At 43.9% G+C, this 57671-nt stretch carries 54 protein-coding genes and 1 other RNA gene (1 of these 55 running past the window's edge); 23 read left to right on the top strand and 32 right to left on the bottom strand.

Going from position 1 to position 57671, the window contains the following annotated elements; all coding sequences use genetic code 11:
* Together tnpA and BMZ28_RS00010 are read right to left on the bottom strand one after the other, a co-directional pair.
* Positions 1-203, bottom strand: a 203-nt coding sequence (gene tnpA / locus BMZ28_RS00005) for an IS200/IS605 family transposase (protein WP_139211618.1), incomplete at its 3' end; no start/stop codon positions are given.
* Between the two features lie 366 nt (positions 204-569).
* The gene (locus tag BMZ28_RS00010) at positions 570-1814 is read right to left on the bottom strand and encodes a pyridoxal-phosphate-dependent aminotransferase family protein (protein ID WP_047780337.1); all 1245 of its coding nucleotides are present in this window, start codon (positions 1812-1814) and stop codon (positions 570-572) included.
* A 454-nt stretch (positions 1815-2268) separates the two neighbouring features.
* Here BMZ28_RS00010 and queD point away from each other — a divergent pair, with 454 nt between their 5' ends.
* Positions 2269-2631: a 6-carboxytetrahydropterin synthase QueD gene (queD, locus tag BMZ28_RS00015; protein WP_047780336.1), complete on the top strand. Its 363-nt coding sequence runs from the start codon at positions 2269-2271 to the stop codon at positions 2629-2631.
* Between the two features lie 115 nt (positions 2632-2746).
* Here queD and queE read toward each other — a convergent pair whose 3' ends face one another.
* From queE to rlmD, 6 genes are all read right to left on the bottom strand, one after another.
* A complete protein-coding gene (gene queE, locus BMZ28_RS00020; RefSeq protein ID WP_074819927.1) occupies positions 2747-3418 on the bottom strand; it encodes a 7-carboxy-7-deazaguanine synthase QueE in 672 nt (223 codons plus the stop codon).
* 90 nt (positions 3419-3508) lie between these two features.
* On the bottom strand, positions 3509-4810 hold the full coding sequence (eno, locus tag BMZ28_RS00025; protein WP_074819930.1) for a phosphopyruvate hydratase: 1302 nt from the start codon (positions 4808-4810) through the stop codon (positions 3509-3511).
* A 179-nt stretch (positions 4811-4989) separates the two neighbouring features.
* Positions 4990-6627 carry a glutamine hydrolyzing CTP synthase gene (gene pyrG / locus BMZ28_RS00030; RefSeq protein ID WP_074819933.1) on the bottom strand — a complete coding sequence of 546 codons (1638 nt, stop codon included), beginning with the start codon at positions 6625-6627 and terminating at the stop codon, positions 4990-4992.
* Between the two features lie 113 nt (positions 6628-6740).
* Positions 6741-7547, bottom strand: a complete 807-nt coding sequence (gene mazG, locus BMZ28_RS00035) for a nucleoside triphosphate pyrophosphohydrolase (protein ID WP_047780332.1) — start codon at positions 7545-7547, stop codon at positions 6741-6743.
* A 112-nt stretch (positions 7548-7659) separates the two neighbouring features.
* Positions 7660-9891, bottom strand: a complete 2232-nt coding sequence (relA, locus tag BMZ28_RS00040) for a GTP diphosphokinase (RefSeq protein ID WP_074819936.1) — start codon at positions 9889-9891, stop codon at positions 7660-7662.
* Positions 9892-9907: 16 nt separating this feature from the next.
* Complete coding sequence (gene rlmD / locus BMZ28_RS00045; RefSeq protein WP_074819941.1) at positions 9908-11239, bottom strand: 23S rRNA (uracil(1939)-C(5))-methyltransferase RlmD; 1332 nt, start codon at positions 11237-11239, stop codon at positions 9908-9910.
* An 82-nt stretch (positions 11240-11321) separates the two neighbouring features.
* Between rlmD and barA the strand changes: the two genes are divergently transcribed.
* Positions 11322-14093: a two-component sensor histidine kinase BarA gene (gene barA / locus BMZ28_RS00050; protein WP_074819944.1), complete on the top strand. Its 2772-nt coding sequence runs from the start codon at positions 11322-11324 to the stop codon at positions 14091-14093.
* A gap of 57 nt (positions 14094-14150) precedes the next feature.
* On the opposite strand, the gene pdxJ is transcribed toward barA, so the two are convergent.
* From pdxJ to lepA, 6 genes are all read right to left on the bottom strand, one after another.
* Positions 14151-14882 (bottom strand): pyridoxine 5'-phosphate synthase, encoded by a 732-nt coding sequence (gene pdxJ, locus BMZ28_RS00055; RefSeq protein WP_047780328.1) that lies wholly within the window; start codon positions 14880-14882, stop codon positions 14151-14153.
* A gap of 211 nt (positions 14883-15093) precedes the next feature.
* Positions 15094-15837 carry a DNA repair protein RecO gene (recO, locus tag BMZ28_RS00060; protein WP_074820573.1) on the bottom strand — a complete coding sequence of 248 codons (744 nt, stop codon included), beginning with the start codon at positions 15835-15837 and terminating at the stop codon, positions 15094-15096.
* A gap of 11 nt (positions 15838-15848) precedes the next feature.
* On the bottom strand, positions 15849-16775 hold the full coding sequence (gene era, locus BMZ28_RS00065) for a GTPase Era (RefSeq protein WP_047780327.1): 927 nt from the start codon (positions 16773-16775) through the stop codon (positions 15849-15851).
* Positions 16772-17452, bottom strand: a complete 681-nt coding sequence (gene rnc, locus BMZ28_RS00070) for a ribonuclease III (RefSeq protein WP_047780326.1) — start codon at positions 17450-17452, stop codon at positions 16772-16774. Before rnc ends, era begins: the two co-directional genes overlap by 4 nt.
* A 164-nt stretch (positions 17453-17616) precedes the next feature.
* Entirely contained in the window at positions 17617-18606 is a 990-nt protein-coding gene (gene lepB / locus BMZ28_RS00075) for a signal peptidase I (RefSeq protein ID WP_047780325.1), read from the bottom strand.
* Positions 18607-18622: 16 nt separating this feature from the next.
* Complete coding sequence (gene lepA / locus BMZ28_RS00080) at positions 18623-20437, bottom strand: translation elongation factor 4 (RefSeq protein WP_047780324.1); 1815 nt, start codon at positions 20435-20437, stop codon at positions 18623-18625.
* A 365-nt stretch (positions 20438-20802) separates the two neighbouring features.
* On the opposite strand from lepA, the gene bhsA reads away from it, so the two are divergent.
* Entirely contained in the window at positions 20803-21063 is a 261-nt protein-coding gene (gene bhsA / locus BMZ28_RS00085) for a multiple stress resistance protein BhsA (protein ID WP_074819946.1), read from the top strand.
* Between the two features lie 98 nt (positions 21064-21161).
* Here the strand turns inward: bhsA and rseC are convergent, their stop codons facing one another.
* The 5 genes from rseC to BMZ28_RS00110 form a co-directional block, all read right to left on the bottom strand.
* Positions 21162-21617, bottom strand: coding sequence for a SoxR-reducing system protein RseC (gene rseC / locus BMZ28_RS00090; RefSeq protein ID WP_047780322.1), 456 nt, complete (start codon positions 21615-21617; stop codon positions 21162-21164).
* Between the two features lie 11 nt (positions 21618-21628).
* Complete coding sequence (rseB, locus tag BMZ28_RS00095; RefSeq protein WP_047780321.1) at positions 21629-22573, bottom strand: sigma-E factor regulatory protein RseB; 945 nt, start codon at positions 22571-22573, stop codon at positions 21629-21631.
* A gap of 3 nt (positions 22574-22576) precedes the next feature.
* Entirely contained in the window at positions 22577-23209 is a 633-nt protein-coding gene (gene rseA / locus BMZ28_RS00100) for an anti-sigma-E factor RseA (RefSeq protein ID WP_047780320.1), read from the bottom strand.
* A 46-nt stretch (positions 23210-23255) separates the two neighbouring features.
* Positions 23256-23831: an RNA polymerase sigma factor RpoE gene (rpoE, locus tag BMZ28_RS00105; protein WP_047780319.1), complete on the bottom strand. Its 576-nt coding sequence runs from the start codon at positions 23829-23831 to the stop codon at positions 23256-23258.
* Between the two features lie 348 nt (positions 23832-24179).
* Positions 24180-24926 carry a tRNA1(Val) (adenine(37)-N6)-methyltransferase gene (locus tag BMZ28_RS00110; protein WP_126467124.1) on the bottom strand — a complete coding sequence of 249 codons (747 nt, stop codon included), beginning with the start codon at positions 24924-24926 and terminating at the stop codon, positions 24180-24182.
* 185 nt (positions 24927-25111) lie between these two features.
* Here BMZ28_RS00110 and srmB point away from each other — a divergent pair, with 185 nt between their 5' ends.
* Complete coding sequence (srmB, locus tag BMZ28_RS00115) at positions 25112-26452, top strand: ATP-dependent RNA helicase SrmB (RefSeq protein WP_047780317.1); 1341 nt, start codon at positions 25112-25114, stop codon at positions 26450-26452.
* Between the two features lie 102 nt (positions 26453-26554).
* On the opposite strand, the gene grcA is transcribed toward srmB, so the two are convergent.
* A complete protein-coding gene (gene grcA / locus BMZ28_RS00120) occupies positions 26555-26938 on the bottom strand; it encodes an autonomous glycyl radical cofactor GrcA (protein WP_047780316.1) in 384 nt (127 codons plus the stop codon).
* A gap of 385 nt (positions 26939-27323) precedes the next feature.
* Here grcA and ung point away from each other — a divergent pair, with 385 nt between their 5' ends.
* Positions 27324-28001, top strand: a complete 678-nt coding sequence (gene ung, locus BMZ28_RS00125) for a uracil-DNA glycosylase (protein ID WP_074819952.1) — start codon at positions 27324-27326, stop codon at positions 27999-28001.
* 88 nt (positions 28002-28089) lie between these two features.
* On the opposite strand, the gene BMZ28_RS00130 is transcribed toward ung, so the two are convergent.
* Both BMZ28_RS00130 and grpE read right to left on the bottom strand, forming a co-directional pair.
* Positions 28090-29487 (bottom strand): cytochrome c peroxidase, encoded by a 1398-nt coding sequence (locus BMZ28_RS00130; RefSeq protein ID WP_074819955.1) that lies wholly within the window; start codon positions 29485-29487, stop codon positions 28090-28092.
* A gap of 340 nt (positions 29488-29827) precedes the next feature.
* On the bottom strand, positions 29828-30409 hold the full coding sequence (gene grpE / locus BMZ28_RS00135; RefSeq protein ID WP_047780313.1) for a nucleotide exchange factor GrpE: 582 nt from the start codon (positions 30407-30409) through the stop codon (positions 29828-29830).
* A 124-nt stretch (positions 30410-30533) separates the two neighbouring features.
* Here grpE and nadK point away from each other — a divergent pair, with 124 nt between their 5' ends.
* The 3 genes from nadK to bamE all read left to right on the top strand — a co-directional run bounded on the left by nadK (position 30534) and on the right by bamE (position 33696).
* Positions 30534-31415, top strand: coding sequence for an NAD(+) kinase (nadK, locus tag BMZ28_RS00140; protein ID WP_047780312.1), 882 nt, complete (start codon positions 30534-30536; stop codon positions 31413-31415).
* A gap of 84 nt (positions 31416-31499) precedes the next feature.
* On the top strand, positions 31500-33161 hold the full coding sequence (gene recN, locus BMZ28_RS00145; RefSeq protein WP_047780311.1) for a DNA repair protein RecN: 1662 nt from the start codon (positions 31500-31502) through the stop codon (positions 33159-33161).
* Between the two features lie 184 nt (positions 33162-33345).
* Positions 33346-33696: an outer membrane protein assembly factor BamE gene (bamE, locus tag BMZ28_RS00150; protein ID WP_047780310.1), complete on the top strand. Its 351-nt coding sequence runs from the start codon at positions 33346-33348 to the stop codon at positions 33694-33696.
* 44 nt (positions 33697-33740) lie between these two features.
* Here bamE and BMZ28_RS00155 read toward each other — a convergent pair whose 3' ends face one another.
* Both BMZ28_RS00155 and BMZ28_RS00160 read right to left on the bottom strand, forming a co-directional pair.
* Positions 33741-34037 (bottom strand): RnfH family protein, encoded by a 297-nt coding sequence (locus BMZ28_RS00155; protein WP_047780309.1) that lies wholly within the window; start codon positions 34035-34037, stop codon positions 33741-33743.
* Positions 34027-34461: an SRPBCC family protein gene (locus tag BMZ28_RS00160; protein WP_047780308.1), complete on the bottom strand. Its 435-nt coding sequence runs from the start codon at positions 34459-34461 to the stop codon at positions 34027-34029. The genes BMZ28_RS00155 and BMZ28_RS00160 overlap by 11 nt, the downstream gene beginning before the upstream one ends.
* A gap of 255 nt (positions 34462-34716) precedes the next feature.
* On the opposite strand from BMZ28_RS00160, the gene smpB reads away from it, so the two are divergent.
* From smpB to ssrA, 3 genes are all read left to right on the top strand, one after another.
* Complete coding sequence (gene smpB, locus BMZ28_RS00165; protein ID WP_074820575.1) at positions 34717-35199, top strand: SsrA-binding protein SmpB; 483 nt, start codon at positions 34717-34719, stop codon at positions 35197-35199.
* Positions 35200-35492: 293 nt separating this feature from the next.
* Complete coding sequence (locus BMZ28_RS00170; protein ID WP_047780307.1) at positions 35493-36002, top strand: DUF2165 family protein; 510 nt, start codon at positions 35493-35495, stop codon at positions 36000-36002.
* 204 nt (positions 36003-36206) lie between these two features.
* Positions 36207-36571, top strand: a transfer-messenger RNA (tmRNA) gene (ssrA, locus tag BMZ28_RS00175).
* 116 nt (positions 36572-36687) lie between these two features.
* On the opposite strand, the gene BMZ28_RS00180 is transcribed toward ssrA, so the two are convergent.
* Both BMZ28_RS00180 and BMZ28_RS00185 read right to left on the bottom strand, forming a co-directional pair.
* Complete coding sequence (locus BMZ28_RS00180) at positions 36688-37515, bottom strand: hypothetical protein (RefSeq protein ID WP_074819957.1); 828 nt, start codon at positions 37513-37515, stop codon at positions 36688-36690.
* 274 nt (positions 37516-37789) lie between these two features.
* Positions 37790-38020 carry a hypothetical protein gene (locus BMZ28_RS00185; RefSeq protein ID WP_235432629.1) on the bottom strand — a complete coding sequence of 77 codons (231 nt, stop codon included), beginning with the start codon at positions 38018-38020 and terminating at the stop codon, positions 37790-37792.
* A gap of 871 nt (positions 38021-38891) precedes the next feature.
* On the opposite strand from BMZ28_RS00185, the gene BMZ28_RS00190 reads away from it, so the two are divergent.
* Together BMZ28_RS00190 and BMZ28_RS00195 are read left to right on the top strand one after the other, a co-directional pair.
* A complete protein-coding gene (locus tag BMZ28_RS00190; RefSeq protein WP_074819959.1) occupies positions 38892-39446 on the top strand; it encodes an HdeD family acid-resistance protein in 555 nt (184 codons plus the stop codon).
* 195 nt (positions 39447-39641) lie between these two features.
* Positions 39642-40568, top strand: a complete 927-nt coding sequence (locus BMZ28_RS00195; protein ID WP_074819963.1) for an HNH endonuclease — start codon at positions 39642-39644, stop codon at positions 40566-40568.
* A gap of 45 nt (positions 40569-40613) precedes the next feature.
* Here BMZ28_RS00195 and BMZ28_RS00200 read toward each other — a convergent pair whose 3' ends face one another.
* A complete protein-coding gene (locus BMZ28_RS00200) occupies positions 40614-41168 on the bottom strand; it encodes a hypothetical protein (protein ID WP_136655862.1) in 555 nt (184 codons plus the stop codon).
* Between the two features lie 139 nt (positions 41169-41307).
* Between BMZ28_RS00200 and BMZ28_RS00205 the strand changes: the two genes are divergently transcribed.
* The gene (locus tag BMZ28_RS00205; protein WP_074819966.1) at positions 41308-41667 is read left to right on the top strand and encodes a DUF4186 domain-containing protein; all 360 of its coding nucleotides are present in this window, start codon (positions 41308-41310) and stop codon (positions 41665-41667) included.
* A gap of 19 nt (positions 41668-41686) precedes the next feature.
* On the opposite strand, the gene BMZ28_RS00210 is transcribed toward BMZ28_RS00205, so the two are convergent.
* A complete protein-coding gene (locus BMZ28_RS00210; RefSeq protein WP_126468237.1) occupies positions 41687-42583 on the bottom strand; it encodes an acetamidase/formamidase family protein in 897 nt (298 codons plus the stop codon).
* A gap of 502 nt (positions 42584-43085) precedes the next feature.
* Between BMZ28_RS00210 and cfa the strand changes: the two genes are divergently transcribed.
* Positions 43086-44237: a cyclopropane fatty acyl phospholipid synthase gene (gene cfa / locus BMZ28_RS00215; protein ID WP_074819972.1), complete on the top strand. Its 1152-nt coding sequence runs from the start codon at positions 43086-43088 to the stop codon at positions 44235-44237.
* 96 nt (positions 44238-44333) lie between these two features.
* On the opposite strand, the gene BMZ28_RS00220 is transcribed toward cfa, so the two are convergent.
* Positions 44334-45233, bottom strand: coding sequence for a diaminopimelate dehydrogenase (locus BMZ28_RS00220; RefSeq protein WP_254772013.1), 900 nt, complete (start codon positions 45231-45233; stop codon positions 44334-44336).
* Between the two features lie 286 nt (positions 45234-45519).
* Here BMZ28_RS00220 and BMZ28_RS00225 point away from each other — a divergent pair, with 286 nt between their 5' ends.
* From BMZ28_RS00225 to BMZ28_RS00260, 8 genes are all read left to right on the top strand, one after another.
* Positions 45520-47610 (top strand): WG repeat-containing protein, encoded by a 2091-nt coding sequence (locus BMZ28_RS00225; RefSeq protein ID WP_074819975.1) that lies wholly within the window; start codon positions 45520-45522, stop codon positions 47608-47610.
* A 198-nt stretch (positions 47611-47808) separates the two neighbouring features.
* Positions 47809-49137: an MATE family efflux transporter gene (locus tag BMZ28_RS00230; protein WP_047780249.1), complete on the top strand. Its 1329-nt coding sequence runs from the start codon at positions 47809-47811 to the stop codon at positions 49135-49137.
* Positions 49138-49387: 250 nt separating this feature from the next.
* Positions 49388-49714, top strand: coding sequence for a hypothetical protein (locus tag BMZ28_RS17410; protein WP_047780248.1), 327 nt, complete (start codon positions 49388-49390; stop codon positions 49712-49714).
* 164 nt (positions 49715-49878) lie between these two features.
* Positions 49879-50271 (top strand): VOC family protein, encoded by a 393-nt coding sequence (locus BMZ28_RS00240; RefSeq protein ID WP_047780247.1) that lies wholly within the window; start codon positions 49879-49881, stop codon positions 50269-50271.
* Positions 50272-50489: 218 nt separating this feature from the next.
* Entirely contained in the window at positions 50490-51137 is a 648-nt protein-coding gene (grxB, locus tag BMZ28_RS00245; protein WP_074819977.1) for a glutaredoxin 2, read from the top strand.
* Positions 51138-51323: 186 nt separating this feature from the next.
* Complete coding sequence (locus BMZ28_RS00250) at positions 51324-52019, top strand: pirin family protein (protein WP_047780245.1); 696 nt, start codon at positions 51324-51326, stop codon at positions 52017-52019.
* 580 nt (positions 52020-52599) lie between these two features.
* Entirely contained in the window at positions 52600-53700 is a 1101-nt protein-coding gene (locus BMZ28_RS00255; RefSeq protein WP_083399600.1) for an HlyD family secretion protein, read from the top strand.
* A complete protein-coding gene (locus tag BMZ28_RS00260) occupies positions 53684-55249 on the top strand; it encodes a DHA2 family efflux MFS transporter permease subunit (RefSeq protein ID WP_074819979.1) in 1566 nt (521 codons plus the stop codon). Before BMZ28_RS00255 ends, BMZ28_RS00260 begins: the two co-directional genes overlap by 17 nt.
* A 248-nt stretch (positions 55250-55497) precedes the next feature.
* On the opposite strand, the gene BMZ28_RS00265 is transcribed toward BMZ28_RS00260, so the two are convergent.
* The 3 genes from BMZ28_RS00265 to BMZ28_RS00275 form a co-directional block, all read right to left on the bottom strand.
* A complete protein-coding gene (locus BMZ28_RS00265) occupies positions 55498-56064 on the bottom strand; it encodes a serine O-acetyltransferase (protein ID WP_248296082.1) in 567 nt (188 codons plus the stop codon).
* Positions 56065-56127: 63 nt separating this feature from the next.
* Positions 56128-57000 carry a phage tail protein gene (locus BMZ28_RS17585; RefSeq protein ID WP_074819982.1) on the bottom strand — a complete coding sequence of 291 codons (873 nt, stop codon included), beginning with the start codon at positions 56998-57000 and terminating at the stop codon, positions 56128-56130.
* 167 nt (positions 57001-57167) lie between these two features.
* Positions 57168-57671, bottom strand: the 3' portion of a protein-coding gene (locus BMZ28_RS00275) for a recombinase family protein (protein WP_047780243.1). It continues 60 nt past the right edge of the window; only the last 504 of its 564 coding nucleotides appear in the window; its start codon lies off the right edge, out of view; its stop codon occupies positions 57168-57170.

Genomic DNA, 57671 nt, shown 5'->3' on the forward strand with positions numbered 1-57671 from the left:
ATCTTGACTAATAAATGAACGTGATCTAATTGAACATTTAATTCCACTATTTCTATATGGAGCTGTTCACTCAAAATTCTTATTTGTCTGTACACCTCTTTCCCTACATTATTTTTCAATATTCGGAATCGGCATTTGGGCGTCCAGACTATATGGTATTGACAATGCCATAGCACATGCGATGCTTTTTCGAATCTACTCATGGTTAAATCCTTATCAGTTATGGGGATAACAGATTCGGATTTTCCCATGAGTAGCCTTACTGGCAGAGCCTAAAGTCGATAACCACGTCCATAGGACGTGGTATTCAGTTAGAAATAAAAAACCGCCTTAACTGGCGGTCTTAGAGCAATAATCAATCAGGAAAATTAACTTTTGTGGATATTCCGGCCTAAAACATACCATCGCAATATCAACATCGTGTTTGGCCGGGATATAAACTATATTAGCTACTGCGAGCAGCGGGCCTAGATTCCCTAGGGGCACTCCGGCGGCTTTCGCCGCTACGACCCCAACGGAAATCTCTCCCGCTGATTAATAGCATAAAAAGCTAATCTCTTTATTCATCATCAAACTTTGGCTTCAGCGTCATAATAATCCCAAGCTGACTGTAGTGCCTGACCCTGAGTTGATTTAAAGCCCAGACGATTTAATACCGCTTCCAGCGCGGCCAGCGTCTGCAATACGCAATCTTTACGCGCATTGTAGCCCATGGTGCCAATACGCCAGATTTTGCCCTGCAATGGACCAAATGAGGTGCCGATTTCAATCGAGAAATCATTTAGCATCATTTCTCGAACCTGCTCACCATGCACGCCCTGTGGTATCACCACGCCCAGTACGTTATTCATCTTATGGTCAAGATCGCCGAATGTTTCCAGCCCCATGCCCTGAATGCCTTTAACCAGCGCATTACCGTGTAACCGATGGCGTTCAATACACTCATCAACACCTTCTTGCAGAATCAGTCGGGCACATTCCCGGGCGGCAAACAGCATACTGGTTGCTTCGGTATGGTGATTCAAGCGTTCCGGTCCCCAATAATCCATAATCATGCCAAGGTCAAAATAGTTGGAATAGATCATTTCATCATCGCCATCAACATGCTCAGCGGTACGAATACCCTCTTCCACACATTTACGACGACGAATGACTTCTTCAAACTGCGGGCTCAGGGTAATCGGTGAACTACCCGACGGTCCGCCAAGACATTTTTGTAACCCAGCAGAAGCCGCATCCAATCCCCAGACATCGGTATCCAGAACGTTACCACCGAATGATGCTGTTGCATCGGTATAGAATAAAACGCCATGGCGACGGCAGATTTCCCCTAACTGTTCCAGCGGTTGTAGCATGGTTGTGGAGGTATCGCCTTGCACCGTTAATAGCATGCGCGGACGCACTTTTTTAATCTCGTCCTCAATGCGATCCGGAGTAAATACTTCACCCCAAGGCACTTCGATGGTGTGCACCTCAGCCCGACAGCGGCGAGCTATCTCGCAGAGCAAGTGGCCAAAACGACCGAATACCGGCACCAATACTTTATCGCCAGGACGAATAGCAGATAAAATAATCGCCTCAATACCTGCACGAGACGTGCCATCAATCAGCATGGTCCAGTTATTTTGAGTACGGAAAAGTCCACGATACAGCTCCATGACTTCATTCATATAACCGGTCATGACGGGATCGTATTGACCGATTAGCTGACTGGACATGGCACGTAATACGCGCGGATCCGCATTAATTGGCCCAGGTCCCATAAGCAAACGATAAGGTGGGTTAATTTGATCAAACTGAGTTACATCCAACATTTTTATTCCCCTGTCTAGTCTATTTATTCTATTTCGGGCAACGAATTTTTTTATCTATAATGATTTGTTTTTTATCTTCATTGCTCGCTAATTAATTTATAAAACATCAAACCATAGATCGTTGCAAAGGCTTTTGCTACAAACCGGGCCACATAAAAATTATTTTTGATAATAACGACATGGTTATATTGATTTTTTTAGCTATTCATTAAATGGATAATAAAAATATAGCGATACAATCAATCCGTTAAACACCAGCGCACGAATATTCGGGGCAATATTTCAGCAATGATTTACCAATATAATAAAATGGAGCGACCCAACGCTTATGTAAAATGACCTCATCAGCGCCTTCCTTAGGGCTTTAACCGGATACCCCATTGATATTCTTATAACGTGGCAACGACGACGACTTTTTAGTACTATGGCCGCGCAATAATTATCAGAGGCCAATATGGTTACCACACTATTTAAAGATTTTACTTTTGAAGCCGCACATCACTTACCTCATGTACCAACAGGGCATAAATGTGGCCGTTTGCATGGGCACTCTTTTATGGTCAGAGTTGAAGTTACCGGCGAAGTGGATCCACATACTGGATGGGTAATAGATTTTTCTGAAATTAAAGCGGCTTTTAAGCCGATTCTCGACCGTTTAGACCACTACTACCTGAATGATATTGCCGGTTTGGAAAACCCTACCAGCGAAGTGCTAGCGCAGTGGATTTGGCAACAGCTAAAACCACAGTTACCGATACTCAGCGCCATTATGGTAAAAGAAACCTGTACCGCAGGCTGTATCTATCGCGGGGAGTAACGTTTTTTCCCATCGCGTATCCGCTGAACAATAAAGTGCCCTATCTACTTCGACCTTCAGGGCACTCAATCCAGTGAATAAACTCTCATACTGGCATCGCTGCGTTGCATCAACCTCACTCAATGCCTAAATACTTATGCGTTTGCATCGATAACCGCCAGTTACGCGCAATACAGGTCTCGATACACAATTCGGTTGCCCGCTTTCCCTGACTTATCGGCTGTAATGCAATAACCCGCTGCTTACTATCATTCAGCATGGTGAGTAATTGATCCAATTCTTCAATATCACGCTCACGCGCGACCGGATGTTTGATCTCATCAGCGCGATGCAATGCCTGTGATATCACCGGTAAGCCACCGCGCATATTTATCTTTGGTGAAACAGTCACCCAAGTATCGTCAGAGCATTTAATCGGCTGGGTACCGCTGGTTTCTATTTGGCAGCTAAAACCGTGTTGCTCTAATAATTCCGTTAAAGGCTTTAGGTCATACAGGCAAGGCTCGCCACCAGTAATCACCACATGGCGGGCGGTATAGTGCGGCTGTTGTAAAATGGCCAATAATTCATGGGCTGAAACCTCGCTCCATTGGTCACTTTCCACAGTTTTTACCAATATCTCTCCTATTGGTCGTTGACGGTCCGCCAGCTTTTCCCAAGTATGTTTAGTATCGCACCAGCTACAACCCACCGGGCAGCTTTGCAAACGGATAAAAATGGCCGGAACGCCAGTAAAGTACCCTTCACCCTGTAAGGTCTGAAATAACTCATTTACCGGATATGACATAGTTTTCTCTGACAAAACAACGAAAAATAAAAATCCCGTATTGATCGTTTACCAATACGGGATTTCGTTAAGCTAAAAGCGGATTAAAAATTAACCCTGACCTTTCACTTCTTTTAAGCCGTTGAACGGAGCACGGTCACCCAGCGCTTCTTCAATACGGATTAATTGGTTGTATTTAGCAACACGGTCAGAACGGCTCATAGAACCAGTTTTGATTTGACCTGCAGCAGTACCAACCGCTAAGTCAGCGATAGTGGCATCTTCAGTTTCACCAGAACGGTGAGAGATAACCGCTGTGTAACCAGCATCTTTAGCCATCTTGATAGCAGCCAGTGTTTCGGTCAGAGAACCGATCTGGTTGAATTTAATCAGGATAGAGTTAGCGATACCTTTTTCGATACCTTCTTTCAGGATCTTGGTGTTAGTTACAAACAGGTCATCACCAACCAACTGAATCTTGTCACCCATCACTTGAGTCTGGTAAGCAAAGCCATCCCAGTCAGATTCGTCCAAACCATCTTCGATAGAAACGATTGGGTATTGTTTGGTCAGTTCTTCCAGGTAGTGAGTAAACTCTTTAGAAGAGAAAGTTTTACCTTCGCCTTTCAGTTCGTAGTTACCGGTTTCTTTGTTATAGAACTCAGAAGCTGCACAGTCCATAGCTAAAGTTACATCTTTACCCAGAACATAGCCCGCTTGCTCTACTGCTTCTTTAATCGCAGCCAGTGCAGCAGCGTTAGACTCCAGGTTAGGCGCATAGCCACCTTCGTCACCAACCGCCGTGCTCATACCTTTCGCTTTCAGAACTTTAGCCAAGGTGTGGAACACTTCAGAACCGATGCGAACCGCTTCTTTCAGAGTTTTAGCGCCGATAGGCTGAATCATAAACTCTTGAATATCAACGTTGTTATCAGCGTGCTCACCACCGTTGATGATGTTCATCATTGGTAATGGCATAGAGAATTTACCCGGAGTGCCGTTCAGTTCAGCAATGTGCTCGAACAAAGGCATACCTTTTGACGCTGCTGCTGCTTTAGCGGCTGCTAAAGAAACCGCCAGAATAGCGTTAGCACCAAAATTAGATTTGTTTTCAGTACCGTCTAAATCGATCATGATTTTATCGATGTTAGCCTGATCTTTCGCGTCTTTACCGATAACGGCTTGCGCAATTGGACCATTAACTGCAGCAACCGCTTTCAATACGCCTTTACCCAAGTAGCGTGCTTTGTCACCATCACGCAGCTCAAGAGCTTCGCGGGAACCGGTAGAAGCACCTGATGGCGCAGCAGCCAGACCAACAAAGCCGCCTTCTAAATGAACTTCAGCTTCAACGGTAGGGTTGCCACGAGAGTCGATAATTTCACGACCGAGCACTTTAACGATTTTGGACATTCGGTTTTCCTCAGTACAAGTTGATTAAACTACAAACTGTAAACTGCGACGGTTTATTCCGTCGTTCACTCTGGCTTAGTCTTGTTGATAAGCGTGGTGTCTGAACACATTCAACGCTTCTCATTTTCGTTAACCTAAGCCAGGTTCACTGAATACTTTTTATTACAGTCGCTAACCGTTTACTCGCCCTGACGCTTCTGGTATTCCCCTGCGGCTTTAACAAAGCCAGCAAACAACGGATGACCATCACGTGGAGTCGAGGTAAATTCTGGATGGAACTGACTGGCCACAAACCACGGATGATCCGGAAGCTCAATAATTTCCACCAATTTATGGTCAGCTGAACGACCCGCTACGCATAAACCCGCCGCTTCAATTTGCGGCAGTAGCATATTATTCACCTCATAACGGTGACGGTGACGTTCTAAAATTGTTGGCGCGTCATACAGTTTACGCACCAGGCTGCCTTCAGTTAAGTGACACAGCTGGCTGCCTAAACGCATGGTTCCGCCCAAATCGCTCTCTTCTGTGCGAACTTCTACGTTCCCTTCCTCATCACGCCATTCAGTAATCAGCGCAATAACCGGGTACTTACAGTCTGGCACAAATTCGGTTGAGTTTGCGTCGGTCATGCCAACAACGTTACGTGCAAATTCCATCATCGCAACCTGCATACCTAAACAAATGCCCAAGTAAGGGATTTTGTTTTCGCGAGCATAGCGAGCAGCGGTGATTTTGCCTTCTACACCACGGTAACCAAAGCCACCGGGAATCAGAATCGCATCAAGACCGGCTAATACTTCTTCACCTCTGGCCTCGACATCCTGCGAATCGATTAGCTTTATATTAACGCTGAATCGATTCTTCAGTCCACCATGCTTTAATGCTTCGATGACAGATTTATACGCATCCGGCAGCTCAACGTACTTGCCGACCATGCCAATAGTGACTTCGCGCGTTGGATTAGATTCTTCATAAATCACCTGCTCCCACTCGGCCAGATTGGCTTCCGGGCAGTTAAGGTGGAATCTTTTACAGATAAACTCATCCAAACCCTGTGATTTTAACAGGCCTGGAATCTTATAAATCGAGTCAACGTCTTTAAGAGAAATAACTGCTTTTTCCGGAACATTACAGAACAGCGCAATTTTCGCTCGCTCATTGGCTGGGACTGCGCGGTCTGAACGACACACCAGAATATCCGGTTGAATGCCAATCGACAGCAATTCTTTAACTGAATGCTGGGTAGGCTTAGTTTTCACTTCACCAGAAGCCGCCATATACGGTACTAAAGTCAGGTGCATAAACAACGTGCGCTCACGACCCACTTCTACCGCTAACTGACGAATAGCTTCCAGGAAAGGCAATGATTCAATATCACCGACCGTGCCACCAATTTCTACCAAAGCTACATCGTGGCCTTCGGCACCAGCGATAACGCGCTCTTTAATGGCATTGGTAATATGCGGGATAACCTGAACCGTTGCGCCAAGATAATCACCACGACGCTCTTTACGTAATACGTCAGAGTAAATGCGACCGGTGGTGAAGTTATTACGGCGAGTCATTTTGGTACGAATAAAACGTTCGTAATGACCTAAATCCAGATCGGTTTCGGCACCGTCTTCGGTGACGAACACTTCACCGTGTTGAATTGGGCTCATGGTACCTGGATCGAGGTTAATATACGGATCCAGCTTCATCATAGTGACGTTTAAGCCACGAGCTTCAAGAATAGCGGCTAAAGAGGCAGCTGCAATGCCTTTACCCAGTGAGGATACAACCCCGCCTGTCACAAATATATAATTAGTTGTCATGCTGAACCTGAAGGTTAGGTTTAAAGACGAAAATGGAGGTACTAGGACGGGACAGTAGTATACCAGACCCTTTCCTCCACAACAAACACTGAAAGCAGATCTTAAAAGTTAATCTATTTTTCTGTCTGATTCTCTTCGAGTTTTACCTGATGCCAAACCATGTCCATTTCCTGTAATGACGCCTGCTCCAGCGTTTTCCCTGAGGCTAAAACAATCTCTTCCACTCGACGGAATCGCCGTTCAAATTTACGATTAGCCACCTGCAAGGCACTTTCTGCTTTATGCCCCAAATGACGGGTCAGATTGACGGTAGCAAACAGCAAATCACCCAGTTCTTCTTCCAGTTTAGACTGGTCAATCACCACTTGCTTGGCTTCATGCATCACCTCATCAATCTCTTCATGCACTTTGTCCAGCACCGGGCCTAACGTAGTCCAGTCAAAACCAACCGAAGAGCAGCGCTTTTGAATTTTGTAGGCGCGCATCAGAGCCGGTAGCACTTCTGGAATATCATCCAGTACGGAAAACTGTTCTTTTTGCGCCCGCTCTTTAACCTTACGTTTTTCCCAATTAGCCAGCGCTTCCTGACTATCGTTTACCGCCTGAGTATCAAAAACGTGAGGATGGCGTCGTTCCAGTTTGTCGCTAATTGCATGACACACATCATCAAAGTTAAACAGCTTTTGCTCTTCAGCCATACGCGCGTAGAACACCACTTGATAGAGCAAATCTCCCAGTTCATCGCGTAAATCACCAAAATCATTTCGGCGAATCGCATCCAGAACCTCGTAAGTTTCTTCCAGCGTATAGGGGGCAATAGACGCAAAAGTTTGTTCTTTATCCCATGGACAACCACTTTCCGGGTCGCGTAATGCATTCATAATATCCAGCAAACGCTGAACGGCAGTTATTTGATTCATGATTTATCTTCTGATTAACATTCCATCGCAGCCGCGCTAAGCCAGACCCGGGCGATATAACAAAATTTCCGCCGCGCGCCTGCGACGGAAAGGTAACAGATAGAAGCGGGTATTACTTAGCGCCCGAGCGTTTGGCCTCAATAATATCCGGCAACTGATTAATTCTCGACAACACCCGATCCAGAACCTGAAGGTTATACAGTTCAATCTCCATATCGATGGTCGCTAATTGTTTTTTCACATCACTGCGGCTGGCGACGCTCAATACGTTCACTTTCTCATTGGCTAAAATTGTGGTGATATCGCGTAATAATCCACTACGATCGTTGGCAATCACTCGTACCACCAATGAATAACCGCTGGAATAACAGTTTCCCCAAACCGCCTCAACTAACCGTTCAGGGGCGTGTGATTTGAGTTCATGTAACTGATCGCAGTCTGCCCGGTGAATAGAAATGCCCCGGCCTTGAGTGATAAAACCGATAATCTCATCACCAGGAATCGGCTGGCAGCAGCGAGCAATGTGGTGCAGCAGATTGCCAACCCCTTCAACCACCACCTGACTATTATTTTTAGTACTGCGCTGTTGGGCATTCGCCGTCTTCTGATTAAGCTGACGCAGCGCTTCCCGATCGGCCTCTTCTGCCGTTGGCTGGTTAAACTTATTTTGCAGGAAGTTAATCAACTGGTTAAGACGAATATCACCGCCGCCGATACCCGCCAGCACTTCATCCAGCGAATGCACGTTATAGCGCGGCACTAGCAGTTTTTCAGCCTCTTTAAAGCTGATATTCAACCGCTCCAGTTCATCATCCAGAATCTGGCGACCGGCTAAAATATTCTTATCCCGATCCTGCTTTTTAAACCAAGCCTGAATTTTCGCTCTGGCCCGACTGCTGTTAACAAAACCTAAGTTAGGATTCAGCCAATCACGGCTAGGATTCGGCTGTTTCTGGGTGATAATTTCAATCTGGTCACCCATTTGTAGTTGATAGGTAAAGGGAACAATTCGTCCGCCTATTTTGGCACCAATACACCGATGCCCGACATCACTGTGAATATGATAGGCAAAGTCCAACGGCGTGGAGCCGGTTGGCAAATCGATAACGTCACCTTTCGGGGTAAACACATAAACCCGATCGTCAAATACCTGACTTCTGACCTCATCCAGCATTTCACCGCTGTCAGACATCTCTTCCTGCCAGGCAATCAGTTTACGTAACCAAGCAATGCGCTCGTCATAGCCAGAGCGAGCTGAAACGGCACCTTCTTTGTATTTCCAGTGCGCCGCTACGCCTAGCTCAGCATCTTCATGCATTTGTCGGGTACGAATTTGAATTTCTACCGCATGACCTTTTGGCCCAAAAACCACGGTATGGATGGATTGATAACCATTAGGTTTAGGGTTAGCAACATAATCATCAAACTCACTGGGAAGATGACGAAAATGAGTATGGACAATCCCCAAAGCGGCATAGCAGTCCTGCAAACGCTCAACCACAATACGCACCGCACGTACGTCATACAGCTCTTCAAACGCCAGCGCCTTTTTCTGCATTTTGCGCCAGATGCTATAGATATGTTTCGGTCGTCCATATATTTCGCCTTTGATCCCCTCTTCTTTCATCGAATCACGTAGGGTTTGCACAAAGTCGTCAATATAGATTTCCCGATCGATACGCCGCTCATGCAGCAGAGTAGCGATCTGTTTATATTCGTCAGGATGTAAATAGCGGAAACAGAAATCCTCCATTTCCCACTTTAACTGGCCAATACCCAGCCGGTTTGCCAGTGGCGCATAAATATTAAAGCACTCTTTTGCGGCTAAAACGCGCACTTCTTCCGCTTCATCTTTCACTTCCCGCAGATGAGCAATGCGTTCTGCCAGCTTGATCACCACGCAGCGGAAATCTTCTACCATCGCCAGTAACATGCGACGGACATTGTCCACTTGAATCGAGGTATTTGAGCTATTTTGGGTGGCATTTAACTGACGAATGGCGTCCATATCCAATACGCCATGCACCATATTCGTCACGTCGCTGCCAAAGTGTTCTTTAAGAGTTTCTTCATTGACTATTTTGGCATCGGCCAGCGGGAATAACAGCGCAGCGCGCATGCTGTCGTTATCCATACTTAACGTGGCCAGAATCTCAACCACTTCTAATCCGCGCCACAGAATTAAAGAAGCGTCGGGGTTGCCCTGAACCTGCTGCTCACAATACCGCCAGGTTGCTGCTAAACGCTCAGAAGACTCAGGATTATGAATCCCTAAGTTGCTAATCCATTTTTCAAGCTCAAACTCACCGGCCGTATTTAAATGCGCACTTCTTACCGCAACCATAACACTTCCTCATAACTTACTGCTGAGAGACTGACTTATTCACAAATAAAGCCATTGATTCAATATGCCCCGTTTGCGGAAACATATCCAGCATTCGCAACTGACTTAGCTCATACCCGCTGGACAGTAGGATTTTACTATCTTCAACCAACGTGGTTGGATTACATGAAACATAAACCACACGTTTAGGCTGCAATTTTACAATTTGCGGCATCGCTTCAGCGGCACCGGCTCGGGCAGGATCGAGTAGTACTTTATCAAATCCGTGTTTCGCCCACGACTGTTGACTGACATCTTGTGCCAAATTGTGATGTAAAAACTCAATATTTGACAGCCCATTGAGCAATGCATTCTGCTTGCCTCTGCTCACCAGCGAATCAACCCCTTCAACGCCAATCACCTGACCAGCACGTTTCGCTATCGGTAAGGTAAAGTTACCCATACCGCAAAACAAATCCAGTACCCGATCCGTTGGTTGTAAATCTAACCAGGTTAACGCCTGCTCCACCATCAGTTGATTCACCGCACCATTGACCTGAATAAAATCCTGTGGATTAAAGCCCAGCGTTAAATTGTCTATCTGATAATGGGACTCTCTCTCCACCAAGCCCTCAAGACAGTCATTGTTGCCGGCCAGATAAACCGCAATATGATGGCGCGTAGCCAGTTCAGTCAGGCTCGCCCTGTCGTTATCAGATAAGGCCACTAAATGGCGCAGAACCAGCAAAGGACCATTATCAGCCATCACTAATTCAGCATGCCCTAACTTTTTCACCGAGTCCAATCCGCTAAGGCATTGTCTTAAAGGCTGTAACAGCTGTTCTAACGCTTCCACCAGCACCGGACATTCGACAATATCCACTAAATCGTTGGAAGCTTTTTGACGAAAGCCCATCTGTAAATATTTTTGTTTAGTCTGATACTGTAAACCTAGCCGTGCTCGACGCCGATAATGATATCCTTGACTAAAAATGACCTCGCCCTGCGGTAGTTCAAGGTGAGTTTCTCGCCTAAATAGCTGGCCGAGCGCTTTAGATTTGCTACTATGTTGCAGCGTTGAAACAGCGTGCTGCTGGTTACAACCTCCGCAAATACCATAATGTGAGCACGGCGGTGTTATTCGGTCAGGGCTTGAAGATAATAGTCTGGTGGTTTTAGCCTTAGCATAGTTACGTTTATTCTCATAAATAACGGCTTCAACCTGCTCCTGTGGAAGCGCGCCAGAAATAAAAATTGTCTTTCCCTCATGGCGGGCAACGCCCTGCCCTTGAGTATCAAGCTCATGAGGTGTAACAATTATTGTCTGTTGTATCGCCTTACGGCGGCCGGGCGAGTAGAATTGCACCATAATAACTGTGTGAAAGTATCCGTAATTGCTATTTGAATAGCTAAAAAATAGTTAAGATTTAATTGTCCCACATTGGAACCTTATGACCAAATACAGCCTTCGGGCCCGCATGATGATACTGATTCTCGCGCCAACTCTGTTGATCGGGTTGTTAATCAGTACTTTTTTCGTGGTTCACCGCTACAACGAACTTCAAGATCAATTGGTTGATTCTGGCTCAAGTATCATCGAACCGCTGGCAATTACCAGTGAATACGGTATGACTTTCAGCAACCGTGAGAGCGTTCGACAATTGGTTAGTATGTTACATCGCCGTCATTCCAATATTGTGCGATCTATTGCGGTTTTTGACACGCAAAATCATTTATTGGTTACATCCAATTTCCATCAAAATTATACCCTATTACAACTGCCAAAGGGTGCGCCAATTCCCGATGATTTAACCGTCACCACCAAAGGGGATTCACTGATACTGCGCACGCCAATCGTGTCAGAAAATCAGTTGCCGGATATGGATGTCAGCCTGGAACCCGGTCATAGTACACTGGGCTATATCGCGATTGAACTGGATTTACGTACCGTTCGTCTACAGCAATATAAAGAAATCTTTGTCGCTACGCTGCTACTCAGTCTGTGTCTGTGTATTGCGATGCTCTTTGCCTACCGCCTGATGCGTGACGTCACAGGCCCTATCCGTAATATGGTTAATACCGTAGATCGCATCCGTCGAGGCCAATTGGATAGCCGGGTGGAAGGATATATGCTGGGCGAGTTAGATATGCTGAAAAATGGCATTAACTCCATGGCTATGTCTTTGGCGGCTTACCATGAAGAGATGCAGCAGAATATCGACCAAGCCACCTCCGATTTGTTAGAAACCCTTGAACAGATGGAGATTCAAAACGTCGAACTGGATCTGGCCAAAAAGCGAGCGCAGGAAGCGGCAAGAATTAAGTCTGAGTTCCTGGCAAATATGTCCCATGAACTGAGAACGCCGCTGAATGGCGTAATAGGCTTTACCCGCCAAACGCTGAAAACCTCGTTAACGCCAACCCAAACCGATTATCTGCAAACCATTGAACGCTCGGCCAATAACCTGCTGAATATTATTAACGATGTGCTGGACTTCTCCAAACTGGAAGCTGGCAAGCTGGTACTGGAACATATTCCATTCTCCCTGAGGGAAACCGTGGATGAAACCGCCACGTTACTGGCTCATGGCGCCCATGAGAAATCGTTGGAGCTAACCCTAAATATCCATAACGATGTACCGGATAATATTGTTGGCGATCCTTTACGCCTGCAACAGGTCATTATGAATTTGCTGGGCAATGCCATCAAATTTACCGAGCAGGGTAATATCGATATCAATATTGAACTACGCACGCTGCATGAGAACAGCGTCGATATTGAGGTTCAGGTGCATGATACCGGTATCGGTATTTCTGAGCGCCAGCAGACGCAGCTATTTCAGGCCTTCCGTCAAGCGGATGCCAGCATTTCCCGTCGCCATGGCGGCACCGGTCTTGGACTGGTAATTACCCAGCGTCTGGTCAAAGAGATGGGCGGCGATATCTGCTTCCATAGCCAGTTACATAAAGGCTCCACGTTCTGGTTCCATATTAATTTGGAACTCAGCGAGAGCAACATCGCCAATGATAGACCTTATCTGGAAAAACTTTCCGGTCAGCGCCTGTTGTATATCGAAGCTAATCCAGCCGCTGCGCAGGCAACATTGACCATTCTCCAACCAGAACCAGTTGAAGTCATTCACTATGCCAACTTCAATCAGGTACCGGAAAAACATCAAAGATACGATATTGTTCTGCACGGTGTTCCCATTGCCACCAATGATATCGAGCAATATATCGATGGCACCATGATACATGCATTAACGCTATCGGATCGCCTGATACTGGCCATTCCTAATCAGCCGCATATGGATGCTGAAACGCTGAAACATGCAGGAGCTCAGGCTTGCCTGTTTAAACCGCTCTCCCGCGGGAGACTATTCTGTGCGCTATTATCATCGCAAAGTGATGTGATAGAGCCGGATAAAAATAAACAGAATCATTTACCGTTAACGGTGATGGCAGTAGATGATAACCCCGCTAACTTGAAGCTTATCGGTGTGTTACTTGAAGATATTGTCGCCAAAGTTATTCTGTGTAACAGCGGTGAAGAGGCGATTGCTCAAGCGAAAAGGAACGATCTGGATATCATTCTGATGGATATTCAGATGCCGAAAATTGATGGTATCAAGGCCGCGGAATTAATCCGTAAGTTGCCAAACCACGTTACCACCCCCATTGTCGCGGTCACCGCCCATGCGGCTATCGGCGAACGTGAACGGTTAATGAATGCCGGTATGGATGACTACCTGGCTAAACCGATCAATGAAGATACGCTATTTAGCGTTCTGAGAGCCCGCTGCCATATTCCATCTCATCTTCAGGAATCGGCGAGCGCCATTCAGAACAAACAGAGTAAAAAACCGGGTCTGGCACCTGCTCCTGTCTCACTAGACTGGGAGTTAGCCTTACGTCAGGCAGCCAATAAAGAAGACCTGGCCAAAGACTTACTGAAAATTCTTATCGAGTTTCTCAGCGAAGTTGAAGAGCGCGTCCGTGGAGTATTAGACGGTAAGCAGGATGATGACATCATCAATATTATTCATAAGCTACACGGCAGTTGTAGCTACAGCGGCGTACCTCGCCTGAAACAACAGTGCCAATATTTAGAGAGCCAACTGCGTAACGGTATATTACCTGAAGATTTGGAACCTGAATGGCTGGAGTTGCTGGATGAGTTTGATAATGTGAGAGAGAAAGTCGCGTTATTTATTACAGATTAAATACAATATTGGCACCATTCGGATGCATTCCGCAGTGGTGCCAATCTACTACACAAATTATTTTCTCGCCGCCAGCATCAAGGCTTTCATCTCCGCCACCGCAGAATGCAATCCTGTCATGACAGCCCGACCAATTATGGCATGGCCGATATTAAGCTCATAAATTTCTGGCAGTGCCGCAATGGCTTGTACGTTATGGTATGTCAGCCCATGACCGGCATTAACCTTCAAACCTTTTCCCGCAGCATAAGTAGCTGCATGAGCAATACGCTGTAGTTCAGACGCGCGCTCCAGCTCACTTTTAGCATCGGCATAGCACCCGGTATGAATCTCAATATAGGTTGCCCCAACGGAAACTGCCGCATCTATCTGACGGTGGTCTGCATCGATAAACAGAGATACGGCAATCCCGGCATCCACCAAGCGCTCAACCGCCAAGGTCATTTTATCCAGTTGACCAGCCACATCTAATCCACCTTCGGTAGTGACCTCCTGACGTTTTTCCGGCACTAAACAACAGAATGCAGGTTTAATGTCACAGGCAATATCCACCATTTCATCCGTTACCGCCATTTCCAGATTCATCCTTGTCTGGATAGTCTGACTCAACACTTTTACGTCCCTGTCAGTAATATGACGGCGGTCTTCCCGTAAATGAATGGTGATACCATCAGCGCCCGCTTGCTCCGCAATAAACGCTGCCTGTACCGGGTCTGGATATTGCGTGCCGCGGGCATTACGCAAAGTAGCAATATGATCGATATTAACGCCTAACAATAAATCCGACATGACTCCACCTTAACAAGAAGTTTACGCACAGGGCCCAACGCTGGGTTATCCGAGAACTCTTTAAATGATAAATGGGCTACGGAAAGCCAGTAATGAAACATTAGCAGGCACCGTTCTAAAAAATGTATTCTATTCTTTTACCGGATTTGGCAACAAAAGAAAATCAGATAGCCAATATTAAGCCCACAATAGAGGCTAAATCAGGCGAATGCTATTCACTGTCGTTAGGTAATACCATGAGGTTAGGTGATTTTTTCACGCTAAACTGGCGAAACAGCTCACGACTTTTTAACGGCTTGCCCCCCAAATAAGGTTTCAGCGCTATACGAGTGAAGCGCTTAGCTGCGCGTAATGTGTCCGCATCCGGGAAGGTACGTTCAGCTAAGGCCACTAAATCACGACCGGTGAAAGTCAGATGATCAACTACCAGACTGGCGATAAAGCCTTTCTCTTGCCGATAACGATAGGTCATGCTGTCCGATACCGGCTCGCCACTCCCTGCACAGTGCAGAAAATCAATGCCGTATCCCAAATGCCCCAGCAAGGCCAATTCAAAACGACGCAAAACCATTTCCGGTGAGCCCGATAGGCCAGCCAGAGATTGGATGCATTCCAGATAATCAAAAAATAATGAGGAGTATGGTGTTTCGTCTTCAAGCACTCGAGACAAAACTTCATTGACGTATAGCCCGCTATACAAACTTAAACCTGAAAGCGGTAAGGAGAGAGAGACAGCTTCGGCGCCACGTAAAGTTTTTACACCACCTTTGCCACCCCAGCGAACCAGTAACGGCGTAAAAGGCTGCAAGCAGCCTTTTAGCTGAGAACGACGACTGCGGGCTCCTTTCGCCAGCAGCTTAATTCTACCGTGGCTTTCAGTGAATAGGTCCAGTAATAGACTGGTTTCACTGTAAGGTCGACCGTGAAGTACAAAAGCCCGCTGCCAGCCGTCTATCATGATTACCTTCAGAGATCGTCGGTATAACCCAAGCTGCGTAATGCGCGCTCATCATCAGCCCAACCAGACTTCACTTTCACCCAAAGTTCCAGATAAACTTTGGTTTCAAACATTTCTTCCATATCGTGACGCGCTTCAATACCAATGGTCTTAATCTTCTGACCTTTGTTACCGATCACCATTTTCTTCTGGCCTTCACGCTCCACCAGAATCAAACCGTTAATGTCGTATCCACCGCGTTCATTTGGCGCAAAGCGTTCAATTTCGACGGTAACCGAATATGGCAGTTCTTCCCCCAGAAAACGCATAAGCTTTTCACGAATAATTTCGGAGGCCATAAAGCGCTGAGAGCGGTCGGTAATGTAATCTTCCGGGAAGTGATGATCGGCTTCCGGCAGCAGCTTATGCACAATTTGCGCAATCGTATCGACATTCATCCCCTTCTCGGCTGAGATTGGCACAATATCCATAAAATTCATTTGCTGGCTCAGGAACGCCATATGAGGTAATAATGCCTCTTTATCCATGACATTATCGACTTTATTAATCGCCAAAATAACCGGACACTTTAAGTCACGCAGTTTGTTAACCACCATCTCATCGTCCGGCGTCCAGTGGGTACCTTCTACCACAAAGATCACCAGCTCAACATCACCGATAGAACTACTGGCGGCGCGGTTCATCAAACGGTTGATGGCGCGTTTTTCTTCAATATGCAATCCAGGGGTATCCACATAGATGGCTTGATAAGCCCCTTCGGTGTGAATGCCCATAATACGATGGCGGGTCGTCTGAGGTTTACGTGATGTAATAGAAACCTTCTGCCCCAATAGCTGATTCAGTAAAGTCGATTTACCGACGTTAGGTCGGCCGACTATCGCGATAAACCCGCAATGGCTCTTCTCTGTATCAGTCACTTGCTTTTCAGTTGTCATTCCAGTCCTAAATGTTTAAGCGCCTGTTCTGCAGCGGCCTGCTCTGCTTTACGGCGGCTGGAGCCGATACCAATAATGGCATCATTGATACCGCTCACCTGACAGTGAATGGTAAACTCCTGATCGTGTGCTTCTCCCCGTACCTGAGTCACCAAATAGCTTGGTAACGGTAGGTGCCTGCCTTGCAAAAACTCTTGCAGACGGGTCTTTGGATCCTTTTGTTTATCTCCCGGACTAATTTCATCCAGTCGAGACTTATACCAGTCAAGAATCAGCTGCTGTACCCGATGAATATCGCTGTCTAAAAAGACTGCGCCAATTAGCGCTTCTACGGTATCAGCCAAAATTGATTCCCGGCGGAAACCACCGCTCTTTAATTCGCCCGGACCAAGACGCAGGCATTCGCCTAAGTCAAACTCCCGGCCCATCTCAGCCAATGTGTTACCGCGTACCAACGTCGCACGCATCCGACTCATATCACCTTCATCAACGCGTGGAAAGCGCTGATAGAGTGCGTCGGCAATGACAAAACTCAGAATTGAATCGCCTAAAAACTCCAGGCGTTCATTATGTTTGCTACTGGCACTTCTGTGTGTCAGTGCCTGCTGAAAAAGCGATTGCTGTTGAAACGTGTAACCCAGCTTTCGCTGTAGCCTCTCAATGATGATGGGGTTCATGCATTACCAACAAATTGTTCCAAACAAGAAAAAATAATTTCGTAGCTTCACGGTTGCCCGTATAAACCACTACTGCGCGGTGGAGAATGAATAATAAATCCGGAATTCAGGCATAGCCTAAATCCGGATTGTTCTACTCTAGAGACAAGTATAACCGAAAAGATTTAGTGAATCCCACCAATACGGCTAAAGCGAACGCCGGTTGGCCACTCACCCTCTTGTTTCTCAAAGCTCATCCAGATACCCGTTGCTTTACCGACAAAGTTCTCTTCCGGTACAAAACCCCAGTAACGGCTGTCCGCACTATTATCGCGGTTATCACCCATCATGAAATATTTACCTTCAGGAACAATCCAGGTATTTGCCGGGGAACCCGGTTGCTGATAATACTCGGTTGCGCCATTCGCTACGCCGGGAATCATCAATGTTTCGTGGAACTCGCTGCCTAGCTTTTCATTGCGTTCAGCCATAAACAGGCCACGCAGACCTTCAGCGCGTTCAGCTTCAGTTTTGGTATCAAAGAAGCGCGTTGTCATCTGCCCACTGCGCCCTTCTGCCGGTTCAAAACCAATAAACCAACTGCTTTTCTCTAACGGAGAATACTCCAGCATCGTGGCAGGCTGACACTCAGTACCTGTTTGACAGGCCGGAGTAATGGTCAGCTTTTTGTTATCGGGATCGTAGTGAACGGTATCACCCGGTAAACCCACAACGCGTTTAATGTAATCAATATTCTTATCCAATGGATATTTAAATACTGCAATATCGCCGCGCTGCGGTTTGCCGGTTTTCACCAGCATAGTTTGAGTAATCGGATCTTTAACACCGTAGGCGTATTTCTCTACCAGAATAAAGTCACCGATTAACAGCGTTGGCATCATCGAGCCTGATGGAATCTGAAAAGGCTCATACAGAAAAGAACGCAGAATAAATACCACTGCTAATACCGGGAAGATGGATACACAGCTTTCAATCCAACCCGGTTGTCTGGCGACCAGCGCCAGTGCCTTCCCATCTATTTTCCCGTCAGTCTCAACCCTGAGAGCTTCTATTTTAATGCGTCGCGCAGGCGCCCATTTAAAGCGGTCCAAACACCAGATGACTCCCGTCAACAGCGTGGCCACAGCTAAAACTAAGGCAAACATATTCGCCATGCGAACTCCTTATTACTTATTTACCAACGTGAAGAATAGCCAAGAACGCTTCTTGAGGAACTTCAACGTTCCCTACTTGCTTCATGCGTTTCTTACCATCTTTCTGTTTCTGCAATAGCTTTTTCTTACGGCTAACGTCACCGCCATAACATTTGGCCAAGACGTTTTTACGTAACTGTTTGACCGTAGAACGCGCAATTACATGGTTACCAATCGCTGCCTGAATCGCAATATCAAACTGTTGACGCGGAATCAGCTCACGCATTTTCTCGACCAGTTCACGTCCGCGGGTCTGAGAGTTATCGCGGTGAGTGATTAATGCCAAGGCATCAACACGATCGCTGTTAATCAACACATCAACACGCACCATGTCTGAGGTCTGGAAACGCTTAAAGCCATAATCCAGTGACGCATAGCCTCGGGAAGTGGATTTAAGACGGTCAAAGAAGTCCAGAACCACTTCAGCCATTGGAATGTCGTAACTTAACGCCACTTGATTGCCGTGATAAACCATATTGGTTTGAACGCCGCGTTTCTCAATACAAAGTGTAATCACGTTACCCAGATACTCCTGAGGCAACAGCATATGACACTCAGCAATTGGTTCACGTAACTCTTCAATATTATTCAACGGTGGCAGCTTAGATGGGCTATCAACGTAAATGGTCTCACCGCTGGTCGTCACAACTTCATACACTACCGTTGGAGCGGTGGTAATCAGATCCAGATCGTATTCACGCTCAAGCCGTTCCTGAATGATCTCCATATGCAGCAACCCAAGGAAGCCACAGCGGAAACCGAAACCTAACGCGGTTGAGTTTTCTGGTTCATAAAACAAAGAAGCATCATTCAGACTGAGCTTACCCAGTGCATCACGGAACCCTTCATAATCATCAGAACTAATCGGGAACAGACCCGCATAAACCTGAGGCTTGACCTTTTTAAAGCCCGGTAGCGCTTTCTCTGCTGGTTTATGGGCGTTGGTCAGGGTATCACCGACAGGTGCTCCCAGAATGTCTTTAATTGCACAGACCACCCAACCCACTTCACCGCAGCCCAGCGCATCGGTATCAATACGTTTAGGGGTAAAAATACCTAAACGATCAACGCCGTATGTCTGACCGGTACTCATCACTTTAATTTTATCGTGTTTACGCAGTACACCGTTCTTAATACGAACCAGAGAGACTACGCCCAGATAGTTATCAAACCAGGAGTCAATAATCAGCGCCTGTAGTGGTTCATCAGCCGATCCTTTCGGTGGCGGAATATCACGAACCAAACGTTCCAATACATCAGGAACGCCTAAGCCGGTTTTCGCTGAACAACGAACCGCGTCAGTTGCATCAATACCAACAATATCTTCGATTTCCTGAGCAGCACGATCGGGATCCGCCGCCGGTAAATCGATTTTATTCAGTACCGGAACAACTTCCAGATCCATCTCAATAGCGGTGTAACAGTTGGCCAGCGTTTGGGCTTCTACCCCTTGTCCCGCATCAACCACCAGCAGCGCACCCTCACAGGCGGCCAGAGAACGAGATACTTCATAAGAGAAGTCAACATGCCCTGGGGTATCGATGAAGTTCAGTTGATAGGTCTGACCATCCTGCGCTTTATAATCCAGCGTGACGCTTTGCGCTTTGATAGTAATACCGCGCTCCCGTTCCAGATCCATTGAATCCAGAACCTGTGCGGCCATTTCGCGATCGCTTAACCCGCCACAAATTTGGATGATACGGTCCGACAACGTCGATTTACCGTGGTCAATATGAGCGATGATCGAAAAGTTTCTAATGTTCTTATTTGCTATACTTTTATTATCAGTCATTTACCTAAATCCGGCTGATACAAACCCCGCTGATGTGATTAAACAGCCATATTGGCCCATCACTCAGCAAAAATTCACTTAATCTATAAACTGGCGCACATTCTACACGTCACCATGACTAAAACATAGCAACATACGCAATCCAGCGGTGAGTAATCTTCTATTAACGCTTTGGATAACGCAGAACGTTATCTCAGTACTGGCTTTACATCCATTCAGTCTCAACACAGACGATCACCATAGTTCAAAAAAATTGAATAAGTAAGTCAATTCTATCCGCTTTTCAGCTTAATTCATCCGCCTATAATGAACAACATCGAAAGGAAACAACCTTTCAGCCTTAACATTAACTGGAGTTACTCATCATGAAAAACGTTAAACTTATCGCTACTGCCGCAATATTAGCCACTTTATCTTTTAGCAGTTTTGCTGCTCAACAAGTTACTCGTAATCAAACAGAAAATTTGGATAAGATTGGTAGCGTGTCAGTGAGCAACAGTCACGGAATGTCAGCATTAGAACATAAATTAGCGGCTAAAGCTGAAGCTCAAGGTGCCAGCCGTTACTACATTGTTTCCGCTTCAACCGGTAACAATATGCGCGGTACCGCTATTATTTACAAATAATAAATTCGCTCAAAATTCGTCAATCAATCACTCCGCCAGTCGGAGTGATTTTTTATTGATGTACTTTAGATAAGCAAAAAGGGAAATCAAAAAATAGACTAATGTTCTGTTGAATTAACGGCAGGAATAGCAATTTGCAATACAATAGGATGCACGGAAGCATGGGTTGCCAATTTGGCCGCATAGAAACGAGCCAGCATAAAACCCAGCCCACCACCAATTAACGCACCGAGCACCGCAGCAATATCACTACCGGCAAAAGAATAAAACACAGAAGCACATAATAGAATGCCTAACAGCGGCACGATATAAACTAGCAAGGCCGATAACAAAACCCCAGACTCAGGTATACCTAACTCAACCCGTTGACCGATTGATAGCGGTTGGCTGACTGGAATTTTTAAATCATGAACAACCTGAGGCCCTAGTTTATTTAGCACTCGAGTCCCGCAAGTCTGTTGAGACTGACAACTGCTACACCCTGAACGCTGTTCACAACGTAAGGTTGCAATCCCTTGTTGCCAATCAATAACTGTGGCCCATTCACGCAGCATTATTCACGCCTTTATCTTATGACTACGCTATTGGCAACGCGCTTGGCCGTTGCCGGCGGCAATTCACCAATCACCGTAATTTCTATATTACCTCGGGTCTCAGTATGAATCGTCCTTCGGCCCTGGCGTAATAAATGTTCTCCCGCCTGATAACCAGCCGGAGCAACGCTTAATGAGAAACTGAACAGGCCATCGGTATATAACCGGGACTCAACCACCGTATCTGCCCCTGAGATGCTGTGGCGACTACGGGAAGATTCAGTAAATCCTTGCGGTAACCAATCAGCAATCCAAGACATAGTGACCCCATCCCCAGCGGGCATTGCCAACAGAGGCGGCATCACCGGCATCGAAAAATCGGCCATTTTATTTTTAACGGTATCACCCGCGTTAAAAGCCACTACGCGAAATTGCTCCAGCGTATCACCATCCCGATCCAGTAAATCAGCCCGTAAAGGTAATTTTGTTTCAGAATCCAACCACACGATATAGCTATAACGTAAACCATCACGTGACACCACGCGTATTACATCACAAATACGATTAGCAATACGTGACCGACCGACCGGAATAAAATCGTAGTACTTTTCTAAACGAGAGATATCGGCAAAAACTAAAGAGGGTAATGAATCAACGATGTGATCGCCACGGATGCTAAAAGGCTCAATCCCCGGCTCAAAATAACTCACCTCAATACCATGCATGATCACTTCACGCTGCGGTCCATCCATATTGATAAGCTGAACCAGAGGTTTGCCATTTTGTATAGAGTGGCTGTATTGCAGCGATTCAATCCCAAGCTTGCTAACGTTCACATAGGAAAATTCATAACTCAATGTCTGACTGGCACTGGTCATTTGCTGCAATAGCGCTTCTGTTACATTTTGTGCAGAAGCTAGCGCTGGGGATAATATTCCCCCCAGCAGACTACAAAAAATAAAAGCAATTGGCTTCATTGACTACTGAGTTAATCCTGTTTGCGTCGAACCATTGGTTTTCGCACTTGTGCTCGCTTGTGGAGCAATTTTTAATTGCTCAGCATGCAAACGACGTTGCAATTCGTAGTCCTGTAGCATGGCATTGATACGCTTACGCTGTTCCAAAGCCTGCTGATTGGTATTCTGAGCTCCTTCAGTCGCTACATCAAAGCTGACTGGCGAAGCCTGCCCACCTAACGGGATAGTATTAAATACCGGTGTATCTGGCGTACTTTCAATGCCTTGTTGGTTATACTGCTGAACCCCAACAATAACGGCCAGAGAAACACCCGCAGCAATACCAATTTGCCCAACCTGAGAAAACCAAGGGCGAACTTTATGCCAGAAAGGCATTTTCTTCCAGCTCTCTGGGTGCGGCTGTGATACAGCTGGTTGAGCTGTCGTTGTAATAGCAGGTTCCAACGCTAATGCGGCAGAAACCTTATCGGCAATATCCAGATGAACCACTTCACTGATATCCCCTCGCAGAGTATCGCGAATCAGGTGGTAGCGATGCCAACTTTGCTGAAGCGTTCTATCTTGAGACAGAGACCAGATAACTTCGTTATCTATATTTTCCCCATCCATCAGAGCTGAAAGCTTTTCTTTTTGCATGCCTAATACCCTTTCTTTTGCAATATCCTAAAAGCCAGATACAAAACTAGCGCTGTACTAGCGGTTGCACTTTATTATCAATTGCTTCACGAGCCCGAAAAATTCTCGATCTCACGGTGCCAACAGGGCAATCCATGATTTCTGCAATTTCCTCATAACTCAAACCATCGATTTCACGCAGTGTGATTGCCATTCTTAAATCTTCCGGCAATGCTTCAATGGTTCCAAATACAATTCTTTTCAACTCTTCTGACAACATTAAGTTCTCAGGGTTCGAAATTTCTTTTAATGCACCTGCATTCTCAAAATTTTCCGCATCCCCAGCATCAACATCGCTGGATGGTGGGCGACGTCCCTGAGCCACTAAATAATTTTTCGCGGTGTTAACTGCTATCCGATACAACCAGGTATAAAACGCACTGTCCCCGCGAAAAGATTCCAGTGCACGATAAGCCTTAATGAAGGACTCCTGCGCCACATCCGATACATCCGCCTGTGGCACATACCGGGAAACAAGACCCGCAACTTTATTCTGGTAACGAACAACCAGAACATTAAATGCATTTTTGTCGCCCTTCTGGACTCGTTCAACCAACACCTGGTCGGTTAACTGCTCGCTCATTCGAGGTAATATCTCCTCAACTATCTCGATGCGTATCATGCTGCCAAACCAATTCTATTATGGTACTAATTTGAGCAAGCAACTCATTAGAGACCATAAGTAACGATTAGTTCCCATGATCTTACGCGTATGAATATCATTAGCTGTTTTTTCAACCAATATGCAAATTATTTGTCTATTTCGGCGATCGGCCCAGTCTAAAAAACCAATGGCTTAGCCTGATTACCGTAGGCTAACATGAATTCTACTTTACCACCTTAATCTTACAACGTTTCTTTGAAAACAAGGCGGCAAATCTTCAGCACTCTATTTACGATGATATTGCGGTTAATGATGGATAAGGCCGCATTAAAGTGCCAGATAAAAATCTTTCGCCAATTGTTTAAACTGCTCGGTATAACTTTGTCTTCCCGGCTGATGAGTCACTAAGTGTTGTTCATGGCAGATGCTCGGCGTCTTGGTTAACTCAAGTAAAACAATATAAGCGGGTTTATCAGGCACATCGCTAACCCAAGTTCGACGTAGGGTGAACCACCCCATGCTCAGCGCAAGCTGCTCTAATGATTGCCCAGAGGCACAAGGCAACATCACCGCAAATCGTCCATGGGGAAGCAGCAATTTATCAACATACATCAATAAATTATGATGACTAAGAATATGAGTATAGCGTGCTCTGGAACGGGCCTCGTCACGACAGTCCGTCCCTTCCGGAAAATAAGGAGGGTTACTGATAATCAAATCATAATGTTCATTGGTTTGTTCGGCATAGTCCTGAATATCCGCATGAAAGACTTGAATCCGCTGGTGCCAGGGAGAAGCCTGCACGTTTTCCTTGGCCTGAAGATAAGCTGCGCCATCGATTTCTACCGCGTCTAAAACTACCCGCTCATCACTGCGCTGCGCCAACATCAGAGCCAATAATCCGGTGCCTGTGCCAATATCCAAAACGCGTTGGCAGTTATGAACGTCCGTCCACCCGCCTAAAATGACACCATCCGTCGTCACCTTCATGCCACATCTATCGTGACCAACAAAAAATTGTTTAAAGGTAAAACCGCCGCAGCGAAGTAAAGGTTTCGTTTCGTTATCTTTCATCGTACCCTGCATAAATAGCTTATTATCATCCTATCGTTGGGGTAAAAAATAGATAAGCCGATTATCACACCCCAAATGCAGCAGCGATTCTAGCCGAAAATAAAGATAAATACCCAATAGTCGACAATAACAGATGAAGATCGCCGCCAATCCATCTATAATCGGCGCCCCAAGCAGAGGTAGACATGACCGTATTAGACTTTTCCGCACTCGATCTCGACCAGCCATTGCTGGATGCATTAAGTGACAAGGGCTACCAACGCCCTACCGCTATTCAAGCGGCAGCGATCCCTGCCGCAATGGAAGGACGTGACGTTCTCGGTTCCGCCCCAACCGGCACCGGTAAAACGGCTGCGTTCCTGTTACCGGCATTGCAGCACCTGCTCGACTATCCGCGCAAGAAGTCCGGTCCGCCACGTATTTTGATTTTGACACCCACCCGTGAACTGGCCATGCAGGTTGCAGAGCAGGCTCGCGAACTGGCTGCCCATACTCATTTAGATATCGCCACCATTACCGGCGGCGTTGCCTATATGAACCATGCTGAAGTGTTCAGCGAAAATCAGGATATTGTCGTCGCGACCACCGGTCGTTTGCTGCAATATATAAAAGAAGAGAATTTTGACTGCCGCGCCGTTGAAACCCTGATTTTAGACGAAGCTGACCGTATGTTAGACATGGGCTTCGCTCAGGATATCGAACGAATCGCTGCCGAAACCCGCTGGCGCAAGCAAACTTTATTATTCTCGGCAACTCTGGAAGGGGAAGCGATTCATGACTTTGCTGAACGCTTACTCAACGATCCGGTAGAAATCGAAGCCGATCCTTCTCGCCGTGAACGTAAAAAAATCCACCAGTGGTATTATCGCGCTGACGATGTCAAACATAAAACCGCCCTGCTTTGCCATCTGCTAAAGCAGGATGATGTTCACAAGGCCATTGTATTCGTACGCAAACGTGAACGTTTACATGAACTGGTTAAGTGGATCCGCGATGCCGGCATTAACTGTTTCTACCTTGAAGGGGAAATGGTTCAGGCAAAACGCAATGAAGCTATCAAACGCTTACAAGATGGTACCGTTAGCATTCTGGTCGCCACTGACATCGCCGCTCGTGGGCTCGATATTCTTGATATCAGCCACGTCTTCAACTTTGATCTTCCTCGCACTGCCGATACCTATCTACACCGTATTGGCCGTACCGGACGCGCGGGTAAAAAAGGCATTGCGATTTCTTTAGTGGAATCTCACGATCATCTGCTGTTAGGCAAGATCGAACGTTATCTACAAGAACCGCTGAAAGTGCGCGTTATCGATGAACTACGCCCGTCCACCAAAGCACCGGGGCCAACCAATGGCCGTAAGCCATCGAAGAAAGCTAAAGAAAAAGCAGAGACCAAACGCAAAGAGAAAAATAAAGAAAAGGTCAAAGTTAAGGTTCGCCATCGGGATAGTAAAAATGTCGGTAAGCGCCGTAAAAGTGCTGCCACTAGTGCTACCCCAAATAAAACCGACAGCAACGAATAATGTTCAGTCTGGTTTAATAAAGACGATGCCGTAAAAAAGGCCGCTGATTATCAGCGGCCTTTATCATTCTATAACGCTAAGCCCATAGGCTATATCGATATATTACAGACTTTCAGTAAAAGTACGGGTAATAACATCGCGTTGTTGTTCTGGAGTCAGTGAGTTAAAACGCACTGCATAACCAGAAACACGAATCGTTAGCTGAGGATATTTTTCTGGGTTATTCACTGCATCTTCCAGCGTATCACGGCTCAGCACGTTGACGTTTAAATGTTGGCCACCCTCAACACGTACGGTTGGTTTAACTTCCATCGGAACTTCGCGATACTCGATTTGGCCCAGTTGCTCAACAGGAACAACCTGATCTTCTGCATAATCAGCTTTAGCACATACACAGCGAGCTTCAGCCGTTTCATCATCCAACAGCCAGAAAGAGTTCAATAGTGCAGCGTTGTCAGCTTTAGTAATTTGGATACCAGTAATCATTGGTGCCTCCATTAGTATTTTAAAATTTATGCTCCCCTGATATTTTAGGGCAACAATCTTGAATTTATTCAATATGTAACATTAGTGACATCACACTAATATTATTTTGCCTCTTATATAACAGTGAAACAGCCGCAATTCTTTGACTTAAATCAATTCGTCTTTTGCAAACAATTCACTTATTTTTGCAGCTTTTTGTTTTGTATCAACTTTTCACCCTTTCTTAGAATTTAAATATTTTTGTAAATTTTCAATTTTTTTTATAATTTTGTCCTGTAGCAGCATTAAGCACAATTTAAAGATCCTCCTCGTCTTCGCCTTACGGTATTATTAATCAATAAGTTCCTCTTACCGCTCCGTACCGCCAGAAGAAAGGAGACCCTTCATGAGCGAAAAACTAACCTGGCATGATGTTATCGGTCAGGAAAAACTGCAGCCCTACTTTCAGGACACGCTAAAATTTGTTGCCTGTGAAAGAGCTGCTGGCAAAGTTATTTATCCACCGCAGAAAGACGTATTCAATGCTTTCAGTTCAACTGAACTGGCAGATATTAAAGTGGTGATTCTGGGGCAAGATCCTTATCACGGCCCAAATCAGGCCCATGGCCTATCTTTCTCGGTTCTGCCGGGTATCCAGCCTCCCCCATCACTGGTGAATATGTATAAAGAACTCATCACCGATATCCCCGGATTCCAACGGCCTAATCACGGCTACCTGCAAAGCTGGGCCGAACAAGGCGTGATGTTACTCAATACCGTATTAACCGTAGAAGCAGGCAAAGCCCACTCCCATGCCAGTCTGGGTTGGGAAACCTTTACCGATAAAGTGATTGCGGCTATCAATGAAAACCGCGACGGCGTTGTGTTTATGTTATGGGGCGCTCATGCGCAGAAAAAAGGCCGCATTATCGATCGTCAACGCCATCACGTTTTAGCCGCACCACACCCATCACCGCTATCAGCCCACCGTGGTTTTTTAGGCTGTAAACACTTCTCGCAGGCCAATATGCTACTGGAACAACAGGGTTTAACGCCGATTAAATGGCAGTTGGATAACCTCTAAAAACTTCCCAGATTAAAATCTATTTCGCTCCAATAAAACATAACCGCGCTAAATAGCGCGGTTATCATTAACTAAACCTCAATCAAACTTAAATCTTAGTCGGTTGATCCAACTTATACTCACCCGTTAAAGACTTCAGGAACTCAACCATATCATCCACATCTTTCTCTGGTAGCGTTGTTTCTAACTGATACTTAAGCATCATATCCACCGCCCCTTTCAGAGTATCAATACTGCCGTCATGTAAATAGGGCCCCGTCAGCTCGATGTTTCTCAACGTTGGTACTTTGAAACGAAAACGGTCACGTTCAAAAGTGGTAAAGTTGAAGCGCCCTAAATCAACTTCAGTGATTCCATGCCCGCGGCCGGCGAAGTAATCCTCTTTTAATCCCATCATTTCAAACGACTGCCCGCCTAAATTCTTACCTACATGACACGTACCACACTTATTATCTTTAAATAGTTTAAAACCATTCTTCTGCTGAGCAGTAAGGGCGTTCTCATCTCCCTTCATATACCGGTCAAAAGGACTGTTTGGCGTGACCAGTGTCTTCTCAAACTCGGCAATAGCATCCGTGATAGTCTCTGCAGAGAAGCCTGCCGGATAAACCTCAATAAACGCAGCAGTTAACGCAGGGTCTTTAGCCAGTTTACCGATGATCTGATCCCAGGACTCAGAACCCATTTCGATCGGATTCAATGGCGGCCCACCTGCCTGCTCCTGCAGATCTTTCGCCCGACCATCCCAGAATTGCTCAACGTTATACACCGCGTTAAACACCGTTGGTGCATTAATTGGCCCCATCTGACCGTTAATACCTTTTGATGTAACTAAACTATCAACACCGCTACCGTCCAACTTATGGCAGGTTTCACAAGAAAGCGTGTTATCACCAGATAGACGATTGTCGTGATACAGAATTGAACCTAAAGCCACTTTTTTAGCATCCGTTGCTATGGGTTCCGGTAATGGTTGAACAATTTCATTTTGGAAATCGGCACTCACGCCCTTAGTGACATAATATTTAGCGCGTTGTTGTTTAGCCCAGTCAAGAATAGCGGTACGATCTTCGCTACTGACACTACCGCTCCAATGCATCGCAGTGTAACGTGTTGGTGGCATCACCTGATCCTGCATCACACGTTCAATTTTTGCTAAATCAGCTTCAGGAGCCGCTGTCCCATTGATTAAGCTATTCATTGTTGAGGTCAGATTGAAGTGAACAAAGCCCATCTTCACATCATGTTCCATTAACTGCTTGGCAATGGGAAATGATGCATAGAAAGGCATATCAGCATTGGATGTATGACAATACTCACAGCCACGCTGGTAAAAAATCTCCCTAATATGTGCGTCACCTTTTGGCGCCGCACTGCTAATAAGACGCTCACTACGTTTAGCGTCATAGTTGTAAAGATAGGCTACGGTTCCTAAATAACCGACAATACCTATGGCACACGCTCCCACGATTAACTTTTTTATCATTGCTCCCTCGCATAATTATCTGTCTTAATTTTAATATCATGAAAAATCCAAATTCATAAAGAAAAGCGCTTGGATTATCTCTGGTAAATAAAATAGGCAGTTGATAGAGATCAAGTCTCTCTAATAATATTCCCTATCGTTAGTATAGGTTATAGCTATTAATATAAAAAATGCATCCAATGCGTTGCTTTAAATAAATCAATGAGGGGAAAATAATATTTAATGACATGAATAACAAAAAGAATTTAAAGAAATGTGAGATAAGACTTAATTAAGATTCTTATCTCACACAAATAAAGAAATTAATTAGAAGCGAGTCTAATTAATATCGTGATTATTTTTATTTAGAAACCGCTACCATAGCAGGACGAATTAAACGACCATTTAAAGTATAACCTTTCTGCATAACCATCATCACATGGTTTGGCTGATGCTCAGCCGATTCCATCATGGTCATGGCCTGATGTAATTCAGGATTAAACGGTACGTTAACATCCTCAACTACTTCCACACCAAACTTACGTACTGCACCTAACAGTGACTTAAGGGTTAATTCAACTCCCTCAGTCAGGGCCACAATATCGGGATTTTCCTGATTGGCGGAAGCCAATGCACGTTCCAAGTTATCAATGACCGGCAATAATTCTATGGAAAATTTCTCTAAAGCAAATTTATGCGCTTTCTCAACATCCTGCTCAGCACGACGACGAACGTTTTCAACTTCAGCCCGAACGCGTAAAATATTTTCACGCTCTTGCTGTTGAGCCTCAGCCAGCTGGGCTTCCAGATTAGCGATACGTTCAATATATTGACTGTTTACGTCTGTCTCTGCGGCCTGTTCTGCGCCTTCCATTTGCTGATGTTCATTTAATGTTTCTTCTGAGACTTGCTCATTAGGGGTGTTTTGTTCTTTACTACTCATGTCAATCTCCGCAGTTTGGCATTACGCTCACTTGTTCGCTTATATTATGGGGATGAAAATTGACGAATCAAGGAAGTCGTTCACATTGTATGGATGCATTGTCGCATCTGACAGGAAAAATTAAATGAATAATAACACGTTCAGTTGCATAGGGTTGGTTGGCCACCCTCGCCATCCTGCCGCATTAGCGACACATAAAACGCTTTACCAATGGCTGAAAACCAAAGGGTATTCGGTCATTGTTGAGCAGCAAATCGCTAATGACCTGAAACTTGACGGTATGGTGACCGGCAGTCTGGCGGAAATAGGTCAACAAGCCGATCTGGCCGTTGTTATCGGCGGTGACGGTAATATGCTGGGAGCGGCTCGGGTTCTGTCGCGTTACGATATCAAAGTGATCGGCGTAAACCGTGGCAACCTTGGTTTTCTGACCGATCTCAATCCGGATAACCTTCATCAGCAGCTTTCCGAAGTTCTGGAAGGTGAATACATTAGCGAAAAACGCTTTTTGCTGGAAGCCCAACTCCATAGAGCCAACCAACCAACGCGTATCAGCACGGCGATTAACGAAGTGGTTCTGCATCCGGGTAAAGTTGCCCACATGATTGAGTTCGAAGTGTATATCGACGACAACTTCGCCTTTTCCCAGCGCTCTGACGGATTAATTATTTCCACCCCAACGGGCTCAACCGCTTATTCGTTATCCGCCGGAGGGCCTATTCTGACGCCCACACTGGACGCCATTACGCTGGTTCCTATGTTTCCACATACGCTGACCTCAAGACCGTTGGTCATCAGCAGCAACAGTACGATAAATCTGCGCTTTGCCCACTATAGCCGCGACCTTGAAATTAGCTGCGATAGCCAGATCGCGCTGCCAATTCAAAGGGATGAACAGGTGGTCATTAAACGCAGTGATTCACACCTGAACCTGATTCACCCGAAAAACTATAGCTATTACAATACATTAAGCACCAAGCTGGGATGGTCAAAAAAATTATTCTAAAAATTGCATAACTGACTTTACTGTATAAAAAACCAGTTTATACTGTATGTAATTACAGTTATGGTCTGGTACAGGAAGATAATCATGCTGGCACAGTTAACCATCAGCAATTTTGCTATTGTTCGTGAATTGGAAATCGACTTTCAGGCAGGGATGACCGCCATTACCGGAGAGACCGGCGCCGGTAAATCCATTGCTATCGATGCCTTAGGGCTGTGTCTGGGCAGCCGCTCAGAAGCGGCCATGGTACGCAATGGCGCCAATCGAGCGGATATCTGTGCCCGTTTCTCCCTAAAAGACACGCCGGCAGCGCGCCGCTGGCTGGAAGATAATCAGCTTGATGACCAGCAAGAGTGTCTACTTCGTCGAGTGATCAGTGCCGACGGGCGCTCCCGTGGTTTTATCAACGGGACGGCGGTACCGGTTTCTCAACTGCGTGAACTGGGTCAACTACTAATTCAAATTCATGGGCAACATGCGCACCAACTCCTGCTAAAACCCGATCACCAAAAACATTTGCTGGATGCCTATGCTCATCAAACTGAGTTAACCGTTGAGATGCAGCAAACATACCAAAAATGGCACCAAAGCTGTGTCGAACTGGCTCAGTATCAGCAACAAAGTCTGGAGCAGGAATCCCGCCAGCAGTTACTGCAATATCAGCTAAAAGAACTCAACGAATTTGCTCCGCAAGCTGGAGAATATGAGCAAATTGATGAAGAATATAAGCGTTTGGCTAACGGTGGACAGCTACTCTCGTTAAGTCAGGAAGCCCTACAAATACTGGCTGAAAACGATGAGCAAAACGTATTGAGCCTGCTTAATCACGCCAAACACAGCCTACAAGAGCTCATCACCATTGATGATAAAATGAGTGGTTTACTAAGTATGCTGGAAGAAGCCGCGATTCAGATCAGTGAAACCAGTGAAGAACTGCGCCACTACACCGAGCGGATGGAAATGGATCCGGTTCGCCTGTATGAATTAGAGCAGCGTCTATCACGTCAGTTAGCCCTTGCCCGTAAACACCATATCGCTCCTGAACAACTGCCTGAGCTTCACCAGCAACTGCTGGAAGAACAACAACTCATCAGTCAACGTGACAACGATTATGCAGCCCTAACTGAGGCTGTCGCTGAACATCATAAACACGCTCTGGAAGTAGCGAAACGACTGCATATTCAACGTACACATTATGCTAACGAACTATCCACGCTGATTACCGATAGCATGCACTCACTTTCTATGCCACACGGCCAATTGACTATTGAAGTGAACTATCAACCGGAACACCTGAATGCTGAAGGCGCAGACCGGGTAGATTTCCGCGTCTGCACTAACCCAGGACAACCGTTACAGGCACTATCAAAAGTCGCGTCCGGCGGTGAACTGTCACGTATTGCCTTGGCCGTTCAGGTCATTACCGCCAAGAAAATGGATACCCCAGCGTTAATTTTCGATGAAGTTGATGTCGGTATCAGCGGCCCAACCGCCGCCATCGTCGGTAAGCTATTACGCCAGTTAGGTGAATCGACTCAGGTTATGTGCGTGACACATTTACCTCAGGTTGCCGGCAACGGTCACCAACACTTCTATGTGAGTAAGCAAACCGACGGCGAAGAAACCGAAACTCAAATGCTATTACTAGACAAAAACGCCCGCTTACAGGAATTGGCTCGTCTGCTAGGCGGCAGTGAAATTACTCGTAATACGTTGGCTAACGCCCGTGAACTGCTGGCCGCCTGATTCGATGAATAAAAAATAAATCATGGTGCTAACTTTTTGCTAAAATCAGGGTCATACCAACGCGCATTATGGAAAGTGAAGATAACTTTTTATCACATGACCGTGATAAACAAACACTAAAGGTTTCCAAATGTCGCAAGGTCTATTATCATCGACAGCCTGTGTTTTAAAGGAAAGTACTATTATGCGCTGCAAATTGTTGACTGCCGCTGTGGTGGCCATTGGAATTCTGTTAACCGGTTGCTCCACCTTTCAAAAAGTGGTTTACCGCCCGGATATCAATCAGGGTAACTTCTTAACGCCGGCTGAAGTCTCCAAACTGCAAAAAGGCATGACCAAACAACAGGTGGTTTATATTCTGGGTACACCACTGATGCAAGATCCATTTGGTTCCGATACTTGGTACTACGTCTTCCGTCAGCAGCCAGGACATCAGGACGTTACTCAGCAAACATTGACCCTAACGTTTAATAGCGGCGGTACGCTGACCAGCATCAATAACGATACATCCATGATGAAACAGCGGGATGAGTAACGATTTAATCGTTTACACAATCGATTTCAAATAAATAAGACGCCTTAAGGCGTCTTATTTTTTGCTCTTTCTGCGCGTATACGCCGCAACTCTTTTGGATCGGCGGTTAACGGACGGTAGATCTCTACCCTATCACCATCTTGCAATACATCAGCCAATTTAACCCCTCGGCTAAACACCCCAACCTTATTCACCGCTAAATCAATATCGCTACGCTCAGCAAGAATGCCAGAAGCCAGTATGGCTTGCTCAACGGTGGTTCCCTGCGGCACGGTTAACGTCTTGATATATTGACGTTCCGGCAAGGCATAAACCACTTCAATCTGGAGATCAGCAGCCATAAATTTCTTTCGCCCGCTTAGTAAATGCCTGCACCATATTCAACGCCAAATCCTGAAAAATTCGACCAAACGCAATTTCAATCAGTTTACTGCTGAATTCAAATTCCAGATTAAATTCGATACGACAGGCATCGTCTCCCAACGGAGTAAACAGCCAACCGCCTTGCAAAGTACGAAATGGACCATCCACCAGCGTCATATCAATAACTGAATCTTTCACCATCTGATTACTGGTAGTAAACGTTTTACGAATCCCCATCTTGGCAACATCTATGGATGCCGTCATGGTGGTGTCAGTCTGTTCAATAATGCGACTGCTTACGCAACCGGGTAAAAATTTCGGATATGAAAGAACATCATTAGCCAGTTTATACATTTGCCCGGCGCTATAATTGACCAGTGCCGAACGTTTGATACGCTGCATTACATTTCCTAATCAATGATTCTGAGAATGGGTAAAAAAATTAACGGCGCAAATCATACCACCTTCGCAGTTTCTGACCAAAAAACTTGCCGGGGTTTGCCTGCTGCGCTGACCATAATTGAGCAGATGATTAAACAATCCCGCTGTCCATACCTACGTTAATATCTGGTATCACGTGAAAAGTAACATAAAAATTTATCGGTAGCGGGATTGAGGGATATCTTTCAAATCAGCATTAAGTATAATAAAAGCATTATGACAAAGAAAAAAGCATACAAACCCGGTTCCGCTACCATTGCGATGAACAAACGCGCCCGCCACGAATACTTCATTGAAGAAGAGATCGAGGCTGGATTAGCCCTGCAAGGCTGGGAAGTAAAATCCTTACGCGCCGGTAAAGCCAATATCAGTGACAGTTACGTAGTATTTCGTAATGGTGAAGCCTATTTATTTGGCGCAACCATTACGCCATTAAACGTGGCCTCCTCGCATATTGTTTGCGATCCAACCCGTTCACGGAAATTACTCCTGAACAAAAAAGAGCTGGATAAACTGTTCGGCCTGTCTAACCGTGATGGCTATACCATTGTGGCGCTTTCCATGTACTGGAAAAATGCCTGGAGCAAAATCAAGATCGGTGTGGCAAAAGGTAAACAGCTGCATGATAAGCGTACCGATATTAAAGATCGCGAATGGAAAGTGAGTCAGTCGCGAATTATGAAGAATGCAGGTCGTTAACCTCTTTCTTCAGTTGCTGAGCGTATATTATTAAGCAGGCATTTTTACTTTGCCTGCTTATTGATACTCCTCTGATATACCACCAATTCACTAACTATTTTAAATCTCCTCTTTGTAAATCATTGCATTCTCTTCACTTGTTCTATCAATTTCACCACCTATGTTGACCCATGTTTAAAAGGGCACGTTGATCTCATCATTAAAAAATTAACAATAAAAAAACATTGTGTAATAATTTAGATCAATTTCATCAACAAAATCAGCATTAACTTATTAACACCAAGGAAAGACTTATGATCACCCGTTTATCCAAAATATCCATGCTTATGGCCATCGCCCTTTTTGCCAGCCTGGTGGCTTTTGGCAATATTACCGACTTTAATACTAACTTCGCCTTTGTATACCACGTCTTTTCCATGGACACGATTTTCCCTGATGCCACCATCAAATACCGCAGTATCGAAACCCCTTGGATGCATACTGCTGGCTATGTGGCGATTATTGCAGCCGAAACGCTAACTGCATTGTTATGCTGGATTGGTGGTTTTATTCTGTTAAAAAATATTAAAGCATCAGCTTCTGTATTTAATAAAAAGAAAAACGTCGCCATTTTGGGCCTAACCCTTGGCTTTCTGGTATGGCAAGTTGGCTTTATGTCAGTGGGTGGTGAATGGTTCGGCATGTGGATGTCAAAACAGTGGAACGGCGTACCTGATGCATTCCGTTTCTTCGTCACCATTATTCTGGTTTTACTGTATCTGACCCGACGTGATGAAGAGCTGGATTGCCAGCAGGATAAATAACTCACGCTCGATAAGAACTGAACAATAAACCAAACTCGCCGCCTACAGCGTCTAAACCACCGTTGGCGGCACCGAGTACATCTTTCCCCCTTTCCCGATAGAACATATTTTATACGCCAACCCTCTGCCCAATAACTAATTAACCTCACCTTCATCTAACGCTGGTTAAAGTACTCATCTTCTTGCTATAATGACCAAACTATTGGGGCTGATTCTGGATTCGACGGGATTTGCGAAACCCAAGGTGCATGTCGAGGTGCGGTAGGCCTCGTTAATAAACCGCAAAAAAATAGTCGCAAACGACGAAAACTACGCACTAGCAGCTTAATAACCTGCTTAGAGCCCTCTCTCCCTAGCCTCCGCTCTTAGGACGGGGATCAAGAGAGGTCAAAACCAAAAGAGATCGTGTGGATGCCTTGCTTGGGGTTGAAGCATTAAAACTAATCAAGCTAGTTTATTAGTGGCGTGTCTGTCCGCAGCTGGTAGGCGAATGTAAAGACCAGACTAAACATGTAGTGCCGACGGTGTAGAAATTTCGGACGCGGGTTCAACTCCCGCCAGCTCCACCAAATTAAGTTCTAAAGAAGACTAAAAAGCCCGCAAACCTCAATGTCTGCGGGCTTTTTTCTGTCTGACATAATCTGAAGACATCTTGTTAACTCTAATAATCATAGGCATACTGAACTTACAGCAGCTCAAGATTTTCATCTTTAGCATCAAAAAATTTATAGTTATAAGGGAAAAGGTCGTCATCATCTCTTGTACTAGTAATAAAATGCCGGTACATAGTTAATTCCCTTGCTTCGAACAATAATAAACTGTCCTCTTGCAGTATTTGAAATGTTGAGTCTGATGTCAGATTTAGATCAACCGAACCCTGAGAGTTATAAATAAAACCATTGGAACACTCAAAATCAAAACGAAAACCTGTTCGCCATTGAGAATTAGAGCCCCAGCCATGCGATAAATCGTTTGAAGCTCGATGACTTCTTGTATAAGCCCAATATATTTCTGCATTATTCACCAGATCAATATTGTATTCTGACGGTGACATGGAAATAACGACACCACCTCTATTAATCAATAAATGATCAAGCATTAAAGCAGGGTAGCATATTTCTAAAATATCAAAATTTGGTTTACCACTTTCCGCTCTTATAATTTCATAAAAGAAAGGGTTGAATACCTCAGGAGTCTTTATGCTTAATCCAAGACGTTGGGCAAAAGAAATATATTGTTCCTGAGAGATGAAAGGCTCCTTGCTATTAATAGCTACTCTATCTTTATATTGAAAACATTGTGTTAAACAGTCGAGAACTCTTGAGAGTGCATATAGCTGCCATGAAGTTTCATCAGATATATGGGCAACATTATTTACATCTATAGTTAAGTTACTTACTTTCTTGATAAAATTAGAAAAGTCACGTTCATTTGCATCAAGCCAAGGAACTAACTCATCATTAAATATTTTATCACCCTGATAGTTTGTAATATTATAAAATAAATCTCTCATATTTTCATACTCAGTAATCTGACATAATTACTGATTATCTAAAGGAAGTTAACAGTAGGCAACTATTTCCTCTTAACTTATTAAGATGGGGATGTAAGTATCCGGCATAACCGTGCTATTAAATATTAAAGACAACTAGCTCGAAACACAGGGAATGAGAAACTGACGATGAAGCCTGAGTTGCAGGTTTAATTAACCATTGAGTTAAAACCACCGGAAAGAGCAATGGGATCTTTCCGGACCCTGTAAATAATTACGTTCTACTCCACTGCATCTAAACATCCAACTCTCTATTAATAAGCACAATATCCACACTTTGATGCGGATAATAAATTAAACCGGCTTGAGGCGATTTTACCATTACACCTTCTGTATAATCTTTCCAATCTTCCATTTTAAACTCTGCTGGCACAAACAGTCTGTTTTCAAAGCAGCAGACCACAACTCCCGTCATTCCGCCACTCAAACTTACTTGATCTCCAAGCATAATTTCATCATTATTCATATACCTCATGAAAAATCCCCGCGACTAAATTATATAAAAAGAACTATTGGTGGTGGGCTACACCACAATCGCCAAAAGCATGTTTTGAAGATGGTACTTAAATGATGAATGAGACTTCTGGTTATTCACTTGATAATGCCAATGAACCCGTAAGTCCATTTAAGCCTAATAATTTCCGTAGCCGTGTTCAAAAAACGGTTATCCTAATCCCCAGAAAAGATCACATAATTTTTTAAAATACTCCTTTACCTTTGTGCCTAATTTCCCCCTGCAAAAAAACATACTTATTAATAAAGTAACAGCAACAATAAAAGCAACCCAAATAGAGATAATTTCAATATTCACCAGAGTCCAATAGCCTCTTATTTCATCTATAAAATAGAGTAAACATCCCTTACTGTTCTTATAATACATCAACCTAACTATTTTATTAATGGCATTTTCTTCTTATTTCCCTTCAACCAGCAAAAAACCTTATATCTGAAAGCTTTCTTTTACTTCTCATTTTTCTTAAAAATACTCATGATTATGCTAACCACATACCAAGTCATTATTACCTCTAAATTACCTCTAAGTAGGAGGTCCAGTATTATATTACTTAATATCTGTAACTCATCCTTAAGTTAATACCCACAGTTAGAGTTAACAACCACAGCTCAGTACGAATGATAAAGGTGTAATGAGTCCGTTTGAAACCGCTGTTACCACGAAAGGCCTGAGAAACGATACCGTTGACCGTTCGTTGAGTCTCACCCTCCCCCTAAACTCCCATTGAAAACTTACTCACTATTTTTAACAAACCTCTATCAAACCACCCTCAGAGGACTATACTGAATAAGAACAAGTTGTTTACAAATCAACGGAGGGAAAAATGAATCAAGACGTAATTGGAAAGATATCCCGCAACTGGTGGATATTAGTTGTGTACGGCATCATCGCGATATTATTCAGTATATCCGCCTTGTTCGCACCGTTATCTACAGCATTAGCCATTGCTTGGGCGATCGGTTTACTGGCTTTAGTTGAAGGGATTATTACCTTAGCCTCATTGTTTACCACCCAAACCAGCATATCCAAAGGTTGGTTGATTTTGTATGCCGTTATTTCGATTATTTTCGGCATCATAACGCTCTATAACCCAGCAATTACCGCCAATGTCATGTTGGTGTTCCTCGCTGTCTGGCTAATCATCGCCGGTATTTATCGGATTATCTTTGCGATTCAGGTGCGTAATCAGATTAAAGGCGAGTGGTTAATCATTCTCAGCGGTATTTTGGCTATTTTATTAGGGATTTTGCTGATATCTCAGCCTATTACTGGTTTAATTGTTACCACTATCTGGATTGGTGCAATCGTACTGGTTTATGGACTGTTGCAGCTTTATGCAGGCTTTAAATTACGCAAGTTTAATACGCATACAGCCTAATTAAGCCGTTAATAGCCATACTGATTAAAACCGTATCTTGCTAAGAGCGATACGGTTTTTTATTTTATGCCCACCATGTTTACTAAAATTGATAGACTCAATTAGCTGCTAATATTGTTATTCACTTACTTATTTTAATAACTCATCCAACTAAGCTAAACTACTAGCCCTCATCCTTGTCCGAGTGGCTCTCCTATGCAAAAACGTTTTTTCTGGGTAAATCATAAACAAACAGGTAAGCAAGAACGGGAAAATAGTTATATTTGGGCGCCAAAAACCAAGTCGAATGGCGCACAGAATATTCCCTATGACAACCTATTAAAGGTAAGAAAAGGAGATATCATATTTTCCTATTCAACGCTTATTCAAGCATATGGCATAGCTCAAGGCCCTGCTTATTCTAATCCTAAACCAAAAGAATTTGGTAAAGCTGGAGAGGTTTGGAATGACGATGGTTGGAAAGTAGATGTAAAATTTCATCCAGTAACTAATAAAATAAAACCATCTGAATATATTGATCAATTAGCTCCACTTCTTAATGCAAAATATTATCCCATCAGTCCTAAAACTGGGTATGGCATACAAAGTTGCTATTTAGCAGAGATTAGTTGTGATTTAGCACTGCTTTTATTTTCATTAACTGAATCGGAGCATTTTGCTGATACTGTAATTTGCAATGACATTATTGCTGAACAAGAAGAACTTAAACGAATGGAAAAAGAACTGGAGCACGATAAGGAAACAGATGTAAAACGCATGCTCTCTGCTCGAATTGGACAAGGCGACTTTAGAAAAGGTGTCATCCAATTAGAGCCCATTTGTCGCGTTACTAAAATTCGTGATACTGCATTTTTAAAAGCAAGTCATATCAAACCATGGCGTGACTCGAATAAGACAGAAAAGTTAGATCCTCATAATGGCTTAATGCTCGCACCTCATGTCGATCATCTTTTCGATCAAGGTTGGATTAGCTTCACAAACAAAGGTGATATATTAGTTAGCCAACAATTAAAACCTGAGATATTCCAACAGTTAGGGCTAAAAAAATGTAATGTTGGCAGCTTCTCTGAGAAAACAACCAAATATTTAGCTTGGCATCGAGAAAATATCTATAAAAAATGATACGGCTATCATATTCGGGGATATACATATCCCCTATATCTATTCTCAAACCCGTCGTTCCAACTTCCAAGCAGCCTTTTCCAACAGAGTATCCAAGCTAGAGTGCAACAGATGGCTTTTTACCGGTTTACTGATGCTTTCCAACTTAGAGCCAACTTTTCGGTCCATGGTATAGATCGTGACTTTCCCTTCCTGATGCAGATAAATCAATATACCATCTACACCAACGCCCCGATGATCTACGAACTTTTCTAGCACCGTTTGCATACTGCGTTTAGCGTTATCATCACCATTAACCGCTTTTCGCAGTTCCTCTACCGACAACCCAACGGGGATGGAATAGAGATAAAGAGAACCGATCTCATAATTATCTTGAGCGCCATTACACAAAAAGCATGTACTATTCTGCTCCTGTGGCAGCTTATCCAACTTACGCAATTCTATTGCCAGCTTCTGTCCATCCTGATAGGGCGGTTCAGATATATCTAGAAATACCAATCGGTAAGGCCCGGGAGCGCCCGCCAAAGCCGATGTAAATGAACTGCACAATGAAGCCAAGCAAACAATACTTGCCCAGAGCAACTTCCTTATACTAATCATATCTTATCCTTATTAATTAACTCGTCAGCCTGATTACCATACTTAATAAACAATGGAAAATTGCCCCTCCTTGAATCACCAGAACAAAAAGAGGATGATTAATACGCACTTAATTCTCACCCCAACCTTCAGGCCAATCATGTATCAAAACCTCGATCTGTTAATGGCTCAGTTACAGCGTTCTAACTTTCGCGCTAAGTTTTATCTTAATCCTAAAGACGCCGCTTATTTGGTGGATAAAGGGATACCGTTAATTCTTTCTCACGCTCGGGACTTTGTCGAACAACGTCTTGCTCCGGCTTTTCCGGCTAAAGATGGTAAACAAACGCCGTGGAAAGGCCATCCGGTATTTATTGCTCAACACGCTACGGCCACCTGCTGTCGAGGCTGTTTAGAAAAGTGGCATCGTATTGGTAAAGGTCAGCCGCTAACGGAAGAGGAGAAGCAGTATATAGTTAGGGTGATTGAATACTGGCTAGAACATAAAAGACGGGCCTGAATACAGACCCGTGTACCGACTACAGCTTAATGCCCAGTTGCTGAATCACTTGCTGCGGCATAGCAAAACGGCAGGTCTTCAAAGGATCCACTACCTGACAGATTTGCAAATCACCAACAATGCTCATCAAGCTGATGGCATCAGAACGCGTCAAGTTACCCTGTTCCACCAGCAGATTGGTCATATTTTTAGTTGCGCTGGTAACGGCTTCATCCACCGTTAACTCTGAAGCGATGGTGTAAACATACTGCTCATCAATCACCATTGGCAATGGATAACGTTTACCTTTAATCACCTCGACAGAAAGTACCACCTCACCAGCAACCTCCAGTCCACAGCCTGAGACTTCACCATCCCCCATACCGGCATGTAAATCCCCTAACGCCAACAATGCCCCTTCCACATTAACCGGCAGCCATAGAGTTGCTCCTTGACGGATAATTTTGCTATCCATATTGCCACCGTGCTTATCCGGCGTACCGCAGGAAATGGCTTCTCCCTCTGGCGCGACGCCAATCACGCCAATCATTGGTTTGAGTGGAGATTGTATGCCACCGGGTAAATGGGCAAAGCCATCCTGCAAAGGAACGATTTTAACCTCAGCCTGAGTCAGCTCATCACCTAACACGCCCAATTGGGGCATAGTCACCATCACCGCTTGCTTGGCCGTTACGGTAATGGCTTTAATCGTCACTTTCAGTATGTCGCCGGGTTGAGCTCCCTCAATATAAACCGGCCCGGTTGCCGGGTTTATACGGTTCCAATCCAGACCGTTAAACGGCGTATCTTTAGATTCGATCTGATCTTCAAAGCAATCGCAGGTTTGGAAGCAGATATCTGTCTTAGGCGGCACCCGACATACCGGTGGATTGCTGGCAGACATCGCGTAAATCAGCTTTTCCCGGGTAATGGTGATCATGATGAACTCCTGATGTTTTATTTTTTATAATCGGTAAGATAACGTTGCAGGCCGGTTCAGGCAAATAAAAGGAATTTAACCAAACTCTCTGGCTATGTCTCATAGCAAAACGCCTTATCAATTGAAAATTTTTTGCATAAAATGCTAAATCAATCATTCAGCTAATCCGCATCGGCAAAAAAATCCAATCGTGAGCCCAATCACATCTTGAGTCTTCCCTTCAGCAGCCCTATACTGGAAAAGCACTCTTACGTAACATTACTAAAACTTTTTTATCACAAAACGTCTTGCAGGCAATGGATATTGCCCCTGTTCAACTGATGGATCGGTTCACCCGTCTTGGCTACATCTCCCGGGTATTTCTCTTTATTTTTGGCAATTAAACCAATGTGAATGATTCGGTAGTCCACTACTCATCCGGTATTGGCTATCCGTATGCTGACCATGCAGGTCTTATGGCCGCTGATCTCAGCATCCAAAATAAAGTAATGGAGAAACTATGAGCTCACCATGTGTAGAAGACATAACCATTCAAAACAACCCGTGGTACCGCATTATCAGCGAGCTACTGCAAAAAGCAGATATTGAAATTAACGGTCCCCGCCCATTTGATATTGAAGTGCATAATCCTCAGTTTTTTAAACGGGTCTTACAGCAGGGTTCTCTCGGTTTGGGGGAAAGCTACATGGATGGCTGGTGGAGTTGTCAGCGTCTTGATATATTTTTCCAGCGTATTTTGCGGGCCGGGTTAGATAAAAGTATTCCGAACCGCTTCAAAGACCTGCTACGCATCGCCGGTGCCCGCCTGTTTAACCGTCAGTCCAAACGTCGCTCTTGGATGGTGGGTAAAAAACATTACGATTTGGGAAACGATCTGTTCAATCTGATTCTCGATCCCTATATGCAGTATTCCTGTGGTTACTGGAAAGAGGCAGAGACGCTGGAACAGGCACAGCAAGCCAAGCTGAAGATGATTTGTGAAAAACTACAGTTCAAACCAGGTATGAAATTGCTGGATATCGGCTGTGGTTGGGGCGGATTATCAGCCTACGCCGCTCAAAATTATGGGGTTTCCGTTCAGGGTGTCACTATTTCCAAAGAGCAACAAAAGCTAGCGCAACAACGCTGCGGCGAACTGGATGTCGAAATACTGTTGCAGGACTACCGCGATTTACATAATCAGTACGATCGTATTGTATCCGTGGGTATGTTTGAACACGTCGGACCTAAAAATTACCAAACCTACTTCAATGTCGTATCTCGTAATCTGAAGCCTAACGGGCTATTTCTGCTACATACTATTGGCTCTAAGCAAACCATGGACAACGTTGATCCCTGGATCAATAAATATATCTTTCCCAACGGTTGCTTACCGTCCATCGCTAATATCGCTCAAACCAGTGAACGGCTATTTGTTATGGAAGACTTACACAATTTTGGCGCTGATTACGATCGCACCCTGATGATATGGTATAAGCGCTTTATGCAAGGATGGAATCAGATTGCAGATCGCTATGATGAGCGTTTTAAACGCATGTTCTGCTATTACCTGAACGCCTGTGCCGGTGCTTTTCGCGCTCGAGATATCCAACTTTGGCAGATTATGTTTAGTCCCAAGGGGGTTGAGGGTGGATTACGGGTTCCTCGTTAAATGCAAAACCGCTTAGATTTAATAAAGATAAAAAACCCGCAATTCTCGACAGAAAATCCCGGGTTTTTCTTTTAGTGATTCCACTATAAAACGGTGTTACACCAACCGTTCAATCAGCTTGTCTGTCTCGCCCTGTAAGAAATGAATTGGGGCAACTTCAATCACCGTATAAGCGCCAGCTGGCAGCTTAGTGGTTGCCCGTGCAGCAGATACTAAAAACTGCGAGGTCAATGCCGGGTTATTAATACGCATTGAGTATTCAAACATTTGATTCTGCGTGGCACCAGAAACCCCTTTATGGGTTAAGTGAACGCCGTGCCCCATATCTTTCAGGCTATCGATACAGTCAACCTGCTTAACGTGCGTTTCATCAGACGCAAAATAATCATCAGCCTTTAAGGTGCGTTCAACGGTCGCAAAATCAGCCCCTGCTTCCAGCTCAATATAGACTAATCGACGATGGATACCCGTTCCCAGCGGTACAGTAATCGACAAAGCATCTTTTACACCTTTAATCGATTTTGCTGCCACTGAGTGACCCATGCTCATGCCCGGGCCAAAGTTGGTGTAGGTAATGCCTTTCGGTGCCATCGCCAGCATCAAGGTACGGATAATAGAGTCTGAACCCGGATCCCAACCAGCAGCAACAATCGAAACAGCATTGTGTGTTTTGGCAATCGGCGCCAGCGTATTCTTCAAATCCACAATTTGAGAGTGAACGTCAAAACTATCAACGGTATTAATGCCCTTGGCCAGAATCTGCTGAGCAATCTCTTTAATTGCCCGCGTTGGCGAACAGAGAATCGCTACATCAACATTCTCTAACTTATCAATAGAATCAACCACCTGATAAGCGGCCAGTTCGGCTGCAACAGGACCAGCACTGCGCCGAATAATGCCGGCTATTTCAAAATCCTCAGCCGCATTCAGCGCCTCAATAGCATAACGCCCTATATTTCCGTAGCCGACAACGGCTGCTCTAATTTTCTTAGTCACAATCATCCCTATTTTATTGATAATTTTTAACACTAATACCCTATTCTTCTAATAAATGGCAGTTTATCAGAAGAAAAAAATCATTGTTCATCCATTGGCAATACTTTCAGATGAAACCTAAAACCATGATACGCCAACTTCGTTTTCCTGAATAATTATTAATTTTAATTCAAGCAGTTGGCTTATTAATTTTATGCTAATCTTCCGCCGTCGGTAATAACAATCAAGAACGTCTCCTTGCGTTTTATTCTATATTCACAGAGCACTGCTCTGTGGACCGACCTTGATGTCTGAACCATTGAATACGTCTACGGAAGAAATTATGTTTAATCAGTTGATATTTCTTATAACATTAGCATTTAGCCTGTCGCTTCCTGCCTCAGGGTTGGCTAATACTCAGGATGAAGTCTATTTTGTTGAAAAAATGGATATCAACAACAGATACAAAAACACTGCTGAAAATTTAAGCGAAAATGCACAAAAAACTAACGTTGAGCATAAGTCTGAGGCCATAAATCACACCACAGTCAAACCGCTTAACGAACAAGCACCAAAGATCCAACCGATACCAATAATGAATGACACCTGCAGTTCGGTTGACTGTTCAACAACATTTCTACGGATGTCCGTTAATAGCACTAGCGGTAAATCGACGGATACTCAGCACGTCCAGTTCGACATGAATCAACCGTATATTGACTATTCTCAAGGGAAAAAAACCATAGAAACCCTGGGGATTCAGGACTTTGTTGGACAACTCACCCATCAGAACACGCTGTCAATAAAATTACCGGTAGGTCAAAGTATTCGTGAGCAAAAATCCGGAACTTACTATCGCTGGTTTGATAGTGTCTATATCGATATTGAAGATGAAACTACCCATGTTTATCACAGTAATAATGACGATCTCTGTCTAATTAGCACCATTAGTGAGAAATCATTATTCGACTTTGATAGTTGGCTATCTGAGCAAACTGACACGCCCGAGGCGGTTATTTATCGCGAAAATAACGGTGCTATTTATTACAATACGCAGGGGCAGTTAACCGCTTTTTATTATACCTACAGCCAGGAAGCCAAGCGCTATACCTTTGCTGAAACCAGCATCCCAGACCATAACGACATGGCTGATATCGCCAAAAAATATGCCGTACTACGTACCTTATCGCCAGAAAATACCGGTACCTTATTTAATATTAGCGCGGCAGAGATAGAACCCACACAGTTCAAGCAACGTTATGGTTCTCTGTATAATATTCAGAATTTGGAACAACGACTACGGCAAGAAATCACCAAGAGCCTGCAACTAACGCATTTATTAGTACAGAACAATACGTATAGCCAATTTAGCTATAGTCATTTTCCCTTGTCGGAAATGAGCTACGCCACCATAAAAGTCAGTAAAGGGGATATCAATGCCGCCCAGCAAGTCATTATTGATAGATTGTCTACCGAGTATAATCATGACCGTTATAAACTGATTTATCGCTCACAGGATGCGCTGGTCATCGAGGATAAAGCGTATTACAACAACTATCACAGTTACTATTTCATATATGATAGCGGGCTCACCTATCAGATAAAATTCGATCCTGGTTACGACGATAGTTCACTCTATGCCCACATAGACTTTATTCATTCCTTGAGGTTGCTTTCTCCGATTCAGGCCAATCCCTATTCAAGCCAATTTATCGCCGATCATCTCTACCGCTATTACCGAGTAGAGCCCGTACAAGGTACCCCCGATAACCTTCAACATTATAAAATATTTACCGCTAACGGCGATATTAGCGGGATCATTGATGCCACAGGAAAAATGATTATACCGGCTAAATATCGTCAAGTACGTCCAACTCGCTCGGGATATCTGGTCACCAACCAAATGAACCAGCAAGGATTTATTAGTTATCAAGGAGAACAATTGCTGGATGACATTTACGAAAAGATCAGTGACTACAAAAATGGTCTGCTTTTCGTGGCGCATAGAAGTCAGGGACTGGTCTACAAAGGCCTATACGATAGTTATCAACAACGACTCGTTTATCCGATCGAATATATTGACATTCAGCCAGTGACCCAAGGAGCTGACACTTTAACTCTGCGTAAAATTATTCCCACCAGCATTGAACGGGATAATCAAAACCGGATTACCGGTTATAACAGCTTAATTGGCCTAGGTGATATTCGGGGAAAAATACTACAGCCGTGTGTTTACGAGTGGCTCTCCTACGATAAGCGATTTAACGCCATACTAGTCAAAAAGAAAAATGACGATAAATTTGGCACCATTTCAACATCGGTCAAACATGATAGCTACCAACAATCCAGAAACAATAACGAGATCTATTTTATGAAAACCAACGCCATGATCAGGTAACAATCAATATAAAAAGTATCTATATTTCGCCCTTGTCATGAATGACCGGGGCGAAAATCATTAATTTTAATAAAAACTGACGCGAATAGAGACTATTCGCTGAATAATGATACAATACGCCAGGTTCCATACCCCTTCTTACTGATTTCAACGTCCATTTTGACGTTATCTGATAATACAAAGTATTAGGATTTTTTAATGCATCACCATGATGTTACAGAGCGCTCATTGTTTTCTCTGAGCTGGCCGATCTTTATCGATCTGTTTTTACACTTTTCAACGCTGTTGATTAATACCTATATGGTCAGTCAGGTATCTAAATCCTATTTAGCCGCCATGGGAGTGGGTAATCAAGTATTTGACCTGTGTATTACTATTTTCAGTTTTATCAGCGTTGGCTGTAGCGTGGTTATCGCTCAATATCTGGGTGCTCGCCAAATGGACATGGCTAAAAAAGCCATCCATATTTCTATTGCGTTTAACTTTTTGCTTGGGCTGTTCTGCGCCACGACCATTTTCTTCTTTGGTTATAAAGCGCTGAATATTATGAACATGCCTGAACACCTCATGGAAGATGGTTTTGACTATCTGCATATTCTCGGCATTTGTCTGATTTTTGAAGCCGTCTCACTGATTTTAGCCGCTTGTTTACGGGTATATGGTAAATCTCAAGTGGCAATGTATGTCACCTTAATCGTTAACCTGATTACCATTGTCGGCAATATTCTGGTGCTATACGTGTTCGATTTAGGTCTGGTTGGTGTGGCTTGGTCTACGGTATTTGGCCGTATCATTTGCGTCATCCTCTTGGCCTGCTTGCTGAACTACGGTTTACGTATCCGATTAGAAATAAAAGAATTTTTTAACTGGTCAAAAGACTTATTAGGAAAGATTTTGCATATCGGCTTACCCGCCGCCGGCGAAAATATGGTGTGGATCCTGCAATACATGACCGCACTGGCCTTTATCGGTCTGATGGGAGAAACCGCCTTGGCAGCCCAGACGCTTTACTTCCAGCTAGCCCTGTTTGTGATGTTGTTTGGTATTTCCGTGAGCATTGGTAATGAGATATTTGTCGGTCACTTGGTTGGCGCCAAGCGCTTTGAAGATGCCTACCGTCAAACATTCCGCAGCCTGAAACTCGGGGTTGGCGTTACTGTGATTGTGGTCGCCGTATTCTGGCTGATGGATATGAACATTATGCATTTTCTCTCCAAAGATGCCGGTATCATTGACATGCTGTTGCCACTATTCTTACTCTCGGTATTTTTAGAGCCGGGACGGACGCTGAATATTGTCATGGTCAATGCGCTACGTGCTTCTGGTGATGCCAAATTCCCGTTGTATACGGCCATGTTCTTTATGTGGTGCGTTTCCATTCCCATTGGCTATTATCTGGGTATCAAGATGGAAATGGGCATTATCGGTATCTGGATTGGCTTTGCCTGTGATGAATGGCTACGCGGTCTGACTAATACCTGGCGCTGGAAATCAAAAAAATGGCAGGCTAAGCGCCTGGATATATAGCCCTTAACTTATCTCTCCTCATTTCAGCCATGTTGGAATGAGGAGTAATTTTCCCCCCCCGTATTATCAATATGTTTTATTCAATATCTTGCGTGACTCTTTTTCTAACGACAATAAGTACGACGTAATACCATTACTCAGTTTTACGTATCTCAAGCGTAAAAAAAGCGTAAAACACGCTTCTGGCTATTGATGATTTCTTAGTAAATGCAATGATTGGTTATAGCTCCACTTGCTGAGGAATACGGATATGCTTAAAAAAACACTGCTTATTTTCTTATTAGCAATGTCGTTTTGTTCATTCGCTAATGCCAGAGATCACCGTGATTACCGTGGCTACAACAACCATAACTATCAACAACGCCATTATAATGCGCATAAATACAAATATTATAATGGATCAAACTACAACGGCTATAAACGCTATTATAACCATCGTTACAATCCTAATGTTCGTTACCAATATCGTTATAATTCGTCTAAATATAATCCATCATATAACAGCAATTATCGCCCTTCTTACCGCTCAAACGGATATAACCACTATCGGGGTAGTCGGCCTGCGCACCTGCGTTAATTGTGAATATAATCAGGAGCCTGAACACTAACTTCAGGTTCCTACCTCCATAACTGACTACCAGACAAATCACAGAGCATATATTCTTACCGACCAACTCTAGAATTTTCCCATTTTTTAGCCATAATGCTATGACCAACGGCATAAGCAAACGGGATGATATTATGGTCAAATTTGGATACACCATTGTTTACGTTGATGATGTGGAGAAAACCCTTCACTTCTTTAATGAAGCATTTGATATGAAAACGCGCTTCCTGCACGATACCGGAACTTATGGTGAACTGGATACCGGCGAAACGGTACTGGCTTTTGCCTCTCATGACTTGGGGAATAGCCATTTCCCGGATGGCTATATCAGCGCCAGCACATCAGAAAAACCATTAGGAATTGAAATTGCGTTGATCACTGAAAATGTTCAGCAAACCCACAATGTCGCGATTGTTTATGGTTCAACTGAGCTGAAAGCGCCGGCAGTGATGCCTTGGGGACAAACCGTATCGTATATTCGCACCCCATCGGGCATATTAATTGAATTATGTAGTCCAATGGCTTAAACCGAAAAGCAGGCTAACCACTCGGTCTGCTTTCATTATTATCCGCATTTCATTGCCGGAAATAACATCCTACTGATTAAATCAAAACAACAAAATCAGCCCATCACACCCATAATCAATACAATCAATACCGCGTTATTCGGTAGATAGTAATAGCAACCTACTTCATTCTGAGTTAAACCTATACTATCCCTTGTCGATGAATTAAGGATCCTAATATGAAACTCTATGTTTACGATCATTGCCCATTCTGTGTAAAAGCCCGCATGATTTTTGGTATAAAAAAAATCCCTGTCGAGTTAATTACTTTACTCAACGATGATGAAAAAACGCCAATTCGTATGATTGGACAGAAAATGGCGCCGATTCTGGAAAAAGATAATGGCAGCTATATGCCGGAAAGCATGGATATTGTGCATTATGTTGACGACAATTTCGGTACACCAGCATTAACGGGGAAAACAAATCCAGCCATCGCAGATTGGATAAAAGAGGTCTATACCTACGTTAATAGGCTACTCATCCCGCGCTATGCCAAAGCTGATTTCTGCGAATTTAAAACTCCTGCGGCTCGTGAATACTTTATCCAGAAAAAAGAAGCCTTTATCGGTAGCTTCTCTCAGGCTATGCAGCAAACGCCTGAATTAATCAAACAATTGGAACAAGATTTAGCCAAATTGGATAAGCTCATTCAATCAGCGGAAAGCTGTAACGGTGAGCTATCCGTCGATGATATTCATCTGTTTCCCGTTTTACGCGGTATATCTATTGTTAAAGGCTTGACGTTTCCTGCTAAGGTTGATGCTTACCGAAGAGCTATAGCGAAGATTACCGGGATAAATTTACTGGATACCATTGCGCAATAGACATTGCTATTTCACTGGTTATTAAGCTAATCCGGTAATCAATATCACGTTACCGGATTGCCTTAAAAAACCGAATATGCCTGCCCCTTATTTAATTCAATTTTTTTGAATATCTGAGTGACTTTTTTCCGCTTTTTTAATCTGCCCTATGGACTAAACTGATTAAAACGGTTGAGGAGGTTTCAGATGATTTATTTACGTAAAGCGGACGTTCGCGGTCATGCAAATCACGGTTGGCTTGATAGCTGGCACACATTTTCTTTTGCTGACTATCATGATGCTAACTTTATGGGCTTTTCAGCGCTACGGGTCATTAATGAAGACCGAGTGCAGTCAGGTCAAGGGTTCCCAACTCACCCACATAAAGATATGGAAATTCTGTCCTATGTCCTCAGCGGTGCGATTGAACATAAGGATAGTATGGGAAATAAAGAGCATGTCCCAGCGGGTGATTTTCAGATCATGAGCGCAGGTACCGGCGTACGCCACTCGGAATACAACCCAAGCACCAGCGAACCACTGCATTTTTATCAAATATGGATTATCCCGGATCGTCAGGGCATTACACCGCGATATGAACAAAAATCGTTTACTGCAAAGCATGCCCGTCAATTAGTTCTGTCACCCGATGCCCGAGATGGTTCCCTGAAAGTGTATCAGGATATGGACCTTTGGCGCTGGGCGTTGGATGATCAAGAGCAAGCACAATTTGACATCCAAGAAGGACGACGCATCTGGGTTCAAGTTGTTAAAGGTAATATAGATGTTAATGGTACTCAGGCTTCCACCAGCGATGGGGTTGCACTTTGGGATGAATCATCCCTGAACATTATCTCTTACGGTGAGAGTGAAGTTCTGATATTTGATTTACCCAAAGTTTGATAGCGTCATTTAATCTGGCCGCAGTACAATAATAACGTTAGGTTAACTTATTATACTGCGGCTGATTTATTAACAATATTAAAACATAAATACTATTGTTCGGTATAATTAAAATAATTAGCTACATCATTATTAATTAATATTGATATTAAGATACATATTAAGCCAACACTTATTTAAAAATAAGCAATAACTCAACAATATAAGTAATCAACAGCGTAAACTTACCTTATATATCACAACGCTTAAACAATAAGATTTAATTCATAAAAACTGATAGCGCGCATTAAGTAAAAAAGGGATGAAACCATCAAACAAAAACTATAACTACATGAAATTAAATAACAAAACAAAAACCAGCAGAAATAAAAAACGGATACCAATCTAATTAAATCACTCGTAAAATCTAATACCAAACAATATAAGGATTGACATCTCATCTATTTATCATTATTAATGAAGCCTGAAATTAAAAACACCATATCGTGAGTAAATAAACACTCTAAGAGTAATTACTCAACCTAAATAAAATAAGTAAATACTTACAAAACTTATAAAATAATAAGTAAAGGATTCTGTCTTGAACACAGGGAATAACGTCGACTTGCAATCTGATATTGATGAATATTCAGAAGATATCGATAACAATAAAAAGTTAAAAAAAGGCAAAAAAAGAGTTTTCGCACTATATCTGCTTATTCTTATCTGTATTTCTCTGATTTCATTATCTTATTATTGGTTTTATCTGAAAAATTACGAAAGTACCGATGATGCCTTTATCGATACCCATATTGCCAAAGTTTCTGCCGCCATTCCTGGTCGTGTGGAACGTATTCTGGTTGAAGATAACCAGTATGTTGAAGTCGGTAGCGTATTAGTTGAACTGGATTCCCGCGACTATCAAAACCTGCTAAATCAAGCCATTGCCGCCCAGAACGTTGCTCTGGCTCAAACCCCTCAGTTACACAGCCAAATTACGGCATTAGAAGCCAATTTAAAACAAACTCAGGCCAACGTTCAATCAGCCAAAGCTGAATATCAGAGGGACAAAGATGATTATGAGCGTTATCAAAAGTCTCATGAAACCTGGAGTCAAAGCCAACTTAGCATGCAAAAAGCGGCCTCAAAAGCCAGTGCAGCACGTCTGGATGCCGCCCAGCAGGCAGTTTTGTATAATCAGGCGCTGTTAGATAAAGGAAAAGCGGCCCTGCATGAAAATACCGCCATGCTCGAACAGTTGGAGGTGGAAATTGACAAAGCCAAGCTACAGCTTTCTTATACTAAAATCATCGCCCCACAAAGTGGACACGTTACTCAGCGTAGCGTTGAGCTAGGTAGCTATATTGATCCTGGCCGAACGCTAATGTCAGTGGTGTCGAATAAAGTTTGGATCACCGCCAATTTCAAAGAAACGCAATTATCCGATATGCGCCCGGGACAGGATGTCGAAGTCAAAGTGGATGCCTATCCACAATATAAATACAGCGCAAAAATAGACAGCATTCAGCGCGGCACTGGCCCTGTCTTTAGCATGTTACCGGCAGAAAATGCGACCGGTAACTACATCAAAGTTGTACAGCGGGTACCGGTCAAAATTATCTTTACCGATCCACGTATTAATGATGCAGAGCATCCGTTATCACCCGGTATGTCGGTTATTCCTAATGTCCACATCAAGTAATGTTAAGCGCCCGCACCTCCCCCGTTCAGCGGCGGGAGATCGTAATCCTTGGCTGATGGCGGTGGTAGCTTCCATTGCTACATTTATGGAATTACTGGACTCCACCATTGCTAACGTTTCGCTTTATCATATTTCAGCTTCACTCAGCGTCTCATATAATGAGTCTATTTGGGTTTTAACCTGTTATATCGTTGCCAATGCGCTGATTTTACCCATGAGCGGTTGGTTAGCCAGTACCATCGGCCGGAAACGCTATTACATGTTAAGCATCGCCGGTTTTACCCTAGGCTCTCTGCTTTGCAGTATCGCAACCAATATTGAATTTCTGATCTTTGCCCGTATTTTACAGGGGATCAGCGGTGGTGGACTGGCACCGCTGGAACAGTCCATGCTAACCGACTCTTTTCCGCCCGAAAAGCGCCCTCAAGCCTTTGCACTTTATGGCATTACCGTTTTAGTCGCACCGGCCCTTGGCCCTTTTATCGGTGGCTGGCTAACGGAAGCCCTGTCATGGCATTGGGTATTTCTGATTAATGTGCCCATCGGTATTATTTCGCTGATTCTCAGTTATTACCTTATTACTGAGCCACCGTTGCTGATAGAAGAACGCAAACAGCGTAAAAAGAACAAAACCAATATCGACTACATCGGTTTTGTTCTGGTTATTATCGGCTTCGGCACCCTACAGCTCTTCCTTGACCGTTATGAAATTAATGACGGGTTCTCTTCCACTTTCATCTGGATTATGGCGATAACCGCCGCTGTTTCACTGAGCTTTCTGGTGATTTGGGAATGGTTCCACCCTCACCCCATCATGGACATTCGCCTGCTTTGCTACCGTAACTTTGCCGTCAGCTGTTTTATTATGTTTTTGATTGGTTTTATGGTTTATTCCACCACCCAAATCATTCCGCAGATGACTCAGGAACTGTTTAATTACACAGCAACCATTGCGGGAGTGATGCTGGGAATAGGCGGTATCTTCGTCATGATCTCCATGATTATTATGGGAGGAATAACCGGGAAAATACGATATCCACAGTGGCTTATCGCTTTTGGCTTGCTGGGAACCGCATGGTCGACCTGGTATATGTCACAGATGACGCTGGACGTCGACTTCACTACTTTTGTCTGGGCCCGCATATTTCAGGTTATTTGGTTTCCCATACTACTCATACCGGTTAGCACACTGTCCTACGAAGGGCTGCCAGAAAATAAAAGTAATGAAGCCGCCGCGTTTGCCGCGCTAATGCGAAATATTGGGGGAAGCGTTGGTATTGCGATGGTAGCCAATATTCTGCATAGCCGAACCAATATGCACTATAGCCGCCTAAGCGAACGAGTGACTGAAAGCACCGACCTGACCGTTACACTGGAAAATGTTAAAACAATGGTTTTTGCGCAGGCGAGAATGATTGGCTATCTGGATATCTTTTATTTATTGGCGTTTATTTGTTTACTGTTTATTCCGCTGGCGTTTCTGTTTAAGCCGCAAGGAAGGATAGGTGAACGTAGTCGGGAAGGGAATGCTCATGGGCATCATTTTTGATTGGGGTATAAAACATCGGCGACATCTCACGTCTCTCCATATCTATATGCGAGTATAAGTGAAGAAATCCCCTTTGTTTTAAAATAAAATTTTATTCTTTGGCGAGTGTCATAGTAATTAATCTGAAGGTATTAATACTATGCGATAGTAACAGTCTTATCGGAGCTAATAGCGTAGAGATGATCAGAAATTATCCCTTCTAACCATCTCTACGCGGGAGCACCAACAAAGTAAAATATCGCAGTTTATTATGATGATTTTTTTATTTTAACAATATTATCCATTTTAGGCGTATATACGGTACAGTCTGAAGGAATGCTTTTATTAATAAAACTCATTGCTCCAATAGCCACATTATCACCGATAGTAATATCGCTCCCGATAATACAACTATTCGCACCTACGGTTACATTATCACCAATAACAATGCGAGGAGTCTTATCTCCTTCCCGGATAACTACTCCTACCGTCACATTTTGCAGAACATGGAAATTAGTACCAATTACACTATGTCGAGAAATCACGATCCCCACTCGATGAACTAGGCTTAATCCTTCTTTTATTACGGCTCCGAGTTCAACTTCTACACCATATTTTATTCGTAAATTCCAATTTATTCTTTTTGCAATAATACTTTGGCCATTTGAAACATGATGAAGATAGTTAGCGATACGCCACCAAAAGTTAAAACGCCGATCGGGGCATTTTAACGCTTTATGAATAACAGATATCCAAGAGAATGCACCTGTGTTTTTTATCACTTCCTTTTGTAAACATTTTTTTAAATGAGCTAACTCTTCATCTTTAGAAACCACAACAAGCCCCATAATCAATTAATGTATCTAAAAATAATATATCACAGATCCCCTTCTAAATGGTTAAGCGCTACGATACCAACCCATTAGTTTAATATAGGCGTTTGTGGTACTAAATGCAGCACCTGAACCACTTGGGCTAGTAGTTCCATTAATGTTGTGGTTATGAGAACCAATCCCTACGGTATGGTTATGTGCACCAATGCCGACAGTATGTCCATGAGCACCACTAGAGCTTGTAGCCAGCGTTGCAGAAGCATCCGGCCTTCCTAACCGAGGATATCCCCCCGCTTGATTATGGTCACCGCTTATAAAACCACTTATAGTATGTGTGTGATTTCCTGAAGAATTTGTCGTTTTCGTCCCATAATCAAACGCACTTACCGTCTTAGTTCCATAATCAAAATTAGACGTAGTGCCACTAAATGAATGCGTATGCACCGGAATATTAGCCACAGATAGCGTGGCCATATCAGCACCACCAAGCTCTTTAAGATCGGATGCATCCTTTTTAGCCAAACGGATTGTTCTTTCTTCTCCTAAATATTCCCATTTTGTACCCTGAAATAGCATATTAGGATCTTTATTTTCAGCAAAAAACATTACAACGCCGACAGGATATACTGCATCAATACTTCTGGTTATCGCTAATTCGAATGCCTGCCTCACCGCTTTAGGCGTAGCTGCCATTAATTCATCATTACTATTAATTGCATTACTTAATTTAACAATGCCCGCACCAGTTAATGATGATGCCGGTGGCATAAAGTGTTTTTTCAGTACACTACTATTCACCGACTTATCGATAATTCCCTGGCGAATCAGCATCAAATCATCCGCAACCAGGTCTGTAGCAGCAGGTAATTCCGATAGGGTAATTTTCTTTTCATTGAGCAGCGCTAATAGCGTCAGCTCCTGTTCATTAGTTAAAGCCATTTGATTTTCCTTATAAATATGCCCGCTCAAAAAATGCAGAGCCTTGCCGAAGGAGTTACAGATACTCCTTAGCAAAATAAAATTAAAAATAGGCGTTTAGATGAGAGTGTTAATCAAGATTAAAGCGAGCTATATCCACTTATAGCTCGTCTAATGTCGATATGTGGTTAATCTGAGACGACTGAGCTGGCCGGCATATATTTATAGATAGTCGCCAGACTCACATTATAAATTAACGCTAATTCTTTTCGGCTATGCCCCTTGCTTAATAATCTGATGGATTGTTGTATCTGCTCATCGGTTAGTCTCCTCGGTCGTCCACCAATCCGCCCTTGTGCTCGCGCTACTGCCAAACCCGCCCGGGTGCGTTCGACGATTAATTCACGTTCCATTTCAGCCAGCGCACTCATCACATGAAAAAAGAAACGCCCGGCAGCAGAACTGGTATCAATGCTGTCGGTAATGCTTCTAAAATGAATGCCTCTGGCTTTCAAATCGGAAACCAGCGTTATCAAATGTCTAACGCTGCGCCCCAAACGATCGAGCTTCCACACCACAACCGTATCCCCGGCTTTAGCGGTTTTTAACAACCGTTTTAACCCTGGCCTTTCGGACTTCACTCCACTGATTTTATCCTCAAAAATCAGCTCACAATTTGCACGACTAAGCGA

The organism is Pragia fontium DSM 5563 = ATCC 49100, assembly GCF_900112475.1.
Lineage (GTDB): Bacteria > Pseudomonadota > Gammaproteobacteria > Enterobacterales > Enterobacteriaceae > Pragia > Pragia fontium.

Excerpts from the sequence above, each read along its gene's own strand:
- BMZ28_RS00010 (WP_047780337.1), bottom strand. The coding sequence starts at position 1,814 with ATGTTGGATGTAACTCAGTTTGATCAAATTAACCCACCTTATCGTTTG.
- queD (WP_047780336.1), top strand. The coding sequence starts at position 2,269 with ATGGTTACCACACTATTTAAAGATTTTACTTTTGAAGCCGCACATCAC.
- queE (WP_074819927.1), bottom strand. The coding sequence starts at position 3,418 with ATGTCATATCCGGTAAATGAGTTATTTCAGACCTTACAGGGTGAAGGG.
- eno (WP_074819930.1), bottom strand. The coding sequence starts at position 4,810 with ATGTCCAAAATCGTTAAAGTGCTCGGTCGTGAAATTATCGACTCTCGT.
- pyrG (WP_074819933.1), bottom strand. The coding sequence starts at position 6,627 with ATGACAACTAATTATATATTTGTGACAGGCGGGGTTGTATCCTCACTG.
- mazG (WP_047780332.1), bottom strand. The coding sequence starts at position 7,547 with ATGAATCAAATAACTGCCGTTCAGCGTTTGCTGGATATTATGAATGCA.
- relA (WP_074819936.1), bottom strand. The coding sequence starts at position 9,891 with ATGGTTGCGGTAAGAAGTGCGCATTTAAATACGGCCGGTGAGTTTGAG.
- rlmD (WP_074819941.1), bottom strand. The coding sequence starts at position 11,239 with ATGGTGCAATTCTACTCGCCCGGCCGCCGTAAGGCGATACAACAGACA.
- barA (WP_074819944.1), top strand. The coding sequence starts at position 11,322 with ATGACCAAATACAGCCTTCGGGCCCGCATGATGATACTGATTCTCGCG.
- pdxJ (WP_047780328.1), bottom strand. The coding sequence starts at position 14,882 with ATGTCGGATTTATTGTTAGGCGTTAATATCGATCATATTGCTACTTTG.
- era (WP_047780327.1), bottom strand. The coding sequence starts at position 16,775 with ATGACAACTGAAAAGCAAGTGACTGATACAGAGAAGAGCCATTGCGGG.
- rnc (WP_047780326.1), bottom strand. The coding sequence starts at position 17,452 with ATGAACCCCATCATCATTGAGAGGCTACAGCGAAAGCTGGGTTACACG.
- lepB (WP_047780325.1), bottom strand. The coding sequence starts at position 18,606 with ATGGCGAATATGTTTGCCTTAGTTTTAGCTGTGGCCACGCTGTTGACG.
- lepA (WP_047780324.1), bottom strand. The coding sequence starts at position 20,437 with ATGACTGATAATAAAAGTATAGCAAATAAGAACATTAGAAACTTTTCG.
- bhsA (WP_074819946.1), top strand. The coding sequence starts at position 20,803 with ATGAAAAACGTTAAACTTATCGCTACTGCCGCAATATTAGCCACTTTA.
- rseC (WP_047780322.1), bottom strand. The coding sequence starts at position 21,617 with ATGCTGCGTGAATGGGCCACAGTTATTGATTGGCAACAAGGGATTGCA.
- rseB (WP_047780321.1), bottom strand. The coding sequence starts at position 22,573 with ATGAAGCCAATTGCTTTTATTTTTTGTAGTCTGCTGGGGGGAATATTA.
- rseA (WP_047780320.1), bottom strand. The coding sequence starts at position 23,209 with ATGCAAAAAGAAAAGCTTTCAGCTCTGATGGATGGGGAAAATATAGAT.
- rpoE (WP_047780319.1), bottom strand. The coding sequence starts at position 23,831 with ATGAGCGAGCAGTTAACCGACCAGGTGTTGGTTGAACGAGTCCAGAAG.
- BMZ28_RS00110 (WP_126467124.1), bottom strand. The coding sequence starts at position 24,926 with ATGAAAGATAACGAAACGAAACCTTTACTTCGCTGCGGCGGTTTTACC.
- srmB (WP_047780317.1), top strand. The coding sequence starts at position 25,112 with ATGACCGTATTAGACTTTTCCGCACTCGATCTCGACCAGCCATTGCTG.
- grcA (WP_047780316.1), bottom strand. The coding sequence starts at position 26,938 with ATGATTACTGGTATCCAAATTACTAAAGCTGACAACGCTGCACTATTG.
- ung (WP_074819952.1), top strand. The coding sequence starts at position 27,324 with ATGAGCGAAAAACTAACCTGGCATGATGTTATCGGTCAGGAAAAACTG.
- BMZ28_RS00130 (WP_074819955.1), bottom strand. The coding sequence starts at position 29,487 with ATGATAAAAAAGTTAATCGTGGGAGCGTGTGCCATAGGTATTGTCGGT.
- grpE (WP_047780313.1), bottom strand. The coding sequence starts at position 30,409 with ATGAGTAGTAAAGAACAAAACACCCCTAATGAGCAAGTCTCAGAAGAA.
- nadK (WP_047780312.1), top strand. The coding sequence starts at position 30,534 with ATGAATAATAACACGTTCAGTTGCATAGGGTTGGTTGGCCACCCTCGC.
- recN (WP_047780311.1), top strand. The coding sequence starts at position 31,500 with ATGCTGGCACAGTTAACCATCAGCAATTTTGCTATTGTTCGTGAATTG.
- bamE (WP_047780310.1), top strand. The coding sequence starts at position 33,346 with ATGCGCTGCAAATTGTTGACTGCCGCTGTGGTGGCCATTGGAATTCTG.
- BMZ28_RS00155 (WP_047780309.1), bottom strand. The coding sequence starts at position 34,037 with ATGGCTGCTGATCTCCAGATTGAAGTGGTTTATGCCTTGCCGGAACGT.
- BMZ28_RS00160 (WP_047780308.1), bottom strand. The coding sequence starts at position 34,461 with ATGCAGCGTATCAAACGTTCGGCACTGGTCAATTATAGCGCCGGGCAA.
- smpB (WP_074820575.1), top strand. The coding sequence starts at position 34,717 with ATGACAAAGAAAAAAGCATACAAACCCGGTTCCGCTACCATTGCGATG.
- BMZ28_RS00170 (WP_047780307.1), top strand. The coding sequence starts at position 35,493 with ATGATCACCCGTTTATCCAAAATATCCATGCTTATGGCCATCGCCCTT.
- BMZ28_RS00180 (WP_074819957.1), bottom strand. The coding sequence starts at position 37,515 with ATGAGAGATTTATTTTATAATATTACAAACTATCAGGGTGATAAAATA.
- BMZ28_RS00185 (WP_235432629.1), bottom strand. The coding sequence starts at position 38,020 with ATGAATAATGATGAAATTATGCTTGGAGATCAAGTAAGTTTGAGTGGC.
- BMZ28_RS00190 (WP_074819959.1), top strand. The coding sequence starts at position 38,892 with ATGAATCAAGACGTAATTGGAAAGATATCCCGCAACTGGTGGATATTA.
- BMZ28_RS00195 (WP_074819963.1), top strand. The coding sequence starts at position 39,642 with ATGCAAAAACGTTTTTTCTGGGTAAATCATAAACAAACAGGTAAGCAA.
- BMZ28_RS00200 (WP_136655862.1), bottom strand. The coding sequence starts at position 41,168 with ATGATTAGTATAAGGAAGTTGCTCTGGGCAAGTATTGTTTGCTTGGCT.
- BMZ28_RS00205 (WP_074819966.1), top strand. The coding sequence starts at position 41,308 with ATGTATCAAAACCTCGATCTGTTAATGGCTCAGTTACAGCGTTCTAAC.
- cfa (WP_074819972.1), top strand. The coding sequence starts at position 43,086 with ATGAGCTCACCATGTGTAGAAGACATAACCATTCAAAACAACCCGTGG.
- BMZ28_RS00225 (WP_074819975.1), top strand. The coding sequence starts at position 45,520 with ATGTCTGAACCATTGAATACGTCTACGGAAGAAATTATGTTTAATCAG.
- BMZ28_RS00230 (WP_047780249.1), top strand. The coding sequence starts at position 47,809 with ATGCATCACCATGATGTTACAGAGCGCTCATTGTTTTCTCTGAGCTGG.
- BMZ28_RS17410 (WP_047780248.1), top strand. The coding sequence starts at position 49,388 with ATGCTTAAAAAAACACTGCTTATTTTCTTATTAGCAATGTCGTTTTGT.
- BMZ28_RS00240 (WP_047780247.1), top strand. The coding sequence starts at position 49,879 with ATGGTCAAATTTGGATACACCATTGTTTACGTTGATGATGTGGAGAAA.
- grxB (WP_074819977.1), top strand. The coding sequence starts at position 50,490 with ATGAAACTCTATGTTTACGATCATTGCCCATTCTGTGTAAAAGCCCGC.
- BMZ28_RS00250 (WP_047780245.1), top strand. The coding sequence starts at position 51,324 with ATGATTTATTTACGTAAAGCGGACGTTCGCGGTCATGCAAATCACGGT.
- BMZ28_RS00260 (WP_074819979.1), top strand. The coding sequence starts at position 53,684 with ATGTCCACATCAAGTAATGTTAAGCGCCCGCACCTCCCCCGTTCAGCG.
- BMZ28_RS17585 (WP_074819982.1), bottom strand. The coding sequence starts at position 57,000 with ATGGCTTTAACTAATGAACAGGAGCTGACGCTATTAGCGCTGCTCAAT.